At 70.1% G+C, this 41,506-nt stretch carries 36 protein-coding genes; 21 read left to right on the top strand and 15 right to left on the bottom strand.

Translation table 11 applies throughout. From position 1 onward, the window contains the following. Positions 1-439: 439 nt before the first annotated feature. From KBO27_RS31445 to KBO27_RS31420, 6 genes are all read right to left on the bottom strand, one after another. Positions 440-2,080, bottom strand: coding sequence for a glycoside hydrolase family 13 protein (locus tag KBO27_RS31445; protein WP_246538609.1), 1,641 nt, complete (start codon positions 2,078-2,080; stop codon positions 440-442). A 23-nt stretch (positions 2,081-2,103) separates the two neighbouring features. Beyond that, positions 2,104-2,940 (bottom strand): carbohydrate ABC transporter permease, encoded by an 837-nt coding sequence (locus KBO27_RS31440; protein WP_210973493.1) that lies wholly within the window; start codon positions 2,938-2,940, stop codon positions 2,104-2,106. Beyond that, positions 2,940-3,950: a carbohydrate ABC transporter permease gene (locus KBO27_RS31435; RefSeq protein ID WP_210973492.1), complete on the bottom strand. Its 1,011-nt coding sequence runs from the start codon at positions 3,948-3,950 to the stop codon at positions 2,940-2,942. The genes KBO27_RS31440 and KBO27_RS31435 overlap by 1 nt, the downstream gene beginning before the upstream one ends. Positions 3,951-4,005: 55 nt before the next feature. Continuing rightward, a complete protein-coding gene (locus tag KBO27_RS31430) occupies positions 4,006-5,295 on the bottom strand; it encodes an ABC transporter substrate-binding protein (protein ID WP_210973491.1) in 1,290 nt (429 codons plus the stop codon). A gap of 190 nt (positions 5,296-5,485) precedes the next feature. Continuing rightward, positions 5,486-6,502, bottom strand: coding sequence for a LacI family DNA-binding transcriptional regulator (locus KBO27_RS31425; protein ID WP_210973490.1), 1,017 nt, complete (start codon positions 6,500-6,502; stop codon positions 5,486-5,488). 176 nt (positions 6,503-6,678) lie between these two features. After that, entirely contained in the window at positions 6,679-7,059 is a 381-nt protein-coding gene (locus KBO27_RS31420) for a winged helix-turn-helix transcriptional regulator (RefSeq protein ID WP_210973489.1), read from the bottom strand. 93 nt (positions 7,060-7,152) lie between these two features. On the opposite strand from KBO27_RS31420, the gene KBO27_RS31415 reads away from it, so the two are divergent. From KBO27_RS31415 to KBO27_RS31400, 4 genes are all read left to right on the top strand, one after another. Continuing rightward, positions 7,153-7,560 (top strand): RidA family protein, encoded by a 408-nt coding sequence (locus KBO27_RS31415; RefSeq protein WP_210973488.1) that lies wholly within the window; start codon positions 7,153-7,155, stop codon positions 7,558-7,560. 115 nt (positions 7,561-7,675) lie between these two features. Next, complete coding sequence (locus KBO27_RS31410) at positions 7,676-9,310, top strand: alkaline phosphatase D family protein (protein ID WP_210973487.1); 1,635 nt, start codon at positions 7,676-7,678, stop codon at positions 9,308-9,310. Then, positions 9,307-10,557, top strand: a complete 1,251-nt coding sequence (locus KBO27_RS31405; RefSeq protein ID WP_210973486.1) for an alkaline phosphatase family protein — start codon at positions 9,307-9,309, stop codon at positions 10,555-10,557. The genes KBO27_RS31410 and KBO27_RS31405 overlap by 4 nt, the downstream gene beginning before the upstream one ends. Before the next feature lie 338 nt (positions 10,558-10,895). Then, entirely contained in the window at positions 10,896-11,243 is a 348-nt protein-coding gene (locus KBO27_RS31400) for a nuclear transport factor 2 family protein (RefSeq protein WP_307870725.1), read from the top strand. On the opposite strand, the gene KBO27_RS31395 is transcribed toward KBO27_RS31400, so the two are convergent. Continuing rightward, positions 11,218-12,039 (bottom strand): bifunctional allantoicase/(S)-ureidoglycine aminohydrolase, encoded by an 822-nt coding sequence (locus tag KBO27_RS31395; RefSeq protein ID WP_246538606.1) that lies wholly within the window; start codon positions 12,037-12,039, stop codon positions 11,218-11,220. The two genes, KBO27_RS31400 and KBO27_RS31395, sit on opposite strands and share 26 nt — an antisense overlap. 275 nt (positions 12,040-12,314) lie before the next feature. Here KBO27_RS31395 and KBO27_RS31390 point away from each other — a divergent pair, with 275 nt between their 5' ends. Both KBO27_RS31390 and KBO27_RS31385 read left to right on the top strand, forming a co-directional pair. Next, a complete protein-coding gene (locus tag KBO27_RS31390) occupies positions 12,315-13,796 on the top strand; it encodes an NCS1 family nucleobase:cation symporter-1 (protein WP_307870724.1) in 1,482 nt (493 codons plus the stop codon). A 37-nt stretch (positions 13,797-13,833) separates the two neighbouring features. Beyond that, on the top strand, positions 13,834-14,553 hold the full coding sequence (locus KBO27_RS31385; protein ID WP_210973482.1) for an aspartate/glutamate racemase family protein: 720 nt from the start codon (positions 13,834-13,836) through the stop codon (positions 14,551-14,553). A 116-nt stretch (positions 14,554-14,669) separates the two neighbouring features. On the opposite strand, the gene allB is transcribed toward KBO27_RS31385, so the two are convergent. The 3 genes from allB to KBO27_RS31370 form a co-directional block, all read right to left on the bottom strand. Then, positions 14,670-16,034 (bottom strand): allantoinase AllB, encoded by a 1,365-nt coding sequence (gene allB / locus KBO27_RS31380; protein WP_210973481.1) that lies wholly within the window; start codon positions 16,032-16,034, stop codon positions 14,670-14,672. A gap of 121 nt (positions 16,035-16,155) precedes the next feature. Further along, positions 16,156-16,809 carry a GntR family transcriptional regulator gene (locus KBO27_RS31375; protein WP_307870723.1) on the bottom strand — a complete coding sequence of 218 codons (654 nt, stop codon included), beginning with the start codon at positions 16,807-16,809 and terminating at the stop codon, positions 16,156-16,158. Positions 16,810-16,893: 84 nt separating this feature from the next. Further along, on the bottom strand, positions 16,894-17,673 hold the full coding sequence (locus tag KBO27_RS31370; protein WP_372448894.1) for a GntR family transcriptional regulator: 780 nt from the start codon (positions 17,671-17,673) through the stop codon (positions 16,894-16,896). Between the two features lie 147 nt (positions 17,674-17,820). Between KBO27_RS31370 and iolC the strand changes: the two genes are divergently transcribed. Genes iolC through iolD form a run of 4 tightly spaced genes read left to right on the top strand, consistent with a single transcriptional unit; the run spans position 17,821 to position 22,426 of the window. After that, positions 17,821-18,786 (top strand): 5-dehydro-2-deoxygluconokinase, encoded by a 966-nt coding sequence (gene iolC, locus KBO27_RS31365; RefSeq protein ID WP_210973479.1) that lies wholly within the window; start codon positions 17,821-17,823, stop codon positions 18,784-18,786. Then, the gene (locus KBO27_RS31360; RefSeq protein ID WP_210973478.1) at positions 18,783-19,664 is read left to right on the top strand and encodes a Cgl0159 family (beta/alpha)8-fold protein; all 882 of its coding nucleotides are present in this window, start codon (positions 18,783-18,785) and stop codon (positions 19,662-19,664) included. Before iolC ends, KBO27_RS31360 begins: the two co-directional genes overlap by 4 nt. Before the next feature lie 15 nt (positions 19,665-19,679). After that, entirely contained in the window at positions 19,680-20,567 is an 888-nt protein-coding gene (gene iolB / locus KBO27_RS31355; protein WP_210973477.1) for a 5-deoxy-glucuronate isomerase, read from the top strand. Continuing rightward, the gene (gene iolD / locus KBO27_RS31350; RefSeq protein WP_210973476.1) at positions 20,564-22,426 is read left to right on the top strand and encodes a 3D-(3,5/4)-trihydroxycyclohexane-1,2-dione acylhydrolase (decyclizing); all 1,863 of its coding nucleotides are present in this window, start codon (positions 20,564-20,566) and stop codon (positions 22,424-22,426) included. Before iolB ends, iolD begins: the two co-directional genes overlap by 4 nt. A 12-nt stretch (positions 22,427-22,438) precedes the next feature. Here iolD and KBO27_RS31345 read toward each other — a convergent pair whose 3' ends face one another. Next, positions 22,439-23,122: a GntR family transcriptional regulator gene (locus KBO27_RS31345; RefSeq protein WP_210973475.1), complete on the bottom strand. Its 684-nt coding sequence runs from the start codon at positions 23,120-23,122 to the stop codon at positions 22,439-22,441. Positions 23,123-23,235: 113 nt separating this feature from the next. Between KBO27_RS31345 and KBO27_RS31340 the strand changes: the two genes are divergently transcribed. The 5 genes from KBO27_RS31340 to KBO27_RS31320 are packed head-to-tail and all read left to right on the top strand — an operon-like array spanning position 23,236 to position 30,215. Then, the gene (locus KBO27_RS31340; RefSeq protein WP_210973474.1) at positions 23,236-24,729 is read left to right on the top strand and encodes a fumarylacetoacetate hydrolase family protein; all 1,494 of its coding nucleotides are present in this window, start codon (positions 23,236-23,238) and stop codon (positions 24,727-24,729) included. Then, positions 24,726-25,679 carry a 4-hydroxy-tetrahydrodipicolinate synthase gene (gene dapA, locus KBO27_RS31335; protein ID WP_210973473.1) on the top strand — a complete coding sequence of 318 codons (954 nt, stop codon included), beginning with the start codon at positions 24,726-24,728 and terminating at the stop codon, positions 25,677-25,679. The genes KBO27_RS31340 and dapA overlap by 4 nt, the downstream gene beginning before the upstream one ends. A gap of 1 nt (position 25,680) precedes the next feature. Further along, entirely contained in the window at positions 25,681-27,174 is a 1,494-nt protein-coding gene (hpaE, locus tag KBO27_RS31330) for a 5-carboxymethyl-2-hydroxymuconate semialdehyde dehydrogenase (protein ID WP_210973472.1), read from the top strand. Between the two features lie 26 nt (positions 27,175-27,200). Then, positions 27,201-28,259, top strand: a complete 1,059-nt coding sequence (hpaD, locus tag KBO27_RS31325) for a 3,4-dihydroxyphenylacetate 2,3-dioxygenase (protein WP_210973471.1) — start codon at positions 27,201-27,203, stop codon at positions 28,257-28,259. A gap of 42 nt (positions 28,260-28,301) precedes the next feature. Next, entirely contained in the window at positions 28,302-30,215 is a 1,914-nt protein-coding gene (locus KBO27_RS31320) for an FAD-binding monooxygenase (RefSeq protein WP_210973470.1), read from the top strand. A 459-nt stretch (positions 30,216-30,674) separates the two neighbouring features. Here the strand turns inward: KBO27_RS31320 and KBO27_RS31315 are convergent, their stop codons facing one another. Beyond that, on the bottom strand, positions 30,675-33,329 hold the full coding sequence (locus tag KBO27_RS31315) for a glycosyl hydrolase family 65 domain-containing protein (protein WP_210973469.1): 2,655 nt from the start codon (positions 33,327-33,329) through the stop codon (positions 30,675-30,677). Between the two features lie 180 nt (positions 33,330-33,509). Between KBO27_RS31315 and KBO27_RS31310 the strand changes: the two genes are divergently transcribed. Beyond that, positions 33,510-34,682 (top strand): zinc ribbon domain-containing protein, encoded by a 1,173-nt coding sequence (locus KBO27_RS31310; RefSeq protein ID WP_246538604.1) that lies wholly within the window; start codon positions 33,510-33,512, stop codon positions 34,680-34,682. A 22-nt stretch (positions 34,683-34,704) separates the two neighbouring features. On the opposite strand, the gene aztA is transcribed toward KBO27_RS31310, so the two are convergent. Then, complete coding sequence (gene aztA / locus KBO27_RS31305; protein ID WP_210973467.1) at positions 34,705-35,397, bottom strand: zinc ABC transporter ATP-binding protein AztA; 693 nt, start codon at positions 35,395-35,397, stop codon at positions 34,705-34,707. Positions 35,398-35,486: 89 nt separating this feature from the next. Here aztA and aztB point away from each other — a divergent pair, with 89 nt between their 5' ends. The 4 genes from aztB to KBO27_RS31285 all read left to right on the top strand — a co-directional run bounded on the left by aztB (position 35,487) and on the right by KBO27_RS31285 (position 39,158). Next, entirely contained in the window at positions 35,487-36,359 is an 873-nt protein-coding gene (gene aztB / locus KBO27_RS31300) for a zinc ABC transporter permease AztB (protein ID WP_210973466.1), read from the top strand. Beyond that, the gene (locus KBO27_RS31295) at positions 36,356-37,519 is read left to right on the top strand and encodes a hypothetical protein (protein ID WP_210973465.1); all 1,164 of its coding nucleotides are present in this window, start codon (positions 36,356-36,358) and stop codon (positions 37,517-37,519) included. Before aztB ends, KBO27_RS31295 begins: the two co-directional genes overlap by 4 nt. After that, positions 37,516-37,740, top strand: coding sequence for a metal ABC transporter solute-binding protein, Zn/Mn family (locus KBO27_RS31290; protein ID WP_210973464.1), 225 nt, complete (start codon positions 37,516-37,518; stop codon positions 37,738-37,740). The genes KBO27_RS31295 and KBO27_RS31290 overlap by 4 nt, the downstream gene beginning before the upstream one ends. Before the next feature lie 245 nt (positions 37,741-37,985). Then, the gene (locus tag KBO27_RS31285; RefSeq protein WP_210973463.1) at positions 37,986-39,158 is read left to right on the top strand and encodes an MFS transporter; all 1,173 of its coding nucleotides are present in this window, start codon (positions 37,986-37,988) and stop codon (positions 39,156-39,158) included. Here the strand turns inward: KBO27_RS31285 and KBO27_RS31280 are convergent. Further along, positions 39,150-39,707: a TetR/AcrR family transcriptional regulator gene (locus tag KBO27_RS31280; protein WP_210973462.1), complete on the bottom strand. Its 558-nt coding sequence runs from the start codon at positions 39,705-39,707 to the stop codon at positions 39,150-39,152. The two genes, KBO27_RS31285 and KBO27_RS31280, sit on opposite strands and share 9 nt — an antisense overlap. A 56-nt stretch (positions 39,708-39,763) precedes the next feature. Here KBO27_RS31280 and KBO27_RS31275 point away from each other — a divergent pair, with 56 nt between their 5' ends. Further along, positions 39,764-40,423: a haloacid dehalogenase type II gene (locus KBO27_RS31275; protein ID WP_307870722.1), complete on the top strand. Its 660-nt coding sequence runs from the start codon at positions 39,764-39,766 to the stop codon at positions 40,421-40,423. Between the two features lie 19 nt (positions 40,424-40,442). Here KBO27_RS31275 and KBO27_RS31270 read toward each other — a convergent pair whose 3' ends face one another. After that, positions 40,443-41,336: an oxygenase MpaB family protein gene (locus tag KBO27_RS31270; protein WP_210973461.1), complete on the bottom strand. Its 894-nt coding sequence runs from the start codon at positions 41,334-41,336 to the stop codon at positions 40,443-40,445. Positions 41,337-41,506 lie beyond the last annotated feature (170 nt).

The raw sequence follows: 41,506 nt of genomic DNA, 5'->3' as shown, positions 1-41,506 counted from the left end.
GTAACGTCACCGGGCGAACGCACGGCTGGAAACAGGCCCTGAACACCCTCGTGATGTTCTACGGCGACCGGATCAGCCTCAACTAGAAACCGACCACCGCCTCACCCACGAAAAATCAGACAGGCCCAGTGGAAACCCGGCTGCGGACTTCAGTGGAAATCCGGCCGGTCGGGACTTCGTTGGAAACCCGGTCCCTGACTTCAGTGGAAATCCGGGACCGGACTTCAGTGGAAATCCGGTCGGGGAGGTGGTGGTGGGTGTCCGGGTGGACGACGTGTCGGGTTCCGGTGGGATGACCTGAGTGCGCTGGTGGATCCGGTGCCCGGAAGACCGCCGTGATCGGGTGTCGGAATACGGGAGTATTCGGGGGCCTGATTACGGCGGTAATCCGGGTGGTGTTGCCGGGACCGGGGACCAGGGTTGTGAGGCCCGTGGGTTGTCAGTCGGCCAGCCAGGCGGCGGTGTCGGTGGGGAGGTGGTCGTCGGTCAGGTCGTCGCTGGTGAGGAGGATCCGGTCGTGGTCGGGTAGCGGCTGGGGGGCGCCGGACATGTTGACCACGCAGGTGAAGCCGGGTTCGCGGCGGAACGCCAGGACGCCGCCGGGGGAGTCCAGCCAGCGCATCCCGCCTTCGCCCAGCGCGTCGAGCTCGCGCCGCAGGCGCAGGGCCTCGCGGTAGAGCTCCAGCGTGGAGGCGGCGGCGCCGTCCTGCGCCTCGGCGGTGCGGTCGCGCCAGTCAGCCGGCTGGGGGAGCCAGGGCTCCGCGGACCCGGCGGGGCCGAAGTCGAACGGCGGCGTCGAACCCGACCACGGCATCGGCACTCGGCAGCCGTCGCGACCCCGCTCGGTGCGACCCGAGCGCTCCCACATCGGGTCTTGCAGGGCCTCATCGGGGAGGTCTTCGACCTCGGGGAGCCCGAGCTCCTCGCCCTGGTAGACGTAGGCGCCGCCCGGCAGCGCGAGCATCAGCAGCGCCGCCGCCCGCGCCCGGCGGGTCCCGCGTGCCAGGTCGGGCTCGTCGAGGACCAGCTCGTCCTCGCCGATCGCCCGCTGGTCGTGCGGCACCCACGCGGTCTCCCTGCCGTACCGGGTCACGTGCCGGGGCACGTCGTGGTTGGACAGCACCCACGTCGGGGGTGCGCCCACGGCGGTCAGGCTCGCCATCGTCGAGTCGATGACCTCGCGCATCCGCTCCGGGCTCCACGGGCACTTCAGGAAGTCGAAGTTGAACGCGGTGTGCAGACCACCCGGCCGCAGGTACCGGGCGAGCCGTTGCGGCGACGGCGCCCACGCCTCGGCGACGAACTTGCGCTCGCCCGGGTACTCGTCGGCGATGCGGCGCCACCGGCGGTAGATGTCGTGCACCTCGTCGCGGTCCCAGTGCGGGTGCGCGAGGCGCTCGTCCGGTTCGCCGGTCAGGTCCGGCAACTCCGGGTCCTTGACCAGGCCGTGGGCGACGTCGATGCGGAAGCCGTCCACGCCGCGGTCGAACCAGAACCGCAGGACGTCGGCGAACTCGTCGTGGACCTCGGGATTCGCCCAGTTCAGGTCGGGTTGTTCGGGTGCGAACAGGTGCAGGTACCACTCGCCGTCGGCCACCCGGGTCCAGGCGGGACCGCCGAACACCGACCGCCAGTTGTTCGGCGGCCGATCGCCGTCGGCGCCCAGGCCGGGTCGGAAGACGTAGCGCTGCCGTTCCGGAGCGCTCGGCTCGGCGGCCAGCGCGTCCTGGAACCACCGGTGCTGGTCGGAGGTGTGGTTGGGCACGATGTCCGGGATGATGCGCAGCCCGTGCTCGTGGGCGTCGGCGATCAGCTTCTCCGCGTCGGCGAGGGTGCCGAAGCGCGGGTCGATGTCGCGGAAGTCGGCCACGTCGTAGCCCGCGTCGGCCTGCGGCGAGCGGTACCACGGGTTGATCCACAACGCGTCGACGCCCAGATCCCGCAGGTAGGGCAGCTTCGACCGGATGCCCTCGATGTCGCCCATCCCGTCGCCGTCACCGTCGGCGAAGCTGCGGATATAGACCTGGTAGATCACCGCGTCGCGCCACCACGGCTTTTCATCAGAGTGCTTGTGCTGCAACGGTTCTCCCTCTCCGATTCCGGTCATTTGAGCCCGCCCGAGGTCAGGCCGGCGATGATGCGGCGCTGGAAGATGAGCACGGCGAGGACCAGCGGTACGGTGACGATCACGCCCGCTGCCATCTGGGTGCCGAAGGGCTGTTCGTGCCCCTGCGCGCCGACGAACTTCGAGATGGCGACCGTGACGGTCTGCATCTCCTTCTCGTTGACCATGGTCAGCGCGATGATGAACTCGTTCCAGGCCATGATGAAGGTCAGGATCGCCGTGGTGAACACGCCGGGCGCCGCCAGCGGGACGATCACCTTGCGGAAGGCCTGACCGGGCGTGCAGCCGTCCACCATCGCCGCCTGCTCCAGCTCCACCGGCATCTGGCGGAAGAACGTCGTCAGGTTCCACACCGCCAGCGGCAGCGCGAACGACAGGCTCGGCAGCACCATCGCCTGGTAGGTGTTGATCCAGCCGATGTCGGTGAACAGCTTGAGCAGCGGCACGATCAGCGAGATCCCCGGGAACATCGAACAGGCGATGATCAGCGCCAGCACCGCGTTCTTGCCGCGGAAGTGCAGCCGCGCCAGGGCGTAGGCGGTCGTCATGCCGATCACCAGCGTCAGCAGCGTGGTCACCGAGGCGACCACGAGGCTGTTCAGCAGCGCCCATCCGAAACCCACGTCGGGGGCGAAGACGGCGCGGAAGTTCTCCAGCGACCACACCGCGGGCAGCGGGCTGAGGTCGAACTGGTCCGATGGCCGGCGGAACGCGGTGGCGGTCATCCAGTAGAACGGGGCCAGGCAGTACAGCACGATCACCGCGACACCCGCGTGCGGCAACCAGCGCTTCCAGGGTCGGGCCGAAGAGGTCATCACGCCACCGCCTTTCGGTTCTTCCGGGCGGTTCTCACCTGCGAGCGCGCTTCTCCCAGCAGGTCCGCGCCCAGCAGCTTGACGAAGGCGAAGGCCACGACGGCGACGTAGCAGAACATGATCGTCGCGTAGGCCGCCGCGGCCCCGTACCGCACGTTGGTGGCCTCCTGCCAGGCCAGCATCGACAGCGTCTCCACCGATTCCTTCTGCTGCCCGATCAGCACGAACGGCAGGTCGAACATGCGCAGCGAGTCGAGCATCCGGAACAGCACCGCCACCAGCAGCGCGGGACGCACCAGCGGGAGCGTGATGTGCGCGAACCGCTGCCAGGCGGTGGCGCCGTCGACCCGCGCGGCCTCGAAGACGTCGCGCGGGATCACCTGCAGTCCCGCCAGCACCAGCAGACCCACGAAGGGCGCGGTCTTCCACACCTCGGCCACGATCACCGCGAGCTTCGCCGGTCCGCCGTCGGCGCTCCAGAGCACTTGCGTTCCGAGCATCGCGTTGACCACGCCGTCGGAGGCGAAGATCCACCGCCACAGCAGCGCCGAGACCGCGGTCGGGATCGCCCACGGCACCAGCACGCTCGCGCGCACCAGACCGCGCCCGCGGAACGCCCGGTGCATGATCAGCGCCATCGCGACGCCGAGCACCGCTTCCAGGACCACCGTCGTCGTGGTGAAGAAAGTCGTGTTCCACAGGGCGTTCCAGAACCGCGCGGCGGCGGGACCGGCGAACACCTCGGCGTAGTTGCCGAGCCCGGCGAACTGCTCGCCCTCGACCACGAACCCCTCGGCGTCGACGCCCTGGCCCTCGGTGAACAGCGACTGCCGCAGCGCCGCGACGATCGGGTAGACCACCACCAGACCGAGCACCAGCAACGTCGGCGACACCAGCATCCCGGCCAGTCGCGCGACGGCGGCGGCTTGGGGCGACCTCCGCCTGCGGCGATCGTGCGCCGCGAGGCGCCCGGACGAGGGCGCGGCGGCGGATTCCACTTCTGTCGTCATCATCTACCTCCCCGAGTCCCGGGGCGGCGCCGCGAACCGGCGCCGCCCCGCGCGCTCACTGCTGTCCGGTCAGCTCCTGGAGCCGGGCCTGCAGATCGGCCAGCGCCTGCTCGGAGGACTTCTCGCCGCGCAACGCCGCGTAGGCGTGCTCCTGGATCACGTCGGTCACCTCGCCGTACTTGACCACCCGGGGACGCGGCTCGGCGCCCTCGATGGACCTCTTCAGCAGCGGCAGGTACGGGTACTTGGCCTGCATCGACGGGTCGTCGTAGAGCGCGCTGCGGGTCGGCGCCAGCGAACCCTGGTCCAGCCGCAGCCGCTGCTGCTCGGGGGCGGTGGCGAACTTGATGAAGTCGACCGCGGTGGCCTTGTTCTTGGCGAACGAGGAGATCGCCAGGCTGTGCCCGCCGAGGCTGGACACGCCGGGACCGGAGACGCCGGGCAGCGGCGCGACGTCGAACTTGCCCGCCACGCCGGAAGAACCGTCGGTCTTGGCCGCGTGCGAGTACTGGCTCGGCCAGGCGCGGCTGAACACGATCTTGCCCTCCATGAAGGCCCGCCGCGTCTCGGTCTCCTTGTACGTGATCGCCTCGCGAGGGATCGTCCCGGAGCGGAATCCCTCGATGAGCGCGTCCAGACCGCGCTTGGCCTCGGGCGTGTTGACGTTGGGCTTGCCGCTCGGGTCGGTGATCACGCCACCGGCGCCCTGCACCGCCTCGGCGAAGTTGACCGTGAGCCCCTCGTACTTCTCGTACTGCCCCGCGAAGCAGGACATCCCGGCGGCCTCCGGCAGGGCGAGCACCTTGTCGCAGACCCGGCGCATCTCGTCCCACGTCGTCGGGGGCTGCGCACCGGCCTTGGCCAGCAGGTCCTCGCGGAAGTAGAGCATCGCGCCGTCGGAAGTGGCGGGAACGCCGTAGAGGCGGTCGCGGTACAGCGAGGTCTCGACGGTGGTCGGCACGAACTGGTCGATGCCGAACTGCTCCTGGGGAAGTGCGGTGATCCAGCGGTTCGCGGCGAACTCGGCGGTCCAGACGTTGTCGAGGTCGAGCACGGTGAACGCGTCGGACTTGGTCTGCGCGTTCTGCACCATCTGCTGGCGCTGGTCATCGGCGGAGGAGGAGAGCTCGATGAAGCGGACCTGCTCGTCGGGGTGCGCCTTGTTCCACGCCTCGACGATCTTGGGGTTGACGCTCTCCTCGTCCTTGCCCGCCACGAAGGTGATCGGGCCGCGGCCTTCGAGCGCCGCCGAGGGCTCGTTGGTGGCCGAACCGCCGCAGCCGGCGGTCAGTGCGGCGGTGCACGTCAGCACCGCGGCGATCGCTAACCGGTTTCTCTGTCTCATGTCACTCTCCATTGAGGACTCATCGAGCGCACGGGGCTCCGCCGCGCGATGCACCGGATCGATCCAGTGGCATCGTGCGGTCGTTCGGTCTTCGATTCGTCGAATTGCGCCGGGCGCGAGGCGCCCGATTTCAGATCGCCAGCGAACGGCAGGCTCTCACCTGCGCTTACCAGCCTCCTTCGTCATCTCCTCACCATTCCGCGCTTCTGCGCGGAGGAGCTGTTGAACCGCGCACCACGAGTTCGATCGGAACGGGTACGACGGTGCTTTCGCGGGAGTTCGATTCCAATTGGTCGATCAGCAATCGCGCTGCCGTGGCCCCTTGGGCGCGCACCGGCTGGGCGACGGTGGTCAGGTCCACGTACTCGCTCATCTCGTGGTCGTCGAAACCCACGATCGACATGTCCTCCGGCGTCGACCGCCCGTGCCGGCGCAGCGAGCGCAACGCGCCCATGGCGAGCTCGTCGGCGTAGGCGAAAACGGCAGTGGGCTGGTGGCTTTCGGCGAGCAGCCGGTCCATGGCGCGCTCACCGCCCGCGATGGAGAACTCGCCGGGAACCATCCACTCGGGGCGCTGTTCGACGCCGTTGTCGTGGAGGGTCCGCACGAACGCCTCGCGGCGGATGATCGGCGCGACGGCGCCCAGCGGTCTCGGTTCCAGTCCCTGGATCATCGCGATGTCGCGATGCCCGAGGTTGATCAGGTGCTGCACGGCCAGCCGGGTGCCGAGCCGGTCGTCGATGTGCACCGAGCTGAACCCCTCGGCGTCGTGCCCGACCAGGCCCAGCGGCATGTCCAGCCCGCGCAGCCGGTCGGCTTCCTGCTCGGTGAGGTCCATGGAGAGCACCAGCACCGCGTCCACCCGCCCGCGCACCGGCAGTTCGCGGAAGAACCGCTCGCGGGATTCGACGTCCCCGGCGGTGTAGAGCATCAGGTCGTAGCCGGCGGCCCGCAGGACCTGCTCGGCGCCGCCGATGATCTGCCCGAAGAACCACCGCCACACGAACGGGACGACGACGCCGATGCAGAGCGTGCGCCCGGTCGCCAACCCGGACGCCGAGCGGGAGATCGAGTAGTCGAGTTCGGCGGCCAGCTCGGCGATGCGCTGCCGCGTGCGGTCCGACACCCCGGAGCGCCCGCGCAGCGCGCGCGACACCGTCGACGGCGAGACACCGGCTCGCCGCGCGACCTCCTCGATGCCGACCACTGGCCCTCCCTCGATCGACCCGCTGTCCAGATCGCGAGGAATGTACTGTGGCCTGAGTCTCATGCGCAAGCGTTTGCGTTCACCTGGCGAGAGGGCTGCTGCAGATGCCCTGTGACCAGGTGTTTCAGCCGCGCAAACGCCGCTGCGAAGCGGACGGGCCGCCTCCGCGGGCGCCCTCAGCCGCCGAAGCGGCGGCGGGCCTCGTCGATGTCGGCGATGTGGCGGTGGGTCCACTCGCACATGGCGTCGACGGTCGCCAGCAGACCCCGGCCCGGCCCGGTGAGGGCGTACTCGACGCGCGGCGGCACGGTGGGGTGCGCGGTCCGCTCGGCGAGCCCGTTGCGCTCCAGCATGCGCAGGTTCTGGGTGAGCATCTTGTGGCTGATGCCCTCGACCTCGGTCCGCAGCTCGCTGAACCGCAGGGTGCGATCACCGAGCGCTTCGATGATCAGCAGCGCCCACTTGTTGGCGACGTCGGAGAAGATCTCCCGCGCCAGCGAATCCGCCCGCCGCAGATCGGCTTCGTCCGCCGAGCCGCTGAACTGCTTGGTCACCATGAGGTTCCTCAGTAACGAAAAAGTGCGTTCTTCCACGTCAGCGCTCACTCTCCTACGGTTCCCCAGTAACCACAAGAGAGCGAGGAGCCCGCGATGGCCATCACCCTGACCAACGCACCCGGACTGCCCGAGGTCGACATTTACCGGCACGTCTCGATCGCGACGGGAACGAGGCTGGTGCACATCTCCGGCCAGGTCTCCTGGGATGCCGAGGGCGCGACGGTCGCGGAAGGCGACCTGGCCGGGCAGATCGCGCAGTGCTACCTCAACGTCGGAAAAGCGCTCGAGGCGGCCGGCGGCACCTTCGACGACGTCGCGAAGCTGACCTTCTACGTCGTGGACTGGACCCCGGACAAGATGCCCCAGGTCCTCGACGGGATCGCCCGAGCGGCGGAGGCGCTCGGCACCGCGCCGGTGCCCCCGGCCTCGCTGTTCGGCATCGTCGCGCTCGACGTCCCGGAACACCTCGTCGAGATCGAGGCCACCGCGATCCTGGAGTGACGGGCCGGGTTCCTCGCCGGGGGAGTTGTCGATCAAGCGGCAGGTCTGTGAACAGGACGATAACGTTCCTCCGAACGGGTGTACACGCACTCGTCGGGGTGACATTTTTCGGATCATGTCGCAGATCCGCCGTCGGTCGTTGATCAAGGCCGGTGGGGTGCTCGCCGGTGCGATGAGCATCGGTGGGCTGACCGCCACCGCATCCGCCTCCGGCTCGGTGTTCGCCCACGGCATCGCCTCCGGCGACCCGACGCCGGACGGCGTCGTGCTCTGGACGCGGGTCACCCCGGATCCGGGCGCGCTGCCGGGTTCCGGCGTCGGCGCGGCCTGCGCCGTGGACTGGGAGGTCGCCGCCGACGAGGGATTCGCGAACGTGCTCGCGCGCGGCTCGCTGATCACCGGGGCGTGGCGCGACCACACGGTCAAGGTCGACGTCGCCGGTCTTCCCGCCGGGCAGTGGCTCTGGTACCGCTTCCGGGCGCTGGGCGAGGTGTCGCGGACCGGCCGCACCCGCACCGCGCCCGCGGCGGACGAACCGCTGCAGCGGCTGCGGGTCGGGGTGGTGTCCTGCTCGAACTGGCAGGCCGGTCACTTCGCCGCCTACCGCCACCTCGCGGCGCGCGGCGACCTCGACGCGGTGCTCCACCTCGGTGACTACCTGTACGAGTACGCGCCCGGCGAGTTCCAGGCCCGCGACGTCGTGGTGCGCCCGCACGACCCGCCGGTGGAGATGACGAGCCTGGAGCACTACCGGCGTCGCCACGCCCAGTACAAGACCGACCCCGACCTGGCCGATCTGCACGCCTCGGTGCCGTTCGTGGTCACCTGGGACGACCACGAATCCGCCAACGACGCGTGGGCGGGTGGAGCCGAGAACCACACCGAGGGCGCTGAAGGTTCCTGGACCGACCGCAGGTCGGCCTCGCAGCGCGCCTACGCCGAGTGGATGCCGGTGCGCTACGAACCCGGCGGTGCCCTGCACCGGCGGCTGCGCTTCGGCACGCTTGCCGAACTGTCCATGTTGGACCTGCGCAGCCACCGGAGCCGGCAGGTCGCCACGCCGCTGGATCCGGGGATCGGCGATCCGGCGCGCACCATCACCGGCGACGAGCAGATGCGCTGGCTGACCGGCGGCCTCGCCAACTCCACGGCCCAGTGGAAGCTGATCGGCAACCCGGTGATGATCGCGCCGGTGCGGTTCCCCTCGACGCTGTCGGTCGAGGAACGCCGCGCCATCGGCGAGCTCACCGGCACGCCGGAGATCCAGGGGTTGCCCTACAACGTCGACCAGTGGGACGGGTACACCGCCGACCGCGACGAGGTCCTCGGCCTGCTGCACGAGCGGGGGATCACCGACACCGTCTTCCTCACCGGCGACATCCACTCGGCGTGGGCCGCCGAACTGCCCCACTCGCCCGCGACCTACCCGCTGGACCGCAACTCCGTGGGCACCGAGCTCGTGTGCACATCCGTGACCAGCGACAACCTCGACGACATCCTGCGCGTCCCGCCGCGCACCGCCTCGCTGGCGGTGGAGGCGGCGATCCGGGCCAACAACCCGCACGTGAAGCACCTGGACTTCGACTCGCACGGGTTCTCGGTCCTGGACGTCACCGCGGAGCGCGTCCAGATGGACTGGTTCGCGCTGGACGACCGCACCCGGCCGTCCACCGGTGCCCAGCGCACCGTCTCGTTCGAGGTGCCCGCGGGAAGCCAGCAGGTGCACCAGGTTTCGGAGGGAATCCGGTGAATGCGCTGAACCGCCGCAGCTTCCTGCGCGCCGCCGGTGCCGGTGTGCTGCTGTCGGCGTCGTCCCCGGCCGCCTGGGCGGCGGACGCCAAGCAGCTGCGCGCCTACGCGCTGGTCGTCGACGGGTGCCGGCCCGAGGAGATCAGTTCGGTGCTCACCCCTCGGTTGCACGAGCTCCGCGAGAGCGGGACGTCGTTCCCGGCGGCGCGATCGCTGCCGGTGATGGAGACGATCCCGAACCACGTGATGATGATGAGCGGCCTGCGCCCGGACCGCACCGGCGTCCCGGCCAACTCGGTGTTCGACCGCGCCGAAGGCCAGGTCCGGACCCTCGACCGCGCCTCCGACCTGCGGGCCGAGACGCTGCTGGAGCTCTTGCGCGGCCACGGCAAGGTCACCGGGAGCGTGCTGAGCAAGGAGTACCTCCACGGCATCTTCGGCACCCGGGCGACGGTTCGCTGGGAGCCGGAGCCGATCGTGCCGATCAGCGGCCACGCGCCGGACGCGTTCACCGCCGAGGCGCTGGTGTCCGTGGTGGACAGCGCGGATCCGGACCTGGTGTTCGCGAACTTCGGCGACGTCGACCGCGTCGGCCACACCGACCTGACCGGCACCACGCTGCGCGCCGCCCGCACGGCGGCGCTGGCCTCAGCGGACGCCCAGGTGGGCCGCTTCGTCGACCACCTGCGCAGCACCGGGCGGTGGGAGAGCAGCGTGCTGCTGGTCCTCGCCGACCACTCGATGGACTGGTCGCTGCCGCATCGCGTGATCTCGCTCCGCCCGGTCCTCGACGCCGACCCGGTGCTGACCGGCCGCACCGAGATCGCCCAGAACGGTGGCGCGGAACTGCTGTACTTCACCGGCCCCGACGCCGAACGCCCCGCGGCCGTGCAGCGCATGCGCGAACTGGCGGAGGCCACCGAGGGCGTGCTGTCCGTCCACGACCCCGCCGAACTCCGCCTCGGCCCGGAAGCCGGTGACCTGGTCGCCTACTGCGACGAGGGCTGGCGCTTCACCGACCCGGAACTGGTCTCCAACCCCATCCCGGGCAACCACGGCCACCCGGTCACCGAACCCATCCCGTTCTTCATCACCGGAGGCCACCCCACCATCCGCCGAGGCACTTCGTCCCCGGCCCCTGCGACCACAGCAGACGTGGCCCCCACCCTCGCCACCCTCTTCGGCCTCCCCACGACCCACTACGACGGCACACCCCGCACCGAAGCCTTCAACCCCACCACCACCTGACCGGACCCACCGCGTTCGGGAACGTCGGGTCTTCGGTGCGAGTGGCCTCCGGGGGGGTCATTCGGTGGCGCCGGAGTCAGGACCACGTGCTCCGACCGGCGGTCCCGGTTCCGTCCCCGGCTGGGTCCCCCGATTTCAGTGGAAATCCTCCGTCGGATTTCAGTGGAAATCGGAAACCGGATTTCCACTGAAATCCGGGAGGTCGGGTGACCACTCCGCGTCTGGAGGTTTCACCGCGTTTCGCTCCCTGGGTTCCCGGGTTGCTGCGGTGAACCGGTGTTCCTGTCGGATCACCGCCGTAATCTGGAGTGGACCGGCGGGGAGGGGTGCGGTGTGGAGTGATCGCGCGGGAGCTTCGGTTGCAGGAGCCCGGGGTTCGGGGGGATGCCGAGGCCGTTCGGGCGTTGCTGCATCCGGAGTTCCGGGAGTTCGGGGCTTCCGGGGTGGTGTGGGATCGGGAATCGATCGTGCGGGCCACGGAGGCGAGCAGCGGTGGTGAGGAGCGGATCGAGGCGTCCGATTTCCATCCCACGCGGCTCGGCCCCGACGCGATCCTGCTGACCTGCACCACCCGCTACCGCGGTGCGTCGGCGCTGCGGACCTCGGTGTGGGTCCGCCACGCCGGCGAGTGGCTCCTGCTGCACCACCAGGGGACCGCCGTCAGGTCAGGCGGATCTGGCGGTTGACGTCCTTGTAGAGCAGGTAGCGGAAGGGGCCGGGGCCGCCCGCGTAGCAGGCTTGGGGGCAGAAGGCCCGCAGCCACATGAAGTCGCCTTCCTGGACCTCCACCCAGTCGCCGTTGAGGCGGTAGACGGCCTTGCCCTCCAGGACGTAGAGGCCGTGCTCCATGACGTGGGTCTCGGCGAAGGGGATCACGCCGCCGGGCTGGAAGGTGACGATGTTGACGTGCATGTCGTGGGCGAGGTCGTCGGGGTCGACGAAGCGGGTGGTCGCCCAGGCGCCGTTGGTGTCGGGCATCGGGGTCGGCGCGATGTCCTGCTCCCGGGTCACGAACGGCTCGGGCGCGGAGATGCCGTCGACGAACTCGTAGGGCTTGCGCACCCAGTTGAACGTCGCGGGGGAGTCGCCGGGGTTGGTGACCGACCAGTCGGCTCCGGCGGGCAGGTAGGCGTAACCGCCGGGTTCGAGGTGGTGGCGGGTGCCGGCGATGGTGAGGTCCAGCTCGCCGGTCATGAGGAACACGACGGATTCGACACCGGCTTCGGGCTCGGGGTTGTTGCTGCCGCCTTCGGGGCCGACCTCGACGATGTACTGGGCGAACGTGGTGGCGAAGCCCTGCACGGGCTTGGCGAGCACCCAGGAGCGGGTGCGGGTCCAGCCGGGGAAGTTGCTGGTGACGATGTCGCGCAACACGCCGCGGGGGATCACGGTGTAGGCCTCGGTCACGATCGCCCGGTCGGTGAGCAGATCGGTCTGGGGCGGTAGACCACCGGCAGGCGCGAAGTACGACGGCGTGTTCAAGCTGACTCCTCCTCGACGGGAAACCCGACCTATCAGGCGCCCGTGACCTGCGAAATTCATGTATACAAAAGGGCGCCTGGGGAGCAGGATAGGCAACCTCGGCCCGATGCGGAAGCCCCCGGGTCCGCTGCCGAGATCACATCCGACCCGGTTACCCGACAGTATTGACGGACGCCTGCGCGCGCCTTACCGTCTTCTCCAACTCGCACGTATACTTTCGCATCGCGGAAATGACCCATCTCGCAGAGTGGCGGGGTGGAGCTTGGAGGCGGCCAGTGACTGCCACGAACGACCAATCCGATGTGGACATCCCGCCCGCCTCAAGTGAGCGGCTGTACAGCTACGACCTGGCTCCCACGAAGAAGGAGGGGCGTCGCTGGGGCGCCTACAACGTCTTCACGCTCTGGGCCAACGATGTGCACAGCCTCGGCAACTACGCCTTCGCGATCGGACTGTTCGCGCTCGGGCTCAACGTCTGGGGCATCCTCGCCGCGTTCGTGCTGGCCTCGGCGCTGCTGTTCCTGCTGCTGACGATGTCGGGCTACATGGGCCACAAGGCGGGCGTGCCCTTCCCGGTGATGAGCCGGATCGCGTTCGGCACCAAGGGCGCGCAGATCCCGGCGGCCGTGCGCGGGATCGTGGCCATCGCCTGGTTCGGCATCCAGACCTACCTCGCCTCCTCGGTGCTCGACGCGCTGCTCATCGCGATGTTCCCCGGGCTGAGATCACTGGAAGAGCAGTCCGTGCTGGGCCTTTCGCTGCTCGGCTGGATCACCTTCCTGGCGCTGTGGGCCGTCCAGGTCCTCATCGTCAGCTACGGCATGCACGTCATCCGCAGGTACATGGCGGTAGCCGCGCCGACCACGCTGATCACCATGCTGGGCCTCGCGGTCTGGATGTTCGCCCGCGCGGACTTCTCGATCTCGATGTCCACCGACCAGCCGCTGACCGGCGGGGCGATGTGGTTGCAGATCCTGCAGGGCGCCGCGCTCTGGGTGGTCATCTACGGCACGTTCGTGCTGAACTTCTGCGACTTCACCCGGTCCGCCAAGAGCCGCCAGTCGATCGTGCTGGGCAACCTGGTCGGCATCCCGGTGAACATGCTGTTCTTCGCCGGCATCGTGGTCCTCCTCAGCGGTGCGCAGTTCAAGATCAACGGCCAGGTCATCACCAGCCCGACCGACATCGTGCAGACGATCCCCAACACCTACCTGCTGGCGCTGGCCTCGCTCGCGCTGATCGTGCTGACGATCGCGGTCAACCTGCTGGCCAACTTCGTCGCCCCGATCTACGTGCTGGTCAACCTCTTCCCGAAGCAGCTGAACTTCCGCCGCGCGGGACTGGTGAGCGCGGTGATCGGCCTGGTCATCCTGCCGTGGAACCTCTACGACAGCCCGGTGGTGGTCAACTACTTCCTGGCCGGTCTGGGCGCGCTGCTCGGCCCGCTGTTCGGCGTGATCATGGCCGACTACTGGCTGATCCGGAAGACGCGGGTGAACGTTCCCGCGCTCTACACCGAGGACAGCAACGGCGAGTACCACTACACGCGCGGATACAATCCGAAGGCGGTCTGGGCGTTCATCCCGGCCGCGGCGATCGCCGTGGTGCTGGCACTGGTGCCGGCGTTCAGCTCGGTCGGCGGGTTCTCCTGGTTCATCGGCGCGATTCTCGGCGCGATCATCTACGCGGTCATCGCCGACCGCAAACCGGACGCGCGGGACGTGGACGGGGAGACCATCGCCGTCGCCGCGGAATGAGACCGCGGATCAAGGGTTTTCGGAGAAAGTCGGATTCATGCGCATTCTCGTCGTGAACGTCAACACGACCAAGTCCATCACCGATTCGATCGGTGAGCAGGCCGCCTCGGTCGCCTCGCCCGGGACCGAGATCGTTCCGCTGACGCCGTCCTTCGGGGCGGAGTCGGTGGAGGGCAACTACGAGAGCTACCTCGCGGCGGTCGCCGTGATGGAGGCCGTGCGGGCCTACCCGGAACCGTTCGACGCGGTCATCCAGGCCGGGTACGGCGAGCACGGCCGCGAGGGGCTGCAGGAGCTCCTGGACGTCCCGGTCGTGGACATCACCGAGGCAGCGGCGAGCACGGCGCAGTTCGTGGGCCGCACCTACTCGGTGGTGACCAGCCTGGATCGCACGGTGCCGCTGATCGAGGACCGGTTGCACGCGGCGGGTCTCAGCGCCCGCTGCGCGTCGGTGCGCGCGAGCGGGCTGGCGGTGCTGGACCTGGAACGCGATCCGCAGGCGGCCGTGGACGCCATCGTGGAGCAGGCGGTCACCGCTGTGCGCGAGGACCGCGCGGAGGCGATCTGCCTGGGCTGCGGCGGCATGTCGGGCCTCGCCGAGCGGGTCGTGGATCGCACCGGTGTTCCGGTGATCGACGGCGTGACGGCGGCGGTGACGATCGCCGAGTCGCTGGTCCGGCTCGGCCTGAAGACCTCCAAGGTGCGCACCTACGCCCCGCCGCGCCCCAAGGAGATGAAGAACTGGCCGCCGGCCTGATGGCGTGAAACCACCTGAAGAAGCCGGGCCTCCGACGCGGAGGCCCGGCTTCTTCAGGCGTGGTGGTGGTTTCCGGTCCGAATCGACCGGCGTCGATTCGGACCGGAAACCGTTGCTCAGACCTCGCCGCGGGTGAGGAGCTTGCCGTGCAGCTGGGAGGTGTCCGCGCCGTCACCGGCGATCTGCGTTCCGCGCAGCCAGGTCTCGCGCACGACACCGGCCAGCGGGCGGCCGTGGTAGGCCGAGACCGGGTTGCGGTGCTGGAGCTTGGCGACGTCGACGACGAACGCGTCGTCCGGCGCGAACACGCACAGGTCCGCGTCGTTGCCCACGGCGATCGAGCCCTTGCTGCGCATCCCGGCGAGCTCGGCGGGCTTGCGCGCCATCCAGTTCACCACGTCGGACAGGTCGTACCCGCGCTGGCGCGCCTGGGTCCAGATGGCCGACAGGCCCAGCTGCAGGCTGGAGACCCCGCCCCAGGCGACGCCGAAGTCGCCGGTGTCGAAGCGCTTGAGCTCCGGCGTGCAGGGGGAGTGGTCGCTGACGATGCAGTCGATCGTGCCGTCGGCGAGGGCCTTCCACAGGAGTTCGCGGTTGGCGGCCTCGCGGATGGGCGGGCAGCACTTGAACTGGGTGGCGCCGTCGGGGATCTCCTCGGCGGTGAAGCTCAGGTAGTGCGGGCAGGTCTCGACGGTCACCCGCACGCCCTCGGCACGAGCCGAGGCGATCAGCGGCAAGGCGTCCGACGAGGCCAGGTGCAGGATGTGCACGCGGGCTCCGATGCGCCGGGCCAGCTCGATGACCTGCGCGATCGCGACGTTCTCCGCGCCCTTGGGGCGGGAGGCGAGGAAGTCGCCGTAGTCCTCGCCGTGCGGGGTCGGGGCCTCGTCGATCGCGTCGGAGTCCTCGGCGTGCACGATCATCATCGCGTCGAAACCGGCCAGCTCGCGCAGCGCGGTGTCGAGCTGGGCGGAGTCCAGCGGCGGGAACTCGTCGACGCCGGAGTGCAGCAGGAAGCACTTGAAGCCGAACACGCCGGCCTCGTGCAGACCGCGCAGCTCGTCGAGCTTGCCGGGGATCGCACCGCCCCAGAAGCCGATGTCGACGTGCGCCTTGTCCCGCGCGGTCTTGCGCTTGACCTCCAGCGCGTCGGTGTCGACCGTCGGCGGGAGGCTGTTGAGCGGCATGTCGACGATGGTGGTGACCCCACCTGCGGCCGCCGCGCGGGTGGCGGTCTCGAAGCCCTCCCACTCGGTGCGGCCGGGGTCGTTGACGTGCACGTGGGTGTCGACGAGACCGGGCAGCAGCACCTCGTCGTCGGCGAGCTCGACGACCCGGGTGGCTTCCAGCTCGGCGTCGAGCGGTTCGACGGCGGCGATGCGGCCGTCCCGGATGCCGACGCTGCCGGACGTCTCACCGTGCGGGCCGATGAGTCGCTGCGCCCGGAAGACCAGGTCGAACGGCGTTGTTGAGCGGACCAACGCGGCACCTCCCTCGAACGTCGATCACGAGGGATCGAGTTCCACGATACGAAAGTATATTTGAACGTATACGTAAACTATGGCGAGCTGGTTCCGCCAGTCAAGAGAGGTCAGCGCGGATTCAGTGCACCATGCGCTCGAGCACCATCGCGCGGCTCGCGCGCACGTGCTTGCGGGCGATCTCCGACGCCCGCTCGGCGTCACCGGCCGCTATGGCGGCGTAGAGCTCCGCGTGCTCGGTGCAGACCCGCTCCGGCTCCAGGTTCAGCCGGAACAGGGCGGCCAGCCGTCCGTGCAGCGGTTCGAGCATCGAGGCCAGCAGCTCGTTGCGGGAGACCGCCACCAGCTTGTCGTGGAACTCGGTGTTGGCCTCCGACATCGCGTCGGTGTCGGAGGAGTCCAGCGCCTCGCGGGCGCGGGTGGCCAGCTCTCCCAGCCGTTCCACGTCGGCGGAGTCGCTGCGCTCGGCGGCCAGGCGCGCGGCCAGCGCTTCGAGGGCTTCGCGCACGTCGAAGAGCTCTTCGAGCTGCTGCCGGTCGAGGCTGCGGACGAACACGCCGCGCCGGCGCGGCCGGACCTCGACCATGCCCGCGCTCTGCAGCATCCGGATCGCCTCCCGCACCGGGACGCGGGAGATGCCGAACTCGATGGCCAGCTCCTGCTCGAAGATCCGGTCGCCGGGCCGCAAGCGCCCGTCGCTGATCCGGGCCTGCAGCTCGTCGTGGACCTGATCGCGCAGCGGAACGCGCGGTTCCCCCTGGGGTACTTCGGTCACGGCAACCTCACGAATCACGGCTTCGGCGAGCGTGCATCACGCCCAGCACGTTAGTGCGTTCGCGGTGCCGGCAGGTCTCGCGGGTCACGTGTTGCCGCGGAGGGTGAGGTCGAAGGTGTAGCGGGAGGCGCGGTAGACGTGCGTGCCGTACTCGACGATGGTGCCGGTGTGGTCGTGGGTGATGCGCTGGGCGGTCAGCAGCGCGGCCCCCGGCGGCTCGTCGAGCAGGTCGGCTTCCTCGTCGGTGGCGGTGCGGGCGCCGATGGTCTGCTGCGCGGCGTGCAGGCGGACGCCCGCCGCACGCAGGAGCTGGTAGAGGCCGCGTTCGGTCAGGTCCTCGTCGCCGGGCTTGATCAGCGCGGCCGGCAGGTAGTTGCGCATCCGGGCGATCGGCTCGCCGCGCGCGCTGCGGACGCGCTCCAGGTGCAGGACCTCGTCCTGTTCGGACAGTCCGAGCGCGCGGGCGGCCTCCTCGGGCGGGTGGCAGATCTCGTTGACCAGCACGCGCGTCGTGGGGTGGGCCTCGATGCCGGTGAGGTCGTCGTGCAGGCTGCTCAGCTCCAAGGAGCGCTTGACGTGGTTGAACACGACCTGCGTGCCCGCGCCGCGCTTGCGCACCACGAGTCCCTTGTCGACCAGCGACCCGATCGCCTGCCGGATGGTGGGGCGGGACAACCCGAGGTTGCCCGCCAGCTCGATCTCGTTGTCCAGGCGCGCGCCGACGGGCAGCGCTCCGGAGGTGATGGCGTCCTCGATCTGGCTGGCCACCTGGAAGTACAGCGGGACGGGGCTGCGGTGGTCGACCGAGATCTGCCTGGCCGGATCCCACCTCGGTTCCTGAGGTCGGCGTCGCACGGCGGTCACGCGGCTGACCATAGCAAGAACGCAGGACGTCACTAAATCCTGATGTACGGACAAATCTTGACAGTGATGTGGCGCACACGTACACAAAATGATGTTCGTGCTCCGGCCGCCGCCGGGCGGTCGCGACCCGATGGAGGGGCTGCTGCGATGAGCGATCGGTTCGACGTGGTCACGATGGGGCGGATCGGGGTCGACATCTACCCGCTGCAGACCGGAGTGGCGCTGCCGCAGGTGGAATCGTTCGGCAAGTACCTCGGTGGCACCGCCACCAACGTCGCCGTCGCGGCCGCGCGGCTGGGTCACCGCAGCGCGGTCATCAGCCGCACCGGGGCCGATCCCTTCGGCGAGTACGTCCACCAGGCGCTGCGCGGTTTCGGCGTCGACGACCGGTGGGTCGGCTCCGTCGAGCAGTACCCGACACCGGTCACCTTCTGCGAGCTGTTCCCGCCGGACGACTTCCCGCTGTACTTCTACCGCCGCCCCAAGGCGCCCGACCTGGAGATCCACGACCACGAGCTGGACCACGGGGCGATCGCCGACGCGCGCATCTTCTGGATGACCGGCACCGGCCTGTCCGAGGAACCCAGCCGCTCGGCGACTCTCGCGGCCCTGCGGAACCGGGCCAAGCGCGGCACCACGGTCTTCGACCTGGACTGGCGGCCGATGTTCTGGGACGACAAGGGCGAAGCCGGCCGCTGGTACCGGGAAGCGCTCGCGCACGTCACGGTCGCGGTCGGCAACCTCGACGAGGTGGAGACCGCGGTCGGCAGCCGCGATCCGGAGGAGGCGGCCGATCGGCTGCTGGAGTGCGGTGTGGAGCTGGCCGTGGTCAAGCAGGGCCCCGACGGCGTCCTCGCGCGCACGCGCGGCGAGACGACCGCGGCACCACCGGTTCCGGTCGACGTCGTCAACGGTCTCGGCGCCGGGGACGCCTTCGGCGGCGCGCTGTGCCACGGGCTGCTGCACGACTGGGAGCTGCCGCGGACCATGCGCTTCGCCAACGCCGCGGGCGCGCTGGTCGCCGGTCGTCTGGCCTGCTCCTCGGCGATGCCCTACGAGCAGGAGGTCGCAGCGGTGCTGGCGGCCGACTCCGGCTCGACGCTGAGCGCATGAGCGCGCTGAGCATCGCCGAGGTGATCGAGGCTCGGGCCAGACGTCCCGAGTCCATCGCCGAGGCCGCCGCGCTGCGCACGAGACGGCCGCTGCTGGGCGAGTCCGGCCGCATGATGATCGTCGCCGCCGATCACCCCGCCCGCGGCGCGCTGTCCGCCGGCCGGAATCCGCTGGCCATGGCCAACCGCGCCGAGCTGCTGGACCGGCTGCGCACGGCGCTGGCGCGACCCGGGGTGGACGGCGTGCTCGGCACCGCCGACGTCCTGGAGGACCTGCTGCTGCTCGGGGCGTTGGAGAACAAGGTCGTCATCGGCTCGATGAACCGGGGCGGTCTGGCGGGTGCGTCGTTCGAGCTCGACGACCGCTTCACCGGCCACCGCGCCGAAGACCTGCACCGGATGCGCTTCGACGCGGGAAAGCTGCTGCTGCGGCTCGACCTCGACGACCCGGGATCGCTGAACACCATGCAGGGCGCGGCCGGGGCCATCAACGAACTCGCCGAACGCGGGCTGATCGCGATGGTCGAGCCGTTCCTGTCGCGGCGGGTCGAAGGTGGCGTGCGCAACGACCTCTCGGCCGCGGCGGTGGCGCGCGCGATCACCATCGCCTCAGGGCTGGGCGGTACCTCGGCCTACACGTGGTTGAAGGTGCCGGTGGTCGACGAGATCGACGAGATCGGCCGAGCGCTGGAAGCCACCACGCTGCCGACGGTCCTGCTGGGCGGCGAGGTCCCCGACGATCCGGGAGCCGCCCAGCGGCGGTGGCGCGAGGCGTTGACACTGCCCCACGTGCGCGGTCTGGTGGTGGGCCGGAGCCTGCTGTACCCGCACGACGACGACGTCGCGGGCGCGGTCGACGCCGCGGTCGCCCTGCTCTGAGGTGAGGGAGAAGTGGTGAGCAACGAGGGTTTTCACCTGTCCGACACCGCGCGCGACGGGTACCGCACCTACGTCGACCCCGGCACCGCCGGCTGGGACCACTCGTCGCTGCGGGTGCTGGAGCTGGCCGCCGGTGCATCGCGCGAGTTCGACACCGGGGACAGCGAGTGGATCGTGCTGCCGCTGAGCGGTTCCTGCGCGGTGTCCTGCGACGGCGAGGTCTTCGAGCTCACCGGGCGCGAGAGCGTCTTCTCCGGCGTCACGGACTTCGCCTACGTCCCCCGGGACGCCTCGGTCCGCGTGACCAGCAGCGCCGGCGGGCGGTTCGCGCTGACCGGTGCGCGCTGCGAGAACCGGCTTCCCGCGCGCTACGGCCCGGCCTCGGGCGTGCCGGTGGAGCTGCGGGGAGCGGGGCAGGCCAGCCGCCAGGTCAACAACTTCGGCGCGGCGCACGTCTTCGAGGCGGATCGCCTGATCGCGGTGGAGGTGCTCACCCCGGCGGGCAACTGGTCGTCGTTCCCGCCGCACAAGCATGACGAGGACCGGGAGGGCGAGTCGCGGCTGGAGGAGATCTACTACTTCGAGATCGCGGACTCCCACGGCACGCCCGGCATCGGGTACCAGCGCGTCTACCCGTCCGGCCCGGGAAGCACCACCGACGTGCTCGCCGAGGTGCGCAGCGGCGATGTGGTGCTGATCCCGGACGGCTGGCACGGCCCGTCGATGGCGGTGCCCGGCTACGACATGTACTACCTCAACGTCATGGCCGGTCCCTCGCCGGAGCGCGCCTGGCTGATCTGCGACGACCCCGCGCACGCGTGGGTGCGCGGCACCTGGGAGGACCAGCCGGTCGACCCCCGGCTGCCGCTCTACCGAGCGCCGTCCGAAGTGGAGGGACGATGACGACGCGGAGGCTGACCGTCGCGCAGGCGCTGGTGCTGTTCCTGGCCCACCAGCACACCGAGCGCGACGGCGCGCGGCAGCGGCTGGTCGAGGGCTGCTGGGGCATCTTCGGGCACGGCAACGTCGCCGGGATCGGCCAGGCGCTGCTGGAATCCGGCGACCGGATGCCCTACCTGCAGGGCCGCAACGAGCAGTCGATGGTGCACGCCGCCGTCGGTTTCGCCCGGCAGCGCAACAGGATGTCGACCTACGCGGTGACCACCTCGATCGGTCCGGGCGCGACGAACCTGGTCACCGGCGCGGCGTTGGCCACCATCAACCACCTGCCGGTCCTGCTGCTGCCCGGCGACGTCTTCGCGACCCGGCCCGCCGACCCGGTGCTGCAGCAGCTGGAGGTGCCGCACGCGCGCGATGTCTCGGTCAACGACTGCCTGCGCCCGGTGTCGCGCTACTTCGACCGCATCTGGCGTCCCGAAGCGCTGATCCCCTCGGCGCTGGAGGCGATGCGGGTCCTCAGCGACCCGGTGGAGACCGGCGCGGTGACGCTGGCTCTGCCGCAAGACGTGCAGGCCGAGGCGTTCGACTGGCCGGAGGAGTTCTTCGCCGAGCGCGTGTGGCGGGTGCACCGCCCGGTCGCCGACCCGGACTCGGTGTCCGACGCCGTCGAGGCGATCCGGGGTGCCCGCCGCCCGCTGATCATCGCCGGTGGGGGAGTGCACCACAGCGGCGCCGAGCGGGAGCTGGCCGAGCTCGCCGAGCGCACCGGCATCCCGGTGGCCGAAACCCAGGCGGGCAAGGGCTCCCTGCGTCACGACCACCCGTGCGCGCTGGGCGCGATCGGCCACACCGGCACCGAGATCTCCGACGACCTCGCCCGCGAGGCCGACCTGATCGTCGGCGTGGGGACCCGCTACTCGGACTTCACCACGGCGTCCCGCACCCTGTTCGCGAACCCGGCCGTGCGGTTCGTCAACGTCAACATCGCCTCGATCGACGCGCACAAGCAGGCCGCCACCCCGGTCATCGGCGACGCGCGCACCACCCTGCGCCGCTTCTCGGAGGCGCTGAGCGGGCATCGCGTCGCCGACGAGCACGTCGAGCGCGCTCGGGTCGGTGCGCGCCGCTGGGCGGAGGTCGTCGACTCCGCCACCCGCGGTGCGGGCGACGAGCGCCCGGGGCAGGCCGAGGTCATCGGCGTGCTCGACGAGGTCGTGGGCGAGCGGGACGTGGTCATCAACGCGGCGGGATCGATGCCCGGGGACCTCCACAAGCTGTGGCGCGCCAGGGATTCTCAGCAGTACCACGTCGAATACGGCTACTCCTGCATGGGATACGAGATCCCGGCCGCGATCGGCGCACGACTGGCCGACCCCTCGCGGGAGGTGTTCGCGCTGGTCGGTGACGGCACCTACCTGATGATGCCGTCGGAGCTGGTCACCGCCGTGCAGGAAGGCATCAAGATCAACCTGGTGCTGGTGCAGAACCACGGCTACGCCTCGATCGGCGGCCTGTCCGAGCAGGTCGGTGGCGAGCGGTTCGGCACCGCCTACCGCTACCGCGCCGCCGACGGGGCCTTCACCGGCGATCCGCTGCCCGTGGATCTCGCGGCCAACGCGGCGAGCCTGGGGATGCGGGTCCTGCGCGCGGAGACCAACGACGAGCTGCGCGAAGCCCTCCGGGAATCGCGCGAGGACCCGCGTCCGACCGCGGTCCACGTCGAGACCGACCCGGCCAAGGCCCAGTTGCCGCCCGAGGCGTGGTGGGACGTCCCGGTCGCCGAGGTCGCCGACCGCGAGAGCACCCGCGAGGCCCGCCGCCGCTACGACGTCCAGGCGGCGGCCCGCCGGCACCACCTCTGAGCGGCACCGCCGTCAGGGACGGCGTTGCGCGTGCTGGGAGGTGAGGAACGCGTCGAGCGTGGCGGTGCGGTGGTGCCGCGCCGCGAGCTCGATCTCGATGGAGTCGGCGCCGTTCTCGATCAGGTGGATCAGGTGGTCGTGCTCCTCCACCGACCGGACCGCGCGGCCGGGCACGAAGCCGAAGGTGGAGTCGCGGAGCATGCGCAGCCGGCTCCAGCCCCGGCGGACCAGGTCGGTCATGTGCTCGTTGGGGCAGCGCAGGAACAGCACCGCGTGGAACTCCTCGTTGAGCTCGGTGAACCGGCGCGGGTCGAAGTGCTCGAGGGTGTCGCGCATGCGCTGGTTGATCGCGCGCGCCTTGGCGAGGTCCTCGACGGTGAGCAGGGGAGCCGAGAACCCGGTCGCGGCGCCCTCGACCACGGCGAGGGTCTGCATGGTGGTCACGTACTCGCCCTCGTCGACCAGGGCGACCTGGGCGCCGACGTTCTTCTCGTAGGTGACCAGCCCCTCGGCCTCCAGCCTGCGGATGGCTTCGCGGACGGGGACCGTGCTCACGCCGAGCTCAGCGGCGAGCTGGCTGAGCACCAAGCGGTAGCCGGGGGTGAAGCGGTGCGAGACGATCCGGTCGCGGAGCCACTCGTAGGCCAGTTGGGACTTGCTGGTGGCGGTGCGGTCGTCCGCTGCGTCGGTGGTCATCGCTCCTCGATTCGCTGACGTGGCGGTCCATCTTGCCCGAGGCGCGATCCGCTTCCGGCGCCTGCCGCGCTCCGCATTGTAATCAGATATGTCATCGTATACGATCCTCGGTCATGACGACCGATGCCGCTCGTTCCACGGCTGACGGCCTCGCGCGCCACCCGCTCGTCGGGCGGCCGGGCAAGGTCATCGCGCTGCACCTCAACTACCCGTCGCGGATCGCCCAGCGCGGCCGGGCGCCGTCGAGACCCTCGTACTTCCTCAAGACCGTGACGTCGCTGGCGACCAGCGGTCAGAGCGTCGAGCGACCGCCCGGAACCGAGCTGCTGGCCTTCGAAGGCGAGATCGCGCTGATCATCGGCACGACCGCCCGTCAGGTCGCGCGGGAGGACGGCTGGTCGCACGTCGCCGCCGTGACCGCGGCCAACGACCTCGGTGTCTACGACCTGCGGGCTGCCGACAAGGGCTCCAACCTGCGCTCCAAGGGCGGCGACGGCTACACCCCGCTCGGCCCGGCGAGCATCCCCGCCGAGCAGGTCGATCCGGCGTCGCTGCGCGTGCGCACCTGGGTCAACGGCGCACTCGCCCAGGAGGACTCCTCGGCGGCCGTGGTCTTCCCGTTCGGCGAGCTGGTCGCGGACCTCTCCCAGCTGATCACCCTCGAACCCGGCGACGTCGTGCTCACCGGCACCCCGGCGGGGTCGTCGGTGGTCGGGCCCGGCGACGTCGTCGAGGTCGAGGTGGACGTTCCCGGCACCGAGCACAGCACCGGACGGCTGCGCACCAGCGTCGTCGAAGGTGCCGAGCCGCTGCCGGAGTTCAGCGCGCAGCCGTCGGTCGACGACGTCCAGCGGGCGGAGGCGTGGGGCAGCCGCGACGCCGCCGGGCTGGAGCCGCCGTTCGAGCTCACCGAGGACCGCATCGCCAAGCTGCGCCAGGTGGCCGTGGCGACGCTGTCGGCGCAGCTGCGCAAGCACGGTTACAACCAGCTGTCCATCGACGGCGTGCGCACCGACAAGCCCGGCAGCAAGATCATCGGTCGAGCCCGCACGCTGCGCTTCGTGCCCGCGCGCGAAGACCTGTTCCGCAGCCACGGCGGCGGGTACAACGCGCAGAAGCGGACCTTCGACTCGTTGAAGCCCGGAGACGTGCTGGTGGTCGAGGCGCGCGGCGAGCGCGGCAGTGGCACCGTCGGCGACATCCTCGCGTTGCGCGCGCAGGTGCTGGGCGCGGCCGGGATCGTCACCGACGGGGGAGTGCGCGACCACAGCGCCGTCCGGGAGCTCGACATCCCCACCTTCTCCGGCGGCCCGCACCCGGCGGTGCTCGGGCGCAAGCACGTGCCGTGGGACAACGACATCACCGTGGCCTGCGGCGGGGCGAGCGTGCAGCCGGGCGACGTCATCGTCGGCGACGACGACGGGGTGCTGGTCATCCCGCCGGTGCTGCTCGACCAGGTGCTCGACGCCGCGATCGAGCAGGAGGCCGAGGAGGAGTGGATCGCCGCCCGCGTCGCCGAAGGCGCGGCGGTGGACGGGCTGTACCCGCTGACCGGAGAGTGGCGCCGCCGCTACGACGCCGAGCGCGACCAGGAAGGAACCCGATGACGAACTGGCGTACCCGACCCGAGCAGTTGACGGGATCGATCGCTCCGGTGATCACCCCGTTCACCGCCGACGGCGAGGTGGACCACGCCTCGCTGGCGAACCTCGTCCAGTGGCAGCTCAAGCAGGGCTCCGACGGGATCTCCATCGGTGGTTCCACCGGTGAGCCCAGCGCTCAGACCATCGACGAGCGCGCCGAGGCGATCCGCACCGTGCTCAAGACCGTCGACGGCCGGGCACCGGTCGTGCCGGGCACGGGTTCGGCGAAGCTGGACGAGACGATCGAGCTGACCGGTGCGGCCTACGAGGCGGGGGTGGACGCGGCGCTGATCATCACGCCGTACTACGCGAAGCCGACGCAGGAAGCGCTCTACGTCTGGTACTCCACGGTCGCCAAGGAGTACCCGGACCTGCCGATCATCGCCTACAACGTGCCGACCCGGACCGCGGTGGAGATCGCGCCGGAGACCGTCGCCCGGCTGCACCGCGATGTGCCGAACTTCGTGGGCATCAAGGAGACCACCAAGGACTTCGAGCACTTCTCGCGGGTGATCAAGGCCGCGGGCCGGGATCTGCTGGTGTGGTCCGGGATCGAGCTGCTGTGCCTGCCGCTGCTGGCGCTGGGCGGCACGGGTTTCGTCAGCGCGACGGCCAACATCGCGCCCGGGGCGACGAAGCGGATGTACGAGGCTTTCCACGCCGGTCGGATGGACGAGGCGCTGGACATCCACTACGGGCTGCACCCGCTGGTGGACCTGATCTTCGTGGAGACCAACCCGGCGCCGGTCAAGTGGGTGCTGGCCCAGCGCGGCCTGATCCGCTCCGAGCACGTCCGGCCGCCGCTGATCACGCCGACCGACGCGGGCAAGGACAAAATCCGCGCGCTGCTGGCCGAGGGCGCCGAGTACCTGTCGCCGGTCGAGGACGACGACACCATCGCCGGAGGGAACTGACATGACGATCCAGCACGTGCCGGCCGACCTGCCCAAGCGCATCCAGCACTTCATCGACGGGGAGTTCGTCGACAGCCTCGACGGCGACACCTTCGAGGTCCTCGACCCGGTGTCCAACCAGTCCTACCTGGAGGCCTCGTCGGGTAAGCAGGCCGACATCGACCGCGCGGTCTCGGCTGCCCGCAGGGCTTTCGACGAGGGCCCGTGGCCGGGGATGCTGCCGCGCGAGCGCGCCCGGATCCTGAACAAGATCGCCGACATCGTCGAGACCCGCAACGAGCGGCTGGCGGAGCTGGAGACCTTCGACACCGGGTTGCCGATCACGCAGGCGCTGGGTCAGGCGAAGCGGGCGGCGGAGAACTTCCGGTTCTTCGCGGACCTGATCGTCGCCCAGGCCGATGACACCTACAAGGTGCCGGGCAAGCAGGTCAACTACGTCAACCGCAAGCCCAAGGGCGTGGCCGGGTTGATCACGCCGTGGAACACGCCGTTCATGCTGGAGAGCTGGAAGTTGGCTCCCGCCTTGGCGTCCGGGTGCACGGTGGTGCTCAAGCCCGCTGAGTTCACGCCGCTGTCGGCCGGGTTGTGGCCGGAGATCTTCCGCGAGGCCGGTGTTCCGGACGGGGTGTTCAACATCGTCAACGGTCTCGGGGAGGAGGCCGGGGACGCGCTGGTCAAGCACGAGGACGTCCAGCTGATCTCCTTCACCGGCGAGTCCGCGACCGGCAAGCTGATCTTCGCCAACGCCGCCCCGACGCTCAAGGCGCTGTCGATGGAGCTCGGCGGCAAGAGCCCGGCCGTGGTGTTCGCCGACGCCGACCTGGACGCGGCGATCGACTCCACGGTGTTCGGCGTGTTCTCGCTCAACGGCGAGCGCTGCACCGCCGGCAGCCGAATCCTGGTGGAGCGCAGCATCTACGACGAGTTCGTGCGCCGGTACGTCGAGCGCGCGAAGAACGTCAAGGTGGGCGATCCGCACGACCCGGCCACCGAGGTCGGGGCGCTGGTGCACCCCGAGCACTACGAGAAGGTCACCGGCTACATCGAGATCGGCAAGACCGAGGCGAAGCTCGCCGCGGGCGGTGGGCGCCCGGAGGGCCTGGAGTCGGGCAACTACGTGGCGCCGACGGTGTTCGTGGACGTGCCGCCGACCGCGCGGATCTTCCAGGAGGAGATCTTCGGGCCGGTCGTGGCGATCACCCCGTTCGACACAGACGAGGAAGCGCTGCGCCTGGCCAACGACGTCAAGTACGGGCTGGCGGCTTACGTGTGGACGGCGAACCTGGAGCGCGCGCACAACTTCGGGCAGCGCGTGGACGCGGGAATGGTTTGGCTGAACTCGCACAACGTCCGCGACCTGCGCACCCCGTTCGGTGGTGTGAAGGCATCCGGGCTCGGGCACGAGGGCGGCTACCGGTCGTTGGACTTCTACTCCGACCAGCAGGCCATGCACATCTCGCTGGCCCCCGTCCACACCCCGAAGTTCGGCGCCTGACGACTGAAGTGAAGGAGCGTTCAACGATGAGTGCCGACCTCACCCCACCGGACATCCTGCGTTGCGCGTACCTCGACCTGGTGGTCACCGACCTGGCCAGGGCGCGGGAGTTCTACGTCGACGTGCTCGGCCTGGTGGTCACCGAGGAGGACGACGAGGCGATCTACCTCCGCACGCTGGAGGAGTTCATCCACCACAACCTGGTGCTGCGCAAGGGGCCGGTGGCCGCTGCGGCGGCGTTCGCCTACCGGGTGCGGACCCCGGAGGACGTGGACCGGGCCGAGGAGTGGTTCGCCGCGCGCGGCTGCCGCACCGAACGCCGCGCCGACGGCTTCGCCAAGGGCATCGGCGACTCCGTCCGGGTCACCGACCCGCTCGGGTTCCCCTACGAGTTCTTCCACGAGGTGGCCCACGTCGAGCGGCTGGCGTGGCGCTACGACCTCTACACCCCGGGTGCGCTGGTGCGCCTGGACCACTTCAACCAGGTCACCCCGGACGTGCCGAAGGGCCGGGAGTACTTGGAGGACTTGGGTTTCCGGGTCACCGAGGACATCCAGGACGCCGAGGGCACCACCTACGCGGCCTGGCTGCGGCGCAAGGACACCGTCCACGACACCGCGCTGACCGGCGGCGACGGGCCGCGGCTGCACCACATCGCCTTCGCCACCCACGAGAAGCACAACATCCTGTCGATCTGCGACAAGCTCGGCGCGCTGCGGATGTCCGACGTCATCGAGCGCGGACCAGGCCGTCACGGCGTGTCCAACGCCTTCTACCTCTACATCCGCGACCCCGACGGCCACCGGGTGGAGATCTACACCCAGGACTACTACACCGGCGACCCCGACAACCCCACGGTGACCTGGGACGTCCACGACAACCAACGCCGCGACTGGTGGGGCAACCCGGTCGTGCCGTCCTGGTACACCGAGGCCTCCCCGGTCCTGGATCTCGACGGCAACCCGCAGCCCCTGCAGGTGCGCACCGACAGCAGCGAGATGGCCGTGACGGTGGGAGCCGATGGCTTCTCCTACACGCGCAAGGGCGATGAGGACAAGGGATTCAAACTCGGCACCTCGCTCTGAGCGGGGCAGCCGCCGAACTCACGACGGAGTGAGGAGAGCGCGTTGCAATTCCACCACCACGGATACGTTTCCGGTGACCCGCGAGTTCAGCCCGCAGCCGGCGTGGGTCTCAACCGCCCCGAGGAGCTGCCGGGTGAGGTCGACGTTCTCATCGTGGGCAGCGGCCCGGCGGGCATGATCGCCGCCGCGCAACTGGCGCAGTTCCCGAACATCACGGCCCGGCTGGTCGAACGCCGGCCGGGACGGCTGGAAGTCGGTCAGGCCGACGGGATCCAGGCTCGCAGCGTCGAGACCTTCCAGGCGTTCGGCTTCGCCGGGCGGATCATCGAGGAGGCCTACCGGATCACCGAGATGGCGTTCTGGAAGCCTGACCCGGAGCACCCGGAGAACATCGTGCGCGCCGCGCGTGCGCCCGACGACCCGAGCGGCATCAGCGAGTTCCCGCACCTGATCGTCAACCAGGCCCGCGTGCTGGACTACTTCGCCGAGGCCGCCCGCAACGCCCCGGGACGACTGGAACCGGACTACGGCTGGGAGTTCGTCGGGCTCGACGTCGACGACGACGGCGTGAACGTGCGGCTGCGCCGGACGGCCGGAACCGACGAGGGGTCCGAACGCACCATCCGCGCCCAGTACGTGATCGGCTGCGACGGCGCGCGCAGCGGGGTGCGGGAGTCGATCGGCCGGGAACTGGTCGGCGACCAGGCCAATCACGCCTGGGGCGTGATGGACGTGCTGGCCGAGACCGACTTCCCCGACATCCGCACCAAGTGCGCCATCCAGTCCCACGACGGCGGCAGCATCCTGCACATCCCGCGCGAGGGCAACCACCTGTTCCGGATGTACGTCGATCTGGGCGAGGTCTCCGCCGACGATCACGGCAAGGTCCGCGAGACCACGCAGGAAGAGGTGGAGGTGCGCGCCAACCGGATCCTGCACCCGTACACGCTGACGGTGAAGCACGTGGCCTGGCGCAGCGTCTACGAGGTCGGGCACCGGTTGACCGACAAGTTCGACGACGTGCCCGCCGAGCTCGTGGGCGTGCAGCACCCGCGCGTGTTCATCACCGGAGACGCCTGCCACACCCACAGCGCCAAAGCCGGTCAGGGCATGAACGTCTCGATGCAGGACGGCTGGAACATCGCCTGGAAGGTCGCGCACGTCCTCGACGGGCGCGCCGACCCGGCGCTGCTGGACACCTACTCCGCCGAGCGCCAGGTCATCGCCCAGAACCTCATCGACTTCGACCGCCGCTGGTCGAAGCTGATGGCCGCCAAGCCCGAGGAGCTCTCCGACCCGACCGAGCTGGAGGACTTCTACGTCAAGACCGCCGAGTTCCCGGCCGGTCTCATGACGCAGTACCAGCGGTCGATGATCACCGCCGAGGCCGCGCACCAGGACCTGGCCGCGGGATTCCCGATCGGCAAGCGGTTCAAGTCCCACCCGGTGACCCGGGTCTGCGACGCCAACCCGGTCCACCTGGGCCACCACCACCGGGCCGATGGCCGCTGGCGCATCTACGTCTTCGCCGACCGGCCAGGCCCGGGAGAACCCTCGCAGGCCACCGACTTCGCCGAGTGGATCATCACGGCTCCGGATTCGCCGGTGCGGTGCCACACCCCGGCGGACCGCGACGTCGACGCCTGCTTCGACGTCAAGGTCATCTACCAGCAACCGCACACCGAGGTCGACCTCGGCCGGGTCCCCGCCGCCTACAAGCCCGAGGTCGGCCCGTTCGAGATCATCGACTACGAGAAGGTCTACGCGGCGGACCCGGCGGACGACATCTTCACCGCCCGCAACATCAGCCGAGGAGGAGCCCTGGTAGTGGTCCGCCCGGACCACTACGTCTCCCACGTCCTACCCCTCCACGCCCACGACGACCTCAAGACCTTCTTCAACGCCCTCACCACCGCCGAACCAACACCCCCGAAACCCAAAGCCCCCACCCCGTAACCGGATTTCAGTGGAAATCGAGTCCCGGATCTCCACTGAAATCCGGAACCCCGGGCGACAGCCACGGGCCCCGGGCGGTCCCACAACCCCGAATACCGCCGTAATCAGGGACCGGATTACTGCCGTAATCGGGGACCGGATTACTGCGGTAATCCGTGCTTCGGACAGGACCAGCGGCTCATCGGTGTCGCCGGTTCCGGCCGGGCCAACCCTTCACCGGACAGTCCCCCGGAAGCCAGGACCCCGATTTCAGTGGAAGTCGGGGACCGGGTTTCAGTGGAAGTCGGGGATCGGGCTTCGGTGGGAGTTGGGAGTCTGGTGCGCCACTGGGGAGTGCGTGGGGAAGTGGACGGTTCTGGTCTGGGCCGACCGGGCAGTAGGAGTTTTGTCCGGGACGGTTCGGGCCGGAACTGACCGGTGCCCCGGGGTGCAGGGGGTGCGCCCCGGGGCACCGAGGCATCAGCGGACTTCGAGTTCGGTGATGCCCGCGTGCTCCGGGCTCTCCGGGCCGGCGACTTCGACTCGGACGTAGCGGGCCAGGTGGCCCTCCGGCAGCTGTGCCGGGACCTCGGTGAACGTGCGGCCGTCGAGGGAGGTCAGCAGGCGGTGCGAGGTCGGCGTGATCTCGCTCCAGCGCGGTGTGATCTGCGAGATCCGCTGCGCTGCGCCGAGGTCGACGGTGGCCGAGCCCTGCGGGCCGTTGAGCTGCCACGGCGTGGCCGTGTTGCCGTCGACAGCTGCTTCGGCGTAGCGACCGGGTTCCTCGCTGGTGGCCTCCGCCGACTTGCAGCGCGCCAGGTTGTCGGTCGGCTCCAGATCCGGCCTGCGGGTCTTGAGCATCAGCGGGTGCGCCTCGCTGACCACGTGCTCGCCGTCCGGGGCCTGCACGGTGAACGGGTCACCGCTGCGCAGGACCACCGTCGTCTGGTGGGCGCCGATGCGGACGTCGAACGTGCGGCCCTGCCACTTCAGCCCGGTCAGCTCGACGCCCTCGCCGAGCTGCGGCGGCAGCGTCGGGTCGAGGACGACCTCGTCGCCGCGCCAGCGCATGCCCGTCAGCCCGTGGGTGAAGACCTGCGTGTAGCCGCCGGCACCGGTGAGGAAGTTGAACGTCGGAGCGCCCGCCCCTTCGCCGGCTCGTTCGCCGCGCGCTTCGGAGAACTGGGCGAACGGGTCCTTCTCGAACGGACGGATCGACCGGTCGAGGTAGGTGTTGGTCGCGCAGCCGGGTTCGCCGATGGCGGCGGCGTCGATGGCGTGTGCGGAATCGGTCATCGCCGGTCCGTCGGGGTCGGTGCGCGGCGCGTAGTAGTCGAGCGTGTTCTGCGCGACCTGCTCGGGCATCGGCCATTCCAGCGGGTACTGCAGCAACACCGCGTCGGCCTGCTTGATCCGCTGACCCGCGTACCCGTCGTACTGCCGGAACACCTGCGCCTGCTGGTCGAAGGGCATCCGCACCTTCTCGGCGATGGCGTTCCACTCCGGGGGAGCGGGTTCGCCGAGGACCTGCGCGGCCTCGGTGGCGTGCCGCAGGGCGGTGGCCGCGCCCGCGTTGGTGAACACCCCGTCGTTGACGCCGTTGCTGTACTCGTCCGGGCCCGCGACGTTGTTGATCGAGAAGGTGCCGTCGGCGTTGGGCGTCACGCGCCCGGCCCAGTACTCGGCCACGCCGCGCAGCACCGGCCAGCCGTGTTCCCGCAGCCAGGTCTTGTCGCCGGTGGCCAGGTAGTACTGCCAGGTGGACAGCGCGACGTCGCTCTGCAGGTGGTTCTGGGTCAGGCAGTGCGGCGGGTCCCAGCTGTGGCAGTCCTTCTGGAGGTCACCGCTGTCGGCGCTGGTCCACGGGTAGAACGCGCCCTGCTGGCCGATGGACCGGGCGTTGGCGCGCGCGGCGGGCAGCGTCTTCTCCCGGTAGGCCACGACGGACTTGGCGATGTCGGGGTGCTGCAGCAGCAGGCTCGGGTACATCCACAGCTCGGTGTCCCAGAAGTTCAGGCCGGCGTAGTTGTCGCTGCTCAGACCGGCGGGAGCGACGCTGGTGTCCTGGCCCTCGCGGATGCTCGACAGGATCGCGTACTTGCTGGAGCGCAACGACTTCTGCAGGTCGGGGCGGTCCGGGACGCGGATGTCGCTCTCCCACAGCTCCTTCCACGCTGCGCTGTGGGCGTCGAAGAGGTCGTCCCAACCGCGGTCGGCGGCGTCCTGCGAGGCCTTGACGGCGGCGGCCTCGTGGTCCGGTGTGGTCAGCGCGGTGTCGACGCCGACGAACTTGCCGAACTCGTAGGTCTTGCCCTGCTCCGCGTCGAAGCCGACCTTCTGCTCGGCGTCGAGGCCGTCGACGCGCTGCTGGGAGGTCGCGCGCACGTCGTCGGGTGCGACCAACGTGGACGCGACGGTGCCGCGAGCGCCGACGCCGTCGGTCTCGAAACCGACGCGCACGGTCTCGCCCTCGGCCTTCCCCGCGGTCGGGTGCATCCGGCGGGCGCCCGCGCCCTCGATCGCGCCGGACACCTCGACCTGCCCCGACCAGCGCGGAGCGACCCGCGCGCGGACGGCTCCGACGTGCGGGTTGGTCCGGTCGGCCACGACGTCGTAGGTGAGGTCGGTGACCTTGCCGTCCGGCGCGGTCCAGGTCAGCGACGTCGACACGACACCGCACTGGACGTTGAGCGCCTGGCGGAAGTTCGAGATCTGCTCCGGCGGCGTCTGCGGGCTGAAGGTGTGCTCACCTGCGCGGACGGTCAGCGACGACCAGGTCGGGATGGCCGCGATGGCGTGCCTGGGCACGTCGGTCTGCGAACTGGGTCCTTCGCCGTAGAGGCCGGTGACGAAAGCGCCGTCGTAGCGCGGGGTTTCGAGCGGGAACCCGGTCTTCTCGCCGGTGGCGACGTAGCCGGCGCCGGTCGGCGGCACGCGCTGCGAGAGGTAGCCGTTGCCCACGAAGGCGTGCGAGGTGTAGGCGGGGTCGAACCGGTCGGTCGACATCTCCCACGTGTCGTCGCTCGCGCAGCGCGAGGGCGGCTCGGCCGGGCCGGCGCCTGCGAGGGGCACGACCGCGCCCGCCGTGACCAGCAGCGCGGCGCCCAGCACGCTGCTTGAACGATGCAGTTTCACCCGAGTCAACTCCTGTGTTCGATTTCGGATGGTGATCGGGAATCCTGCTTCGACGGCATTCGCCCGTCAAGTCGAGGTGGTATCGATCATGTCTAGCTTTTGTGCAATGGGAAGTGTCAGAAGTGCCTGTCGCGTATATGTGGACGCATGAGCTCCTATTCGCGACGGCGACTGATCCAATTGTCAGCGGCCGGTGCCGCCGCTCTCGGCGCCGCGTCCTGCGGCATCCGGCCGGCGGAGAAGGCGGCCGCAGGCGCCGCGCGGATGAGCGCTCCTCCCGGCGCTCTCGGAGCGAACTTCAACGGTGATCCGAGCATCATGACCTGGTCAGGGCTGGAACGCGCCGAGGCGACCTGGGTGCGCGGCTTCGCGGCGATGCCCGAGCTCGACGACGAAGCCGCGGCCGACAACCGGGCGGTCAGAACTCTGCTGGAGGCGGTTGACCGCAAGTACGGTGCCGTGCTGTCGCTGAAGTTCCCCTATTTTCCGGATAAGCACGACAGAATTCCTCGCCCGGGGAGCGAGGAGATGAAAAAGGACCTGGCCAGGGTTGACAAGGTATTGCCCGAGGTGATGGGCAAGATCGACGTTCTCGTCATCGGCAACGAGCCGTTCATCGAATGCCCGAAGGTCGATTGGACCAACGGCGCGATCAACGACTTCTACGAGACCGTGGCTCAGCACGTCATCGACCACCGGGCGAAGAACTTCCCCCACGGGTGCAAGACGGTCCTCCACATGGGTGCGCTGAACCACCTCGACCAGCCCGACGACTGGATCAACAGCGGTACCGAGCGCTGGATGACCTACGTCCGCGACACACCCGAGATCGAGGGCACCGACATCCACCCGCACGTCGACCGGCCCGACGGCGCCCAGGCGTACCTCGACTACGTCCTGCCCAGGCTCGGTGACAAGAAGTTCCTCGTCACCGAGTTCTCCCTGGTGCACCTGTGGAAGGACCACCTCTCCGACAAGATCCCGGCCGCCTACGCCGAGAAGTACGGGGTTCCGGCGGGCACCGAGATCTGGCAGGTCATCCGCAACGCGCTGAACAAGGCCTTCCCGAAGCAGCGCTGGTACGACCTGCTGCGCGACAGCCCCTGGTTCGAGGACAACAAGCACTACCTCAGCGAGCAGATGGCGAAGTTCCGCGCCACCGGCAAGCTCGCCGTGGCCACCTACGGAATCGGCCAGGACGCGGCCATGTCCGGCGACGGCTTCAACGCCAAGAGCACCCCGTGGCTGCTCAACAGCATCTACGCCTCCGCGACCGTGCGGCCCGAACCCAACGGCGAGACCGCCCCCAACTACGCCTGGCTGGAAGACTTCAAACGCGCCCAGAAGGGTTGATCGTCGACCGTGATCGCGCTCATCAGGACGGTGCCCAGACCTCGTTGATCGTGGTGGGGGTGAGGACGTCGTCCGGGGTGCCGGCTGCGTGGACGCGGCCTCGGTGCAGCAGGACGCAGTGGTCGGCCCGGCGCGCTTCGGTGAGGTTGTGCGACACCTGGACGACCGTGCGGCCCGAACGCGTTTCGGCTCGGACGGCGTCGGTGATGAGACCGCGGGCCTTCGGGTCGGCGCCCGCGTCGGGTTCGTCGAGCAGCAGCAGTTCCGCGCGCTGCGCGAGCCCTTGCGCGACCAGGACGCGCTGCCGCTGACCGCCGGAGAGCGCGCTCATGCGCTGCTCGGCCAGGTGCCTGACCTCCAGGCGGCCCATCGCGTCCTCGATGGCCGCGCGGTCCGCCGCGTTGAGCCTGCGCCACGGTCCGCGCTCGGCCCACCGGCCCATCGCCACGGCGTCGAAGACGGTGCAGGGCAGGGCTTCCGGGATCGCGCTGTGCTGCGGCACGAACGCCGGTCGCCCCTCGTAGTCGTTGCGCTGCGCACCGCTACTGGGCAGCGTGCCCGCGAGCGCGGCCATCAGCGTGGACTTGCCCGCGCCGTTGGGGCCCACCACGGCGGTCAACCGGGCCGCCGGGATCTCCGCCGACTCGACGTCGAGCACCTGTTTTCCCTGATAGCCAGCCTGCAATCGGCTGAGTGCGACGGCAGTTCGCGGCACGCTGCTCACGATTTCCTCTCCAGGGGCAGTGGGCGAAGTCACGCCACGATGTCGAGAACGACATTCATTTCCACTATAGATTGATCCTCATGGATTGGCTATTAGTCCCGTTCGGGGTCTCCTTCGTGGAGCGCGCGCTGTGGGCCGGTGTGCTCGTGTCGGTGATCTGCGCCCTGGCGGGGACCTGGGTCGTGCTGCGGGGAATGGCTTTCCTGACCGACGCGATGTCGCACGGCATGCTGCCGGGCGTGGCGATCGCGTCCGTCCTGGGCGGAGACCTGCTGCTGGGGGCCGCGTTGAGCGCCGGTGCGATGGCCGCCGGGGTGTCGGCGCTGGACCGATCGCGGTGGCTCTCGCGCGACACCGGCATCGGGCTGCTGTTCGTGGGGATGCTGGCGACCGGTGTGATCGTCGTGTCGCATTCGAAGTCCTTCGCCGTGGACCTGACCGGGTTCCTGTTCGGCGACGTGCTCGCCGTGACCGACGGCGACCTCGTGCGGCTCGCGATCGCCCTGGTGGTCGCGGTCGTGGTGTCGGTCGCCGCCTACCGCCCGTTCCTGGCGCTGACCTTCGACCCGCGCAAGGCCCACACGCTGGGAATGCGCCCGCGCCTGGCCGGTCTGCTGATGACCGGGCTGGTGACGCTGGCGATGGTGATGTGCTTCCAGGTCGTCGGCACCTTGCTGGTCTTCGGCCTGCTGATCGCCCCGCCCGCCGCCGCGACCCTGTGGGCCAACCGGGTTCCGCTGGTGATGGCCGGCGCCGCCGCTTTCGGCGCCGCCTCGACGGTGCTCGGGCTGCTCGCCTCGTGGCACTGGGGGACCGCCGCCGGGGCCAGCATCGCCGCCACCTCGGTGGCGCTGTTCTTCCTGTCCGCCCTGCTGTCCGCGCTGCGCGACCGGGGACGGGCGCTGATCACCCGAGCAGAGCACGTCTCGAAGGTAGAGGAGCCGGTCGCGTGAAACGTCGCCGCTTACGACTGTTCTCGATCGCACTGGGCGCGTTGGCGCTCGGCGCCTGTTCGCAACCGCCACCACCGCCACCACCGCCACCACCGGTGCCGCACGGCTACGTCGAAGGCGCCGAGGAAACCGCCGAAGCGCAGTCCCGGCTGATCGTCGCCGAGGACGGCGGAGCGCTGCGCGTGCTCGACCTGCTCACCGAGGAAACGCGGGACCTCGAACCCGTTCCGGGAATCCGGGACGTCGTCACCGACGGCCGCTTCGGCTACGTGTCGGACGCCGATTCGGTGCACGTCGTCGACAGCGGCGCGTGGACGGTCGACCACGGCGACCACATCCACCACTACCGCGCGGAGATCCGCGAGGTGGGCGAGATCCCGCTCGCCACACCGGTGCAGGCGCAGAGCGACAAGGTGCTGGTCGCGCTGTCCGGTGCCGACGGAGCGACGGTGCTGCTGAACCGAGAACCGCTGGAGAAGGGCCGGATCGAGCGGGCGGGTGACCTGCGCGTCGAGCCGGGGACCGCCGCCGTGCCCTTCGAGCAGCACGTCCTCGCCCTCTCCGGCGACGCGGTGCGCGTCCTGGACCGGGCGGGCGCCGAAACCGCCCGCCTCCCCGAGCCGTGCCCCGAACCCGCCGGAACCGCGGTGACGCGTCGCGGCGTGGTGTTCGGGTGCGCCGACGGAGCGCTGCTCGTCACCGCCGACGACGGGCCGTTCCGCGGCGAGAAGATCGCCTACCCGCCGGCTGCGGCACCTCGCGCGAGCGAGTTCCACCAGCGCCCCGGCAGCGACACCCTGGCCGCGCTCGCGGGCGAGGACGGCGCGTGGCTGCTGGACCTGTCGAAGCGGTCCTGGACGCACGTGCCCACCGGCCCGGTGGCGGCGGTCAACGCCGTCGGAGCGGGCGGTTCGCTGCTGGCCGTCGGCACCGACGGGACGATGCGCGCCTACCGGGAGGACGGCACCGAGATCGCCCGCAACCAGGTCATCCCGCCCGGCGGCCCGCCGCCGAGCATCCAGGTCGACACGTCGCGGGCGTACGTCAACGACGTCGCCGCGGGAACCGTGCACGAGATCGACTACAACGACGGCCTGCGCATCGCCCGCAGCTTCCGGCTGGGCGGACAGGCCGCGCACGTGGTGGAGACCGGCCGATGAAGCGCACCGCGACCCGCGCCGTCCTCGCGCTGATCACCGCGCTGCTGACGCTGACCGCCTGCTCCGCCGGGGCGCAGCAGCGTCCCCACGTGGTCGTGACGACCAACATCCTCGGCGACATCACGCGGCAGATCGTCGGCGATGACGTGCCGGTGTCGGTGCTGATGACGCCCGGAGCCGATCCGCACTCGTTCGGGATCACGCTGACGCCGGCGAGCTGAGCCACCTCCTCCCGGCGCAGCCCGGGGACGCGCCTGCGCACCCCGAAGCCGTTCAGCGGGGTGGCCTCCGGCGGCAGCGAGGCGCGCTTGCCCCGCAGGAAGACTCCCAGCTCACCCGGATCGTTCACGCTTCAACGGTAGCTCGGTTCGGGGAGTGCGAGGGTATCCCCGCTGGTGCCACCCACGGCGGGGAGCGCACAACCGGGATCTGGTGGCCGTCCGCGGTGCCGCGCAGTGTCGTGGGCATGCCAATCCCGATCGTCGCTCTGGCCCTCACCGCGTTCGCGCTGGGCACGGCCGAGCTCGTGCCCAACGGTCTGCTCCCGCTCATCAGCGGTGACCTCGGAATCTCGGTGCCCGTGGCGGGCTGGGTGACCACGAGCTTCGCGCTCGGCGCGGTGATCGGCGGCCCGCTCGTGGCCGCCGCCACCCTGCGCCTGCCCCGCAAACCCCTGGTCATCGGCCTGACGCTGGTGTTCCTGGTCGCCAACGCCGTCACCGCGAGCAGCGGATCGTTGCTGGTGGTGTCGCTGTCGCGGGCGCTGGCGGGCGCCATGCTCGGCGGCTTCCTCGGCACCGCGATCACCGTGGCCCGCGGTCTCGTCGCCCCTTCCCGGCAGGGTTCCGCCATCGCCGTGGTGTTCACCGGGTTCACCGTGTCCAACGTGATCGCCGTGCCGATCGGCAACCTCGCCGGCCGTGCGATGGGGTGGTCGGCCGCGTTCTGGCTCGTATCGGTCCTCGCCGCCGTCGGGGCCGTCGCGATGTGGCTGGTGCTGCCCGACGCACCCGGCGGGGGAGAGGCGGAGGACCGCGGTTTCGGCGTCCTGCGCAACGGTCGCCTGTGGACGGCGTTCCTGGCGATCTCGCTCGGTTACGGCGGCTTGTTCGTCGTCTACACCTACGTCGCGCCCTACCTGACCTCGGTGACCGGCGTGTCGCAGGGTTCGGTGACCTGGCTGTTGCTGCTGTTCGGCGCGGGGCTGATCGTCGGCAACGCCCTCGGCGGCCGGTACGCGGACCGGTCGGTGACGCGCGCGGTCGTGGTGATCCTCGGTGGGCTCGTCGGGTCGCTGCTGGCGCTGTGGGCGCTGGGTTCGTTGCTGCCCGCCGTGATCGTGCTGCTGGTGCTGCTCGGCGGGACCGGTTTCGGCATGGTGCCGCCGCTGCAGTCCTACGTCCTGCAGGTCGCCGGAACGGCGTCCGCGCTGGTCTCGGCGCTGGCGGCGGCCGCGTTCAACTTCGGGGTCGCCTTCGGCTCGGCCGTCGGTGGCGGCGTCCTGGCCCGCACGCCCGACTACCCGGTGCTGGCGCTGGTCGGAGCGGCGATGACGGCGCTCGGCCTGATCGCCTTCCTGATGACGCGTCCCCGCACGCGTGCCGCGTCCGCGGAAGTCCGCGTCGCGCAGTCAGCGTGAGGTGCGTGCTGCGGCGAGGCGCCGGGCCTGCGCGAAGGGGTCCGGGGTGATGTTCAGCAGGAGTGCGCTGAGCGTGCCCTCGTAGATCAGGAGGAGGTCCGCGGCGATTTCTCCGGGGTCTGAAAATCCCTCGGCCGCAGCGAGTTCGGTGAGCCGGTCGAGCAGGTGGCGCTTGTGCTCGGCGACCACGGCGAGCGCGGGGTGATCCGGGTCGGTGAGCTCCACCGTCGCGTCCACGTGCGCGCAGCCGCGCCGGTGGCCGGTGGTGGTCCACCACCGCTCCAGGGCGTCGAACAGGGACAGCAGGGGAGCGTCGCTCTCGACGATGGCCGCTTCCCAGTCGGCTCGCCACTGCTCGTCGCGCTGGGCGAGGTAGGCGGCGACGAGCCTGTCCTTGCCGCCGAAGTGCTTGTAGCAGGTCGCCAGCGCCACGCCCGCGCGCTCGACGATCGCGTCGATGCCGGTGGCGTTGATGCCGCGCGCGTAGAAGAGCTCGTCCGCCGCCGCGAGCAGGCGCTCCCGCGCCGGGGTTGCCGGTGTCGCGATCACGGAGCTAGTGTAACGGACGTTCTACCTAGAACGAACGTTCTGCTGAAGGAGGGGTCGTGCCCGAGCTCAAGGCCGTCGCGTTCGACGTCGTCGAAACCCTGATGTCGCTGGAGGAGGTTCCGGGTCGCCTCGCTGAACGCGGTTATCCCGCAGGCCTCTTCGGCCCGTGGTTCACCCGCGCGGTGCGCGACGGCATGGCGCTCGCCGCTGCGGGCGGCTACCGCACCTTCGACGAGATCTGCGCCGCGGCGTTGCGCGACATCACCGGCGAGGAGGTCGACCAGGCGACGATCGACCACGTGCTGGGCGGGTGGGACCGCTTCCCCGCGCACGACGACGTCCTCCCGGCGCTGGAAGAGCTCCGCGCGGCCGGAGTGCGCGTCATCGGCCTGACCACCGGATCCGCCGAGGTCATCAGCGGCTTCTTCGCCCGCAGCGGACTGTCCGATCACGTCGAAGCGGTCCTGTCCTGCGCCGACGTCGGCGCGTGGAAACCCGCCCCCGCCGCGTACCGCTACGCCACGACCTGGCTGGACCTCGACCCGGACCAGGTCGCACTGGTCGCCGCCCACGCCTGGGACTGCCACGGCGCCAAGAGGGCAGGCCTGCGAACGGGCTGGGTCAGCCGCCTCGAAGGCCGCTACAACCCCACCTTCGACCCAGCCGACGCCACAGCCGACGACCTCCCCACCCTCATCCGAAAGCTCCTCGCGTGAGGGCCGGCCCGATGCTGTGTCACCGGGTGGCCGGGCAGGCCGCCGGAGGTGGGGCGTCGCGTCGGGAACCGTTGCGGCGGAAGGAATCCGGTCCGAGATCTTCGAGGCGGTAGCCGTCGGGGTAGGTGGCCGGTCGGGGGATGACGGGCTGGGAGTCCGGGCGGGGAGGGCCGAGGCGGAGGAGCCGGCCCCGAGCCTTGAGGGCGAGCCGGACGGCTCGGCGGGCGGCTCCGGGAGGTCGGGGGAGGTTCAGGGCGTCGAGCAGGTGCGGGTCCATCAGGAGGCGGGTCGCGTCGCTGACCGGACCTGACAGCGGACGCGGGAACCAGGAGCCGAACAGGCGCATCGTGGAGTCGGCGACGCGTCTGCCACCTTCGTCGAAGACGAAGCGGTCGCGCTCGTAGTCGTCGAGCAGGCGCTCGAACTCCTCGTAGGTCGCCGGGATCCCCTCGATCCGCATCCCCTCGCCCATCCGGCGCCACACCGCCGTCAGCGCCCGGATCTCGTGGGGGTGCAGCTCGCGCCAGCCGAACTCGTTGATCCAGCGCACCGGCATGACCGCGAACGTCGCCAGCGTGTAGAGGTAATCGTCGTTGCTGATCCGGTAGCGCCAGTGGATCTGGTTGAGGTGGTCGAGCGCCTGCTCGCGCGAGCGTTCGGAGTCCGGGATGAGGATCTCGTAGAGCACCAGGACGGTGTCGTCGTAGCGCTTCTGGGTGCAGCGGGTGAACTCGCCGGTGCGGTCGAGCAGCCGGCCGATCGTCGGGACCGCGTAGGTGCGGAACAGCGCGAGTTCCAGGGAGCGCGTGAAGTCCCAGGGGAATTCGAGCTGGGAGAGCAGGCGGTAGATCTCGTCGCAGTCCTTCTCCGGGTCCATCGCGAGGATCGTCTTCAGGCGGTCGAAGCGCCGCATCTCAGGTACCTCCCCCACCGCGGTCGACGCTTCGAACGTAATGTCCTGTCGTGCACCGGTCAACGGATGCCGAATGCCTGTGCGCTGGGCAAAAGAGTGATTCTGGAAAATTCCTTTCGCCCGTTGCCGACCTGCCGACACCCACGTCCGCAGCGCTGCGCGGAAACCGC

The organism is Saccharopolyspora endophytica (assembly GCF_018070075.1).
GTDB classification, from domain to species: Bacteria; Actinomycetota; Actinomycetes; order Mycobacteriales; family Pseudonocardiaceae; genus Saccharopolyspora; species Saccharopolyspora endophytica.
The sequence above is the reverse complement of the archived record's forward strand: the minus strand, read 5'-3'. Positions and strand labels throughout refer to the sequence as shown.

Bases quoted from the DNA above. Each gene is read 5' to 3' on its own strand.
- KBO27_RS31440 (WP_210973493.1), bottom strand. From the start codon at position 2,940: ATGACCTCTTCGGCCCGACCCTGGAAGCGCTGGTTGCCGCACGCGGGT.
- KBO27_RS31435 (WP_210973492.1), bottom strand. From the start codon at position 3,950: ATGACGACAGAAGTGGAATCCGCCGCCGCGCCCTCGTCCGGGCGCCTC.
- KBO27_RS31430 (WP_210973491.1), bottom strand. From the start codon at position 5,295: ATGAGACAGAGAAACCGGTTAGCGATCGCCGCGGTGCTGACGTGCACC.
- KBO27_RS31420 (WP_210973489.1), bottom strand. From the start codon at position 7,059: ATGGTGACCAAGCAGTTCAGCGGCTCGGCGGACGAAGCCGATCTGCGG.
- KBO27_RS31415 (WP_210973488.1), top strand. From the start codon at position 7,153: ATGGCCATCACCCTGACCAACGCACCCGGACTGCCCGAGGTCGACATT.
- KBO27_RS31410 (WP_210973487.1), top strand. From the start codon at position 7,676: ATGTCGCAGATCCGCCGTCGGTCGTTGATCAAGGCCGGTGGGGTGCTC.
- KBO27_RS31385 (WP_210973482.1), top strand. From the start codon at position 13,834: ATGCGCATTCTCGTCGTGAACGTCAACACGACCAAGTCCATCACCGAT.
- iolC (WP_210973479.1), top strand. From the start codon at position 17,821: ATGAGCGATCGGTTCGACGTGGTCACGATGGGGCGGATCGGGGTCGAC.
- KBO27_RS31360 (WP_210973478.1), top strand. From the start codon at position 18,783: ATGAGCGCGCTGAGCATCGCCGAGGTGATCGAGGCTCGGGCCAGACGT.
- iolD (WP_210973476.1), top strand. From the start codon at position 20,564: ATGACGACGCGGAGGCTGACCGTCGCGCAGGCGCTGGTGCTGTTCCTG.
- KBO27_RS31345 (WP_210973475.1), bottom strand. From the start codon at position 23,122: ATGACCACCGACGCAGCGGACGACCGCACCGCCACCAGCAAGTCCCAA.
- KBO27_RS31340 (WP_210973474.1), top strand. From the start codon at position 23,236: ATGACGACCGATGCCGCTCGTTCCACGGCTGACGGCCTCGCGCGCCAC.
- dapA (WP_210973473.1), top strand. From the start codon at position 24,726: ATGACGAACTGGCGTACCCGACCCGAGCAGTTGACGGGATCGATCGCT.
- hpaE (WP_210973472.1), top strand. From the start codon at position 25,681: ATGACGATCCAGCACGTGCCGGCCGACCTGCCCAAGCGCATCCAGCAC.
- hpaD (WP_210973471.1), top strand. From the start codon at position 27,201: ATGAGTGCCGACCTCACCCCACCGGACATCCTGCGTTGCGCGTACCTC.
- aztB (WP_210973466.1), top strand. From the start codon at position 35,487: ATGGATTGGCTATTAGTCCCGTTCGGGGTCTCCTTCGTGGAGCGCGCG.
- KBO27_RS31290 (WP_210973464.1), top strand. From the start codon at position 37,516: ATGAAGCGCACCGCGACCCGCGCCGTCCTCGCGCTGATCACCGCGCTG.
- KBO27_RS31285 (WP_210973463.1), top strand. From the start codon at position 37,986: ATGCCAATCCCGATCGTCGCTCTGGCCCTCACCGCGTTCGCGCTGGGC.
- KBO27_RS31270 (WP_210973461.1), bottom strand. From the start codon at position 41,336: ATGCGGCGCTTCGACCGCCTGAAGACGATCCTCGCGATGGACCCGGAG.